Genomic DNA, 56,714 nt, shown 5'->3' with positions numbered 1-56,714 from the left:
GATAATCCTGTCCCGGATTGTCGTCGCTTTTCACTTCCTTTTTGCCGGAAAACCGCATAAACAACCGGCCATGTCCCAATACCGGTTGCTGTTTAAAGTTCAGATAGGCCGAATTATTGGCCCGGCCTTCCGCCCGCTCTGAAGAGCCGGAAGGTCCGGGATTTTGGCGCTCGTCATGGCATTTGACATGGCGCTTTCCGTATTTGCCCTCTTTGAAATTGAGACGGCGCGACCGACACGGCGCGCAACAACGGTACAATTATGAGCGACACCGCAGAAAAATTCGACTATTCCTCGACCCTCTATTTGCCGCAGACGGATTTCCCGATGCGTGCCGGCCTGCCGCAGAAAGAACCGGAAACGGTGAAGCGCTGGCAGGAAATGGGCCTGTATAAAAAGCTCCGCGCCTCCGCCGCCGGTCGCGAGAAATTCGTGCTGCATGATGGCCCGCCCTATGCCAACGGCAACATCCACATCGGCCATGCGCTGAACAAGATCCTGAAAGACGTCATCACCCGCTCGTTCCAGATGCGCGGTTTCGACGCCAATTACGTGCCCGGCTGGGATTGCCACGGCCTGCCGATCGAATGGAAGATCGAGGAAGCCTACCGCGCCAAGGGCAAGAACAAGGACGAGGTTCCGGTCAACGAGTTCCGCAGGGAATGCCGTGACTTCGCGGCTGGCTGGATCAAGGTTCAGTCGGAAGAGTTCAAGCGCCTCGGCATCGAGGGTGACTTCGAAAACCCCTACACAACCATGAACTTCCACGCGGAAGCCCGCATCGCCGGCGAACTGCTGAAGATCGCCAAGAGCGGCCAGCTCTATCGCGGTTCCAAGCCGATCATGTGGTCGGTTGTCGAGCGCACGGCGCTGGCGGAAGCCGAGGTCGAGTATCACGACGTTGAAAGCGACATGATCTGGGTGAAGTTCCCGGTGAAGGACGCTGCGCCAGCTCTTTCCGGCGTCTCTGTCGTCATCTGGACAACCACGCCGTGGACCATCCCCGGCAACCGCGCCATCGCCTTCTCCTCGCGGGTCGAATATGGCCTGTTCGAAGTCGAAAGCGCGCAGAACGATTTCGGGCCGCAGCCGGGTGAAAAGCTGATCTTCGCCAGAAAGCTTGCCGATGAAGCTGCTGCCAAGGCGAAGGTGACCTTCAAGTTCGTGCGCGATGTGAAAGCTGAAGAACTGGCCGCCATCACCTGCGCCCATCCTTTGGCGTCGCTTGGCTACGATTTCCCGGTTCCGCTTCTCGATGGCGACCACGTCACCGACGATGCAGGCACGGGCTTCGTGCACACCGCGCCGAGCCATGGCCGCGAGGACTTTGACGTCTGGACCGCGCATCAGCGTGAGCTGGAAGCGCGCGGCGTTTCGCCGGCCATCCCGTTCCCCGTTGGCGATGACGGTTTCTACACCGAGGACGCACCCGGTTTCGGCCCGTCTGCCGAAGGCGGTGCGGCCCGCGTCATGGATGATAACGGCAAGAAGGGCGATGCCAACGAGCGCGTCATCAAGGCGCTGATCGCGGCCAACAACCTGTTCGCGCGCGGCCGTCTGAAGCACAGCTATCCGCATAGCTGGCGCTCCAAGAAGCCGGTGATCTTCCGCAACACGCCGCAGTGGTTTGTCTATATGGACAAGGAACTGGGCGACGGCACGACGCTGCGCTCGCGTTCGCTTGATGCCATCGACCAGACCCGTTTCGTTCCGGCATCCGGCCAGAACCGCCTGCGCGCCATGATCGAAGGTCGGCCCGACTGGGTTCTGTCACGCCAGCGCAGCTGGGGCGTGCCGATCGCGGTCTTCGCCGACGAGCAGGGTGAGGTTCTGGTCGACGAGGCTGTCAACGCCCGCATCCTCGAGGCCTTCGAGGCTGAAGGTGCGGATGCCTGGTTCGCCGAAGGCGCCAAAGAACGTTTCCTCGGCAATGACCATGACCACGCCAAATGGCAGCAGGTCATGGACATCCTCGATGTGTGGTTCGATAGCGGCTGCACCCATACCTTCACGCTGGAAGACCGCCCGGACATGAAGTGGCCGGCGGATGTCTATCTCGAAGGCTCGGACCAGCATCGCGGCTGGTTCCATTCGTCGCTGCTGGAAAGCTGCGCGACGCGTGGCCGCGCGCCCTATAACGCCGTCGTCACCCATGGCTTCACCATGGACGAGCAGGGCCGCAAGCAGTCCAAGTCTCTCGGCAACGTTGTTGCACCACAGGACGTGATGAAAGAGTCCGGCGCGGATATCCTGCGCCTGTGGGTCATGACGACCGATTACTGGGAAGACCAGCGTCTGGGCAAGGCCATCATCCAGACCAATATCGACGCGTATCGCAAGCTGCGCAACACCGTGCGCTGGATGCTCGGCACGCTTGCCCACGACAAGGGCGAGGAGATCGCCTATGCCGATCTTCCGGAACTGGAAAAGCTGGTGCTGCACCGCCTGTCCGAGCTGGATAAGGTCGTGCGCGACGGGTACGACGCCTTCGACTTCAAGAAGATCGCCCGCGCCCTGATCGATTTCGCAAATGTGGAGCTGTCGGCTTTCTACTTCGACATCCGCAAGGACACGCTTTATTGTGACGCGCCGTCGTCGCTGAAGCGCCGTGCATCGCTGTCGGTCATCGCCAAGCTGTTCGATTGCCTCGTCACATGGCTTGCGCCCATGCTGCCCTTCACCACTGAAGAAGCATGGCTTTCGCGCTATCCGGATGCGGAATCTGTGCATCTCGCCCAGTTCCCGGAAATTCCGGCGGAGTGGAACAACGACGCGCTGGAAGCGAAGTGGGAGAAAATCCGCAAGGTCCGCACGGTCGTCACCGGTGCGCTCGAAGTGGAACGCCGTGAAAAGCGTATCGGCTCCTCGCTTGAGGCAGCGCCCGTCGTGCACATTGCCGACGCCGATCTTCTGGCGGCTCTCTCCGGGCAGGATTTTGCCGAAATCTGCATCACCTCGGCCATTTCGGTGGTCGGCGATGAAGGCCCTGCCGATGGCTTCCGCTTGCCGGAGGTCGCAAAGGTCGTGGTCGAGCAGAAGCTGGCGGAAGGCGCAAAATGCGCACGCTCCTGGCGTATCACCACCGATGTCGGTTCCGATCCGGACTATCCGGAGGTTTCGGCCCGTGATGCGGCGGCACTGCGCGAGCTTGCCGCGCTGGGATGATTTAAAGCTGCTGCGCATCGTTCCTGTCGAAAAATCGATTTCGAGTTTCGGGCCGATGCGCGAGGAAAATGGCCGGATGAATTGCGCTTTAGCTCTTCATCCGGTACACCTGCCTGAAAATGGCCGGATTTGCACGGCAATGCGGGCTACCGCCTGCCGAAAGACGATGTCTGGCGCAATGGGACGGACGGCTGGAAGGGTTTTTATGAAGACGATGAAGGCTTTTGGGCAGGATAACGCGCAGGGTTTGAGCATGTTCCGCACGGTTGCAGGTATCACGGCGATAGGCGTGCTGCTCAGCGCCTGCACGAGCCCGACCTATGGTACGGGCAAGACTGCGGCAGAACAGCTTGTAGACGACCTCGGCAACGCGACTTCGATCACCGGCAACGATCAGGAAAAACGTAACCTGAAGTACAGCCCGCGTCCCGGTCTCGTTGTCCCCGCCCAGTCCCGCGCCGAGCAATTGACGACGCCGCAGCAGAACATGGCGAGCCGCGAAAACAACCCGCAATGGGTCGAATCGCCGGAAGAGACCCGTGAACGCCTGCGCGACGAGGCGGATGCCAATAAGAACAATCCGCATTACCGCTCACCGCTGCTTGCCGGCAATGGCACGGCCGGCCAGATGACCGAAAGCCAGAAATGGGAAGCCTTCCGCAAGGCCAAGGCAGATGCCCAGGGTGGCTCTGTCGTCAACGCCCAGCGCAAGTTCCTGACCGATCCGCCGCAGGAATATCGTAGCGTTCCGCAGGATCAGCTGACTGACCTCGGTGAGCCGGAGCAGAAGAAGGAAAAGCGCCGTAAGAAAGAAGCGGCGATGGCAAACACCGGCAAACCCTGGTGGAACCCCTTCTGATAAAATGAAGGGCTTATGGCCTGCGGGAAAGATTGCATCTCCCGCCGGCTGCTTATTCGTAGAGACGTTTCTCGCGAAAGAATTTCCGCAGAATTTCAGCACTTTCGCTTTCCGCCAGCCCCGAATACACATCAGGCGCGTGGTGGCATGTCGGCTGGCTGAAGAAGCGCACGCCACTATGCACCGCGCCGCCCTTCGGGTCTTCCGCACCGTAATAGAGACGACGGATGCGGGCAAACGAGATCGCCGCCGCGCACATGGTGCAGGGTTCCAGCGTTACATAGAGATCGGCACCGGGCAGGCGTTCCTGTTCCAGCGCCTCGCAGGCCATGCGGATCACGGCGATTTCGGCATGCGCCGTCACATCGTTCAATTCACGGGTGCGATTGCCGGAACGGGCGATGACGCGACCGTCCATAACCAGGACTGCGCCGATCGGAACCTCCTGCCGCTCACCGGCGGCACGGGCTTCCGCCAGCGCCAGTTCCATGAAATGCGTCCTTTCGGCCATTGCGTTTCAATTTCCTCTTAACCCTTGTGCTTGGACCTGATAGGACAGCCCAAACAACAGGCAAACAGCAAATGACTTTTAAAGACAAGCCGAAGCGTGACGGTGGCAAGACTTTTAGCCGCGACAAGAAGCCGAAAGGCCCCGGCAAGCCCGCCGCAGAGCGTGAAAAGAAACCGGTAGAAGCCAAGGCGGCTCCGGTGCAGGAAGCCGTTATGGGCACCAAGCCAGAGCGCATTTCCAAGATCATGGCGCGCGCCGGCGTTGCCTCGCGCCGCGATATCGAGCGCATGATCATGGAAGGCCGCGTGTCGCTGAACGGCGTCAAGCTGGACACTCCGGTGATGAACGCGACTCTTTCCGACAAGATCGAAGTGGATGGCATGCCCATCCGCGGGGCCGAGCGCACGCGCCTGTGGCTTTACCACAAGCCCGCTGGCCTGGTGACGACCAATTCCGACCCGGAAGGCCGCCCGACCGTTTTCGACAATCTGCCGGGTGAATTGCCGCGTGTGCTCTCTATCGGCCGCCTCGACATCAATACCGAAGGCCTGCTGCTGTTGACCAATGATGGCGGTCTCTCGCGCGTGCTGGAACTGCCGACGACCGGCTGGCTGCGCCGCTACCGCGTGCGCGCCCATGGCGAGGTCGATCAGGCAGCGCTCGACAAGCTGAAGGAAGGCATTGCCGTCGACGGCGTGCTTTATGGCGCTATCGACGCGACGCTCGACCGCACCCAGGGTCACAACGTCTGGATCACCATGGGTCTGCGCGAAGGCAAGAACCGCGAGATCAAGAACGTGCTCGGCGCGCTCGGCCTTGAGGTCAACCGCCTGATCCGTATCTCCTACGGCCCGTTCCAGCTTGGCGATCTGCCTGAAGGCAAGGTGCTTGAAGTGCGTGGCCGCATGCTGCGTGACCAGCTTGGTCCGCGCCTCATCGAACAATCCGGCGCCAATTTCGACGCGCCGATCTACGATGCGCCTGTCGCCGACGATGAAGAAGAAAATACGCCCAAGCGCGCGCCCCGGTCCGAATGGGCAAAGAGCGATGCGCCGGAAGGCAAGCCGCGGTTCGACAGGGCTGCCGGCAAACCGGAAGATCGCCGCGAAAAGGCGCTCGGCCGTCTCGACACCAAGCGCGGTGACAAGCCAGCCGGCAAGTTCGGTGGCAAACCTGCCGGGAAATTCGGCGCGAAAACCCGTGGCGAAGAGGATGGCGAAGAACGCCGCCCCGCCCGCCCGCCCGCGGGCACCAGCCGCACGGCCAATGTCTGGATGGCGCCCGGCGCAAAGCCCACCCGTGATGGCAAGGAGCGGAAGTCTTCTGCCCGCGCGGAAGCGGAAAGCCTGTTCAAGAAGCCATCCGCCCAGGCGGAAGCGCGCCGCAACGTCGTCAGGCATGCCGATTCCGAGGGCGAGTGGATCCGTTCGGATTCCCCGCGCGAAGAGGAAGGCGGTCGTGGACGTGGCGACGGCCCGCGCGGTGGAAAGAGCTTTGGAGATCGCGGCGGGAAATCCTTCGGTGACCGCCCGTTCCGTGACAAACCACGTGAAGCGGGAGATCGCCCGCGTGGCGACGGTCCTCGCGGCGAGAAGAGCTTCGGAGATCGCACCGCACGCGGTGGAAAACCGTTTGGCGACCGTCCGTTCCGTGACAAGCCACGTGAGGAGGGTGATCGCCCGCGCAGCGACCGCCCACGCGGCGAGAAGAGCTTCGGAGATCGCACGGCACGTGGTGAGAAACCTTTCGGTGAGCGTCCGTTCCGCGACAAGCCCCGCGAAGACGGTGATCGCCCACGCGGCGACCGGCCTTTTGGTGACAAGCCAAGAGGCGCAAAACCGGGTGGAAAACCCGGCGGCAGGCCCGCATCGGGCAAGCCTTCTTTTGGAAAACCGGGTGAACGTGGCGAACGTTCGGGTTTTTCTGGCAAGGGCAAAGGCCCCGGTGGCGGTAGCGGCCCCGGCGGCGGCAAACCGGGTGGCAAAGGCCCGGGTGGCAAACCTTCTGGTGGCAGGGGAATGACACGTAATGCGGATCGTAGGCGGTGAGTTCCGCGGCCGAAACCTGGCCGCGCCGAAAACAAATTCCATTCGTCCGACAATCGACAGGACACGGGAAAGCCTCTTCAATATTCTAAGCCACGCCTATCCGGAAAGTCTTGACGGTACGCGCGTTCTGGACGTTTTTGCCGGAACGGGCGCGGTCGGGCTGGAGGCGCTTTCGCGTGGCTGTCGTGTGGCGCTCTTCGTCGAAAACGGCGTTGAGGGCAGGGGGCTGTTGTGGGAAAATATCGATGCGCTGGGGCTGCATGGGCGTGCCCGCATCCTGCGGCGTGACGCGACCAAGCTTGGCGGCGTCAACAATATCGAGCCCTTCGATCTCCTTTTCGCCGATCCGCCCTATGGCCAGGGCCACGGGGAGAAGGCATTTGCTGCTGCCCATGCTGGCGGCTGGCTGGCCCCCGGTGCGCTCGCCATTCTGGAAGAGCGCGGCGATGTTGTGGTCAATGTCGAGCCGGTGTTCAAACCGCTCGAAAGCCGCATCTTCGGTGACTCGAAAATGCACTTCTACCGCTACGAGCCCTAGAGCATTTCCAGCGAAAACGGCCCCGGTTTCCGTGCGGAAATGCCGCAAAACAAAGAGTTAGAGTGTTTTCGCGATTTGAAGAAAAGCGAAAACGCTCTGACGGCAGCACTTTCCCGTCACGTCACGGTCTTGTCTTGTTTGCCGAATAGGCAGAGGCTTTGCCGTGGAAAGGGTCTTGGGTATTTGGCATGGAGCAGGGTGTAAACGACAGCGTCACAATGGTTCACGCCGGGCAAGAGGCAATCGATGCTAGCCGCGAGAGCGGTCATGAGCCGACATTCGGCCTGGCGCTCGGCGGCGGTGGCGCACGCGGCATCTGCCACATCAACGTTATCGAGGCATTCGACGAACTAGGCATTCGCCCGGTCGCGCTTTCCGGCTCCTCCATCGGCTCCATCATCGCAGCAGGCATGGCGGCCGGCATGAGCGGCAAGGAAATCCGCGAATATACGCTGGAACTCATGGGGCGGAAGGGTTCGGTCGCCAACCGTCTCTGGAGCCTAGGCCCCGCATCCATGCGCCATGCGGTAGATGGTTTTCGTCTTGGCCAGTTCAATCTCGAACTCATTCTGCACGCCTTGATGCCGCAGGCCCTGCCGAAGGATTTTTCCGAACTTGCCATTCCCCTGAAAGTGGTGACCACGGATTATTATGCGCAGACCGAAGTGGTGGTGGAAACCGGCGAGATCATCCAGGCGCTGGCGGCTTCTGCGGCTATTCCGGCTCTATTCATGCCGGTGCGCGTCAACGGCCGCATCATGATCGATGGCGGCATCTTCAATCCTGTGCCCTATGAGCATCTGATGGATCAGGCCGATATCATCGTCGGCATCGATGTGGTTGGCGGCCCTGAAGGTGACGGCACCACCATGCCGAACCGGCTGGACAGCCTGTTCGGCGCCAGTCAGCTGATGATGCAGGCGGCCATTGCCCTGAAACTCAGATTGCGACCGCCGCATATTTTCCTGCGCCCACCGGTGCACCGTTTCGGCGTGCTGGATTTCCTCAAATCGGAAGAAGTTCTGAACGCTTCCGCCGGGATCAAGGATGATCTGAAACGGCAGATCGAAATGCAGGTGGAACTGTTCCACCGCGGGCAGGGCGTTGAGGCTTGAGCGGTACTCCTTGAGTATTCGCTATGGGCGAGCGCGTGCCGCTTAGTGGGTGACTGCTATTTCACCCTCGTCTTCGTCCTCTTCTTCCTCGCGCTTTTCCACCTTGTTCTTCGGCTTCATCAGTGGCTCTGGCTTCACTTCGCGCACCGGCTTGTTGTGCAGCATCTGCCTGCCGGCGGCGAGCCCTTCCACAGCCTGTAGCTGCAATCTCTCCTCGTCGCGCTCGCGTATGTCGTCGGAAATGGCAAGCGCCCTTTCGCCGTCCATGTCCAGCCCTTCCAGAATGCGGCGGCCAAACAGCAGGCCGGATTCCAGCGTCTCGCGGATTTCGTATTCCACGCCCTTTTTCCTGAGATCGAGGGAATGAATGCGGTCATAGGAGCGGGCATAGATGCGCACGCTTGGAAATTCCGACTGGATCATGTCGATGATGCGGTCGGTGACTTCCTTTTTATGGGTGCAGACCGCCACGAGATCGGCGCGCTCTATGCCAGCCGCGATCAACACGTCCTTGCGTGTACCATCGCCAAAAAAGATGCGGAAACCGAAGCGGGAAGCCTGACGTACACGATCGGCCGAACTGTCGATGACAGTCACGTCGCGCCCACCGGCAAGCAGGATTTGCGAGGCGATCTGGCCGAAGCGCGAAAAGCCGATCATCAGCACATCGGCGCCAGCCCCGTCAAAATCCTCGTCCAGCGTGTCCTCATCGGCATCCTCCGCCGTCAGCCGGCGAGAAACCACTGCCAGCAGCGGCGTCAGCGCCATGGAAAGCGTCACGATGGCGACAAGGATGGAAGCCGTCGCCTGCGGAAACAGGCGGGAGGCGGCAGCAGTGGAAAATAGCACGAAACCGAATTCGCCGCCCTGCGCCAGCAGCAGCGCGATACGGCTCGATGCATAACGGGACGAACCGGCGATGCGGCACAGCCCATAGATTACGGCCGCCTTCACAGCCATCATCGCCGGCACGGCGATCAGGATGAGAAGAATGTGCTCGTAGACGATGTTGATGTGCAGCGACATGCCGACAGCCATGAAGAACAGCGCCAGAAACAGCCCGCGAAACGGCTCGATATCGGCTTCCAGCTCGTGCCGATAAGAAGATTCCGACAGCATCAGCCCGGCCAGCAGCGCACCCATGCCCATCGAAAGCCCAACCGCCTCCATGATGGCGGCCGCACCGATGACGACGAAGAGGGCGGCGGCGATCATCACCTCCCGCGCACCCGTGCGGGCGATGATCTGGAACATCGGCGTCAGCAGATAACGCCCGGCCAACACCATGCCCGCCACCGCGACAACGGAGGCGACGAGATCGTAGGCCATCGAATCCGTTGGTACGTCCGGGCGGTTGGAAAGAATGGTCACAAGGGCGAGAAGCGGTACGATAGCGAGATCCTGAAACAGCAGGATCGAGAAGGAGCGGTTGCCATGCCGCGTATTCATGTCGCCATCGTCTTCAAGAATCTGTAACGCAAAGGCGGTGGAGGAGAGTGCAAGGCCGAAACCCGCAACGAGGCTGCCGCGCGCGTCGATCAGTCCGGCCCACCAGGCAATCAATGCCAGCACGCTGCCCGTCACCAGCACCTGCGCCAGCCCCAGCCCTAAAATATCGCGCCGCATCTGCCATATGCGCGATGGCTTGAGTTCGAGGCCGATGATGAAGAGCAGGAAAACCACGCCCAGTTCCGAGACGTTGAAGATATCTTTCGCGTCTGTCACCAGATGCAGGAACGGCCCGATGACGATGCCCGCCACCAGATAACCGAGCACGGTGCCAAGGCCGAGTTTGCGGAAAATCGACGCCGCGATGACAGCGCCGGCCAGAAGCAGCAAGGGTTCGGAAAAGAGAGCGTCGTGCTCGGTCATGCTGGCTGACTTTCGAATATGGTGGCGACAAAGCCTTGTCGATGGAGAAAGCGGCGTTTCGCCCTTGATGCGGGGTTGATGGCACAATAAATGGAACAGGAATGAAAGGCCAACTCATGTCCTCAGAAATAGATTCTTCCAAACTTCTCGATCGCGCCAGCGAGCTTGTCGATCTTGCCCGTGCTGCAGGCGCGGATGAGGCGGATGCCGTCGTCGTCCGCTCTCGGTCGCAATCGGTCGGCGTCCGGCTTGGCAAGGTGGAAAGTACCGAATCCTCCGAAAGCGATGATTTTTCGCTTCGCGTTTTCGTCGGGCGGCGGGTGGCGAGCGTTTCGGCCAATCCCGGCTTCGACCTGAAGACCCTGGCGGAACGGGCGGTGGCCATGGCGAAGGTTTCGCCGGAAGACCCCTTCGCCTGCCTGGCAGACAAGGAACGGCTCGCAACCTCCTACGACGATCTCGAGCTTTTCGATGCGACCGAGGTCTCTACAGATCAATTGCGTGAGGCAGCCCTCGCCTCGGAAGAGGCGGCGCTTGCCGTCAAGGGCGTCAGCAATTCCTCCGGTGCTGGCGCATCGAGCGGCATGGGCGGCCTCGTCCTTGCCACCTCGCACGGTTTTTCCGGCAGCTACATGGGCAGCCGTTTCAGCCGTTCCGTCAGTGTCATCGCCGGCGAGGGCACGAAGATGGAGCGCGACTACGATTTCGACAGCCGCCTCTATTACGCCGATCTGGATGCAGCCGAAGAGATCGGCCGCCGCGCCGGCGAAAAAGTCGTGCGGCGGGTCGGCCCGCGTCAGGTCGATACCGGCAGCAATATTACCGTGGTTTTTGATCCCCGCATCGCGCGCGGTTTCGTCGGCGCCATTGCCGGCGCGATCAATGGCGCTTCCGTTGCCCGCAAGACCAGCTTCCTGCGCGACAGGATGGGGCAGCAGGTTCTGAAAAAGGGCCTTTATCTGACGGACGATCCGCAGATCGTTCGTGGCCCCTCGTCGCGTCCTTTCGATGGCGAGGGTGTCCGGGGCGAGAAGATGACGATGATCGAGGACGGGGTGCTGAAGCATTGGTTCCTCTCTACCTCGGCAGCCCGTGAACTCGGCCTTGAAACCAACGGTCGCGGCGTGCGCGGTGGCACTTCGGTATCGCCGTCCTCAACCAATCTTGCGCTGGAGCCAGGCGATATTTCGCCGGAAGATCTGCTGAGGGACGTCGGAACCGGCTTTTACGTCACCGAACTGATTGGCCATGGCGCCAATATGCTCACCGGTGAATATAGCTGCGGTGCGAGCGGCTTCTGGATCGAGAATGGTGAAAAATCCTTCGCGGTTTCCGAGGTCACCATCGCTTCGAACCTGAAGGACATGTTCATGCGTGTCACGCCGGCTAACGATATCGACCGCAAATATGGTGTCGCAGCACCGACGCTTGCTATCGAAGGCATGACGATCGCGGGCAAGTGAGGCGACCTGCGGGTTGTTTTCGCCAGCACTTTGTGTGCAAGTGCGAAGGGAAAAACAGGCGCGCCGTATGAGGCGCGCGGAAAAGACGGCAAAATGAACGATATGGCTGAGGCCCGCTGGGCTTCCGATCTGAGGCTGGTCCTCGAAGCCGCACGCAAGGCGGGCGAGACGGCCCTCGGTTTCTTCCGCAAGGACCCCGAGGTCTGGTGGAAGAATGGCGGGCTTTCACCGGTCAGCGCGGCCGATTACGCGGCAAACGAAATTCTCGAGACCATCCTGCGTACCGCCCGGCCGGAATATGGCTGGCTGTCGGAAGAGACGGATGACGATACGACAAGGCTTGCCCGCTCCACCGTCTTCGTCATCGATCCCATCGACGGAACGCGCGCCTTCATCGGTGGGCGGGATACCTGGTGCGTCAGCGTCGCCGTGGTGCATGAGGGCCGACCCGTCGTTGCCGCCCTTGTTGCGCCTGCACTCGCAGAGGAATTCACCGCACTTGAAGGCGGAGAAGCGCTGAAGAATGGCAAGCCGATTTCAGCCGCCCGTGAAAACACCGGCGTCTTCCATCTGGCCGCACCTGAAGACGTGATTACGCATCTGCCGGAAGAGGTGCGCAGCACCGTCAAGCGCATTCCGCATGTGCCCTCGCTCGCCTACCGGCTGGCGATGGTGGCGGATGGCCGCATCGATGGAACGCTGGTCAAGGCGAACTCGCACGAGTGGGATCTGGCCGCCGCAGACCTGATCCTCGAAAGGGCAGGCGGCAGTCTGGTCGGACTTGACGGAAAACCCCTGATGTATAATCGCCGCGAGGTAAACCACCCCGCATTGTGCGCTGCAGCAGAATATGCGCTTCCCGCGCTTTTGAAAGCGTTTTCACATCTGTCCGATGGTTGACGTTTGCCCGGAAATCCCGCAGATGAGGGGCTCTCAGAGCTTAAGAAAGAGACAAGACATGACGGAATCTGGCAAACAGAAACAGCTGCTGCACCTTGTGTTCGGCGGCGAACTGGAAAATCTTCAGGATGTTCAGTTCCGGGATTTGAATGCGCTCGATATCGTCGGCATCTATCCTGACTACGCTTCCGCGCTGACCGCGTGGAGATCCAAGGCGCAGATGACTGTTGATAACGCCCATATGCGTTATTTTATCGTGCATATGCACCGTCTTCTCAATCCCGACGATAAAAATTGAGTCCTTTTGCCCTTGCGTTGTAATACTATTGGGTGAAGGCGAGTTTTCCCGTGATTCCTGCCCGGAATGGCAGGCAGGAAATTCGGTTGCGAGAAAACGTGATCGCGCTTTTGTTTCCGATGATAAAAAATGACGCAATTTGAGAAGAAGTAGGCGGCGATAACAACAAAGAACAGGGGCAGGGCATTGCGCGGAATGATCAAGGGCAGAATGTCATGAGCAGCCGTATCGCACGTTTCGCTCTTTCCGGTTACAGGATTGCCGGTATCGCCGCTTATCCGTTTGCACGGCCTTATCTTTCCTATCGGGCCGCAAAGGGCAAGGAAGACAAGCGCCGCCGTCTAGAACGTTTCGGTTACGCCAGCGCGGAGCGCCCCCGTGGCCCGCTCGTCTGGTTCCATGCCGCAAGTGTCGGCGAAACGCTCGCCCTCATTCCGCTGATCCGCGAAATACGCAAGCGCGATATCTTCGTGCTTCTGACCACAGGCACCGTCACCTCGGCCGAGCTGACCCGTACCCGGCTTGGCGATGATGTGATCCACCAATATGTGCCGCTCGACATCAAGATCGCGGTCAACCGTTTCCTCGCCTACTGGGCACCGGATGCCGCCATCACCGCTGAATCGGAAATCTGGCCGGTAACGATGATGGAGCTGGAGCGCCGGCACATTCCGCAGATCCGGGTCAATGCGCGGCTCTCAGACCGTTCCTTCGACCGCTGGAACAACCGGCACGACATTGCGGAATCGCTGTTCTCCAAGCTGGCGCTGGTGGTTGCGCAATCCGATGTCGATGCCGAACGCTTCCGTGATCTCGGCTCCTGGCCGGTGGTGATATCCGGCAACCTCAAGGGCGATACGGATCCGCCGCCTTGCGACGAAGCTCTGCTCGAGCACTATCGCAGGCAGATCGGCCCCCGCAAGACATGGGCGGCGATCTCCACCTTCGACGGTGAAGAGAAGGCAGCAGCCACCGTGCATGCGGCGATCAAGTCGCGCAACGGTCAATTGACCATCATCGTGCCGCGCCACCCCGAGCGCGGCGACGACGTGGAAGCCATGCTGAAGGGCATGGGGTTGACCGTGGCGCGCAGAAGCCGCAACGACGTGATCACGCCGGAAACCGATATCTTCCTCGGGGATTCCATTGGCGAAATGGGGCTTTACCTCAGGCTCACCGAACTTGCCTTCGTCGGCCGTTCGCTGACGGCCGAGGGTGGGCAGAACCCGCTGGAGCCGGCAATGCTGGGCTGCGCCGTACTGTCAGGCGCGCATGTACAGAATTTCCGCGAGGCCTATCAGAAGCTGATCCGCGCAGGCGGCGGGCGCATCGTCCGCGATGTCGAGATGCTGGCCAAGGCGGTGCATTACCTCCTGGTCAACGACAATGAACGCTACAAGATGATCGATGCCGGCAACCGGGTCATTCAGGACATGCGCGGCGCGCTTTCCGCCACCGTCAAGGCGCTGGAGCCCTACATCAACCCGCTCACAGTCACCGCCAAGCTGCAACCGCGGAGTGCCATCGGTTCATGGTAGCGGATATGGAGATTGATGCGACCCAATCGATTGCCGCAGTCCTTTTCGACAAGGACGGTACGCTGTTGGGTTATGACGCAAGCTGGGGGCCGGTGAACCGTGAACTTGCGGCGATTGCCGCCAAGGGCGATCCCGTTCTTGCGGACCAGCTTCTCGCCGCCTGCGGCATGGATCCGGTTACCGGGCATGTGGTGCCCGACAGTCTTTTGGCTGCCGGCAATACGGCGGAGATAGCTGCCGGTCTCGTCGCCGCCGGTTCGCCTTGCGATGTCGTGGAGTTGACTGCGCGGCTCGACCGGCTATTCACTGAAGCAGCGGATAAATCCGTGCCGGTCACCGATCTCAAGGCATTTTTCGCAAGGCTCAAGGCACGCGGCTACAAGCTTGGCATCGCCTCCAGCGACAACGAAAAATCCATCCGCCAGACGGCGATCCGTTTCGGTTTCGAAAGCGATGTCGATTTCGTCGCCGGTTATGACAGCGGTTACGGCACCAAGCCGCAACCCGGCATGGTTATCGGTTTCTGCGACGCGATTGGTCTTGCGCCTGCACGCGTGGCAGTGGTCGGCGACAATAATCATGATCTGCACATGGCGAGAAATGCCGGCGCAGGATTGCGCATTGCCGTTCTCACCGGAACCGGCTCGCGCGAAAGCCTTGGCGCCGACGCCCATTATTGTTTCGATGATATTACCGCGCTGGAAACCCTGCTTCCGGAACGCGTTGTTTAGGTCATGTCCCCGCAGTGCGCGCCACTTGTCGCACAAGATGGGAAGAGACAAGCTGCGCATGTATAGCCGGGTTTTGCAATTCAGGGTTTTTTCTGGCAAATACCCATGTGATTTATCGAATTTAAGCGCAATGCCGTGGGTGATGCGGCCGGGAGCAGGCATATATGGTTTCTGAAGCGCCGCCTTTCTGGTGGCAGAAAGCAGGCTGGCAAGCCTGGCTGTTATCACCGTTTTCCCTTCTCTACGGCAATATTGCCGGCCGGCGGATGCGCACGGCAAAACGGGCGAGCGTTTCCGTTCCGGTCATCTGCATTGGCAACTTCACCGTTGGTGGTGCCGGAAAGACGCCGACCGCAATGGCAATCGCCCGAGCCGCCACCGCAAAGGGCCTGAAACCCGGCTTCCTGAGCCGTGGTTATGGCGGCACACTTGATATCACCACCCTCGTCGATCCCGCGCAGCACCGCTCAGCTGATGTAGGCGATGAACCCCTGCTGCTTGCCCGCGAGGCGGTGACGGTCATCTCCCGCAAGCGGGTGGAAGGTGCGCATCGGCTGGTGAAGGAGGGCGTGGATCTCATCATCATGGATGATGGCTTCCAGAGCGCACGCCTGACGCTGGATTATGCGTTGGTCGTTATCGATACGGTGCGTGGCATCGGCAACGGTCATCTTGTGCCGGGCGGCCCGGTCCGGGCGCCGCTTGCCGAACAGATGCGGCATATGACCGGACTCTTGAAAGTCGGCAACGGCCATGCGGCCGATCCGCTGGTCAGAACCGCGGCAAAGGCCGCCAAACCGGTTTTCGTTGCGGCGATAAAGCCGCAGGAACCGCAGGATTTTAGGGGAAGGCGCGTGCTGGCCTATGCTGGTATCGCCGATCCCGCCAAGTTTTTCCGAACTGTCGAGGGGCTTGGTGGCGAAATCGTGCTGCAGCGCTCTTTTCCTGACCATCACCATTTCAGCGATGATGAGATCGCCGATCTTCTGCAGGACGCGGATAAGGAAAACTTGCAGCTGGTGACAACGGCCAAGGACGCCGTGCGTCTTAACGGGCACCATGGCCGTGCGGAAGAATTGCTGTGGAACAGCCTGGTGATCGAGGTCGACATGGTGTTCGACGATCCCAATGCGGCCACAACGATCATCGAGACGGCGGTGCGGAACTGCCGCGCCCGTTTGCTGCGGGAAAATGCGCGGACGTCATTCTAACAAATATACCAAGTATTTTGTGGTAGGCGCACCAAAATAAAGATTTATATTTCAGTGCGCTATGCCATACTCGTCTTAAGGGCATTCAGGCAAGCTTAGGAGGTTATTTGGTTGATCACCGTCTGATGTAGTTTTTAGATACTTGTTTCCATAAGCACTTTTGGCCACGACTACGTTGACCCTATCCCCTGCAGGACGTTCTACATAGAACGCGTAAGTTTTGTTCTCGATGCCTACGATTGCGTCGTTGAGCGTAAGTTTCCAGTTCTTACCGTCCGGGTTGACGCCGCCGACGCTTCTTATGCGTTCCCAAGCGCTGCTTCTGTCAGTTTTATTGATGCATCTAATTCTGGCAGTGATCATAACGAATCGTTCCTTTGCTCGCTTGACAAGAGAACTATCGCATACTTCAATTTACACGTGAATTAGTATTTTCTATAATACCAGTGCTCGCGAAGCATATTCACTACATCGTCGCGTCTACACTATGCTGGCAAATTACCAGCCTTGCGCTCTGCCTCCAGTGAGGCGCTGGCATCCACATAGGCTTCCTGCCGGGCGACGCTCCAGTAGCGCAGCTCGTCGACCGGAATGGTCTTGCCGGTGATGGCGCATATGACATGCGAGCCGGTCTGCACGATCCGGAAGTCACCGTCGAGATATTCGATGACGGCGATGCGGTTTCCGCCTCCCTCAAATCTGTTCATCCGTTTTCGTCTCCTGCTATGTCCTGTCAGTGCATCCAGCCCGAAACGGCGTAGCGTTCTCCTGAACAATCCGGATGCTCCAGTCCCTTGAATTTATATCGCTGAGCTACGCCCAAGGCCAGCCCTGCCTGCTGCCCCCGGGGTTAAGGCTCAGCTTCGGCCGAAGAGACGTTCTATATCGGAAAGTTTTAGCTCAATATAGGTCGGACGACCGTGATTGCACTGTCCTGAACCCGGCGTGTTTTCCATCTGCCGTAAAAGCGCGTTCATCTCCTCCGGCCGCATGCGCCGCCCTGAACGCACCGAGCCGTGGCAAGCCATGGTGGCGGCGACATATTCCAGCTTGTTGGCAAGCGTGGAGGCAGCGTCCCATTCAGCGATCTCGTCGGCAAGCTGCCGCACCAGCCCCTGCACGTTCACCTCGCCAAGCATCGCCGGCGTTTCGCGAACCGCGACCGCCCCCGGCCCGAAACGCTCGATGACCAGTCCCAGCGCATCGAAACCAGCCGCATGGTCCATCAGCCTGTCGCAATCCTCTTCGGGAAGGTCGATGATCTCAGGAATGAGCAGCACCTGTGAAGGCGGGCGTCTGGAATGCAGCGCATTGCGCATTTCCTCAAACACCAGCCGTTCATGCGCCGCATGCTGGTCGACGATGACGAGGCCGTCTTCCGTCTGCGCGACGATGTAGTTCTGGTGCAACTGCGCCCGCGCGGCGCCGAGCGGATATTGTGACGGTTCCAGCGACGGGCTTGCAGAGGCCTCGTAAACCTCGCGGGGTTCTGCCCGCGCGGTCGGCATGGTGATGTCGGAAAAGCGCGATTGCACGGCCTCGGCAAATTGCATGTTCCCGGAAACGGCAAGCGGTCGGGAAGGCGAGGCCGCGGCGGACCATGTCGCAGCGGCAGACGGCCGGAGATTGGACGGGCTGTAGCCGGGGCGAAAGGCGTTCATCATCTGGCTGGCACCAGTCGTCGCCGCCCTGTCACCGTCGCGGGTCAGCGCCTGGCGGATAGCACCGACGATCAGCCCGCGAACGAGGCCGGGATCGCGGAAGCGCACATCTGATTTCGCCGGATGCACGTTCACGTCGACAAATGCGGGATCGAGCGTCAGGGACAGCACCGCGACCGGATATCGCCCGTGCGGCACGGTTTCGGCATAGGCACCGCGAATGGCGGACAACAGCAATTTGTCCTGCACCGGGCGACCGTTGACGAAAACATATTGATGCGCCGAGTTGCCGCGGTTGAAGGTCGGCACGCCGGCAAAACCGGAGAGCGTTACATCCTCGCGCCCGGCATCGATTTCGATGGCGTTGTCCTTGAACTCGGCACCGAGAATCTGCGCCATGCGGGCAAGGTGATCGTCGCCGGTGGAGGGGATTTCAAGCGTGGAGCGGTCGGTGCCTGACAGCACGAAGCGGATATGCGGAAAGGCAATTGCCATCCGCTTGACGACTTCGGTAATGGCGGCTGACTCCGCTCGCTCCGTCTTCAGGAATTTCAGCCGTGCTGGCGTCGCGAAAAACAGGTCGCGCACCTCGACGATGGTGCCGGCATTGGCAGCGGCGGGCCGGACCTCGGAGACTTTGCCGCCGGTGACGGAGATCACCGAACCCTGTTCTGCGCCGTGTTGCCGGCTGGTGATGGAAAGCTTGGCAACCGAGCCGATGGAGGGCAGGGCCTCACCGCGAAAGCCAAGCGTGCGTATATCGTCAAGCGTGGTGGATATTTTCGAGGTGCAATGGCGTCGGACCGCAAGCTCCAGATCGGCAGGCGACATGCCGGAGCCGTTATCGGTGATGCGCACCAGTCCCTTGCCGCCGCCCGCCGTGGCGATCTCGATGCGCGTTGCGCCCGCGTCGATGGCGTTTTCCACCAGCTCCTTCGTGGCGCTGGAGGGTCTTTCGATGACCTCGCCGGCGGCGATCTGGTTGATGAGGGTTTCTGAAAGCTGCTTGATGGCCATGATCATCATTTTCGCGGATTCGTCACGGCTTCGAAAGCAAAAAACTCAAGTCGTGAAAGTTTGCACATGTTTTGCGGCCTGCCCGGCGTTTGATCATTTCCGTTCAACGTCAGGTTAAGCGTTAATCCGCCTTTAATCGGCCTTGCATATGGTGAGGCGGCTTGAAATGACTGCAGGAACGAGGCCCCCCTTCGCCGGGTGGTGTGACGTCGTATATGGGTGAACGTCATCTTCCCCTCAAGACTGCTTCAAGTAGCGAACCCTGATGTCTCTTTTGCGGAATTTACCGTTTCATCCCGGCATTTGCCTCGGACGATTCCAATAGAAACATAAGCCTGACCCTGAAAACAGGTGGGAGTTTGCAGTTGAGTGATTTGGCGTCCTCCGGCGCGGGCGTTCATACGGTGATGCTTGATGCCCTTTGCGACGCGCTTGGCGCGGCGATCGTCGTTTACGACCGGAACGATCACATCGTTTTCGCAAGCCGGAAGCTTTTGAGTTTTTTTCCACTGCAAGAGGCCGTTATCGGGCCGGGCGCGCGGCTGCGCGACTATCTGAGCGCGCTTTACGATTGTTATCTTCTGGAAGCGGAAAGCCTGTCCGCCAATGCCCGGCAGCTGGGACGCGAGGAATGGATCGGCGAGCGGCTGGCGCTGCACTGGAAGGAAAGGTCTGAAAAAACCGAGCGGCTGAAGGGGGAGCGCTTCCTGCGCTTCGTCATGAACCGCCTGCCTTCCGGGCTGGGCATCAGCGTCGTTGCCGATATTTCCGAACAGAAGAAAAGAGAAGAACAGTGGCGCATCGACCTCGAACGCGTTCAGCTGATCGAAGACATTCTCGACAATCTGCCGTTTCCGGTCCTCGTCAAGGACCGGAACCTCGCCTATGTCGCCGTAAATAAAGCCGCCTGCACCATGGTCGAGACCAGTGCAGAGAGCATTCTCGGCCGCACGGTTTTCGATCTGCATTCGCGCCAGGTCGCAGGCCGGATCGACGCTGCCGATCGCATGGTGCTGGACAGCGGCACGCCGAGCATCCTTCCCGAAAGGGTGAGGCGCGCGAATGGTGAAGAGGTGCTGACGATTACCCGCAAGCAGCGGGTGGGTCGGCCTGGCCGGCATTTTCTGGTCACGACGATGGAGGACGTGACCGCGCTCGCCACCATCGACGCGAACGGCATGCCCGTCATCCCCTCGCTCGAACATGTCGATTTCGTCGCCTCCACCTATGGCAAGGATGAAGATCGCGATTCCGCAGGCGGTCTGCTGAAAAGCAAGGCGGTGCTGGTGGTTTCCGGAAACGGGCGCTTTGCCGAAGCCGCCTGCCACCGGCTGGCCGCGAGCGGCATGGATCATGCCGTGGTGAGGAGCGAGGAAGAACAGAGTAGTTTCATCGATATCGCCGCTTCCGCAGGCGTCGGCATCGATGTCGTCGTCGTCGACGCCCAGATGAGCGTCACATGCCTCGATATCGCGGCCGCGCATGACCTGCCGGTCGTCACCATCGAGGAAGAGGAGATCGATGCTTCGCTGCTGCATTATCTCGCCGTCGGCCTCAAATCGTCTCCGAAGGAAAAGTCCTCCGACGAGGACTGGGAGATCATGACCGAAGACCTGCCCAAAATCCTCAAGACCGGCGGCGTCTGCGAGATACTTCTCGTTGAGGACAACAGGGTCAACCAGATCGTCTTCTCACAAATCCTTGAGGGATTGGGGCTGTCCTGGCGGCTTGCCACGTCGGGTGAGGAGGCGTTGCGTCTTTTTGAGGAGCAGGCACCGTCCGTCGTCCTGCTCGACACCACGCTTGGCGATATCGACGGTTTTGAGGTCGCCCGCCGTATGCGTGCACTGGCTGGCGACGAGCGCATTCCCATCGTCGGCGTCATCACCCACGCTTTCGAGGGCGATCTCGACAAATGCCTGGCGGCGGGCATGGAAGACATGCTGCTGAAACCCGTCAGTCCCGATATGGTCGATGCCGTTTTCCTGCGCCTTTTCGGCAAGGATGCCCTGCGGCTGCAAGCCTGAAGCTCCTCCATTTCAGCTTTTTGTGTTCGAGCCGCTGGCATTGCGGAGACGCCGCCGCATTTTCGGTGCGCGGTTCTATGGCTTTTTTAATACTTGCCCTGCATTGTGATCGCGGTCGACACGGGATTCACGAGATGCAGGAATGAAACGGGCAGAGCCGCAGGCGTTGCACGTCAGCCAGAACGAGCTGCAGGCGATGGCTTACAGCGATCCGCTGACGGGGCTTGGCAATCGTTACCGTTTGCGGGACAAGATCCGCATGCTCGCCAGCGAGCGTTCCAGCGATCCCGCGCCCTTCACCGTCGGCATTGCGAATATTGACGGCTTCAAACCCATCAACGATCTTTTCGGCGTGCAGGCGGGCGACGAGATTTTGTGCCAGGTCGCGCATCGGCTGAAGGCTTGCATTCCAGATGGCGCCGCCGTGACGCGCCATGATGGCGACGAGTTCGCCTTCGTGCTGCCGCTGGTATTCGAACGCACCGGCGCAGAGCGCATCGGCAACATGATCAAGGACGTGCTTTCTGCGCCTTACGATCTCGGCGACCGCAACGTCCGGCTTTCCTCCTCCTTCGGTTTTGCCATCTATCCCTTCGCCGGCGATGATTTCGAGGATTTGCTGAAAAGCGCCGAGACTGCGCTTTACCGCTCCAAGCGCCGTGGCCGTGGCCAGATAACGGTCTATTCGCGCGAGATTGCGCAGGAAATGAAGCGCGCCACCCAGCTGGAACAGGCGTTGCGTAACGCCATCATCACCGATGCGATCGACGTGCATTTCCAGCCCATCGTCAGGCTGGAAGAAGCGAAGGTCATCGGTTTCGAGGCACTCGCCCGCTGGAATGACCCCGATCTCGGTTTCGTGTCGCCCGCCGTTTTCGTGCCGCTGGCCGAAGAACGCGGTTTCATCGACGCGCTGTCGGAAGCGCTGCTGAGGAAGGCGGCGGAAGCGGCGCTGTTCTGGCCGCGAGAGCTTTTCCTGTCCTTCAACCTGTCGTCCGCGCAATTGATGGACCCCGGCACAGCGGATAATATTCTGTCCATCCTGTCGCGTGTCGGCCTTGATCCGCACCGGCTGGAGCTTGAAATAACCGAAACCGCTGTCATGACTTCCGCCGATACCGCGCAGCGCATCATCAGCGAATTGCAGGGTGCGGGTGTTCGTATCTCTCTTGACGATTTCGGCACCGGCCAGTCGAGCCTTGGCCGCCTGCGCGACTTTACCTTCGACAAGGTCAAGATCGACCGCGCCTTTGTCTCCCGCATCAGCAGCGACCGTCCTTCGGAACATATCATCAAGGCCATCGTCGCCATGTGCGAAGGGCTTGATCTCGAGGTCGTCGCGGAGGGTATCGAGGAGCAGGCGGAAGAGGAAAAACTGCGCGCGCTCGGCTGCGCTATGGGGCAGGGCTATTTTTACGGCCGCCCCGCCGATGCCGCCGCCACGCAGCGTTACCTTCACGAAAACTATCGCGAGATCCTGTCGGATATTCCCTGAGAAATGGAGTGGCCTCGCACATAAGGCTGTAGGGACCTCCCCAACCTCATCCCTGTGACGAGCACAGGAATGAGAAGGCGGCCCGCGCCGCGCTTCACAACCGGTAGAGCGGCTCGAACCTGCCCTTCACCTGAATCCCGAGCTCGAATGTCTTTCCATGCTGCGGATTGGCGGCAATGGCGTCGTCGTCAAGATTTTCGCGGGCGGATGTGACGAGAAGGCGCGACGCATCGGGGCCGATGAAGGCCGGGCAGGTCGTCTGTCCCGCTGGCACCAGATAGCGTTCGATGTGGTTGCCGTCGGCATCGTAACGATCGACCGCACCCATCCCCCAGCGGGCGTTCCAGATATGCCCTTCCGCATCGCAGACCGATCCGTCGACGCCACCGTCGATGCCGGCGGTGTCAATGAACACCTCTGCCTTGCCGGTGGGAAGTCCCGTCTCGGCATCGAGAGGCACCCTCATCAGCTCGTTGACCTTGGTGTCGACGTAATATCCGGTCGCGCCATCGGGCGAAAAGCAGATCGAATTTGGAATGCTGACATCGGCAAACAGCTTGGTCACGGTTCCCCTGGCAACGTGGTAGATGCTGCCCGCGCCGATTTGCGCCTTGCGGCCCATGGTGCCGATCCACAGCGCGCCCGAGGGATGCATACGCCCGTCATTGGAGCGGTTGTCGGGCATGTCCTTTTCAAGCTCCGAATGCAGCGTCAACACGCCGGTTGCCGTATCGCGAAGGAAAAGGCCGTCATCGGAGGCGATCAATTGCTTGTGGTCGCTGATTTTCGCCAGTGCGCTGCCCATGAAGGGCAGGGCGTGCACCGTTTTGCGGCCGGAAGCGAGATGCAATTCATGCAGTTCGCGCCCGATGATATTGAACCACCAGGCCGTGCCAGTCGCTGGGTCGAAAGTGGGGCCTTCGCCAAGCGTCATCGGCGTTTCGTCAAGAACGCGTCCGGCAAAGGGAAACACGGTCGCCATGCTTTTATCCTCCAATTGCTGCATCATAGGCCGAAAGCGTGACGATGGCGCGCTCGCGCACTTCCGCAGCCTTCATGCCGGGCTTGTAGAGACTGGTGCCAAGCCCGAAAGCGAGGATGCCGGCGTTGGTATAGTCGGCGAAATTCTTGTCCGAGACGCCACCAACGGCGGCAATGACCAGATCCTTCGGCAGGATCGTCCGGATCGCATTGATGCCGGACGGGCCGATGATGCTGGCGGGAAAGAACTTCAGCCCGGTTGCTCCGGCCTTTGCGGCAACCAAAGCCTCGGTCGGAGTCAGAACGCCCGGCATCGTCACCATGCCCTTGACGCGCGCGGCGGTGATGACGTCGGCATCGGCGTTGGGGCTGACCATCAGCTTGCCACCGGCGGCGTCCAGCGCATCCACGTCGTCCGTGCTGAGCACGGTGCCGGCGCCGATCAGGCAATCGGCGGGCGCCATCTTCGCGGCGATCTCGATCGAGCGGAACGGATCGGGCGAATTGAGCGGGATTTCGATGGCGCGGAAGCCGGTCTCGATCAGCGCGCCGACGACGCCTTCGGTTTCCTCGGGTTTAAGGCCGCGCAGGATGGCGATCAGCGGATATTTCATGGCGGGGAAGGGGATACGCATGGTGGGTCTTTCGTCCTTGAGCGGGATGGCGAAAAGCGTGAGCGGTTTTCGCCTGGAATTCCGCTCCACTGAATAATCTATGACCAGATGGCATTTGCGGCGGCTAACAACCCGCGCCGAACGGCCTCGTCTGCGTCGATGACAGTATATTGAATCTCAAGGGCTGCGAATGCACCCTCGTAAAGCGCGCCGAGCGCGCCGGAGCCGATCAGCACCACCGGCGTGTCCCGCCGTACGGAGGAATGCGCACCGGCGATTTCCAGTCCGATCATGATGCCGGAAAGCTTGGCCTTGGCATCTGTCGCGGTGAGGCCGTGCAACAATTGTCCGGAGCGCAGGGTGAACAGACGGTTGGTGGCGAGCTGCGGATTGGCATAGACGTCGCGCACGGCCGCCCTGAATACCTCGTGCTCGCCGGTAAAGGCTTCGGCTTCCGCCACCGCATGGGAAAGGATGGTCTGTTTCGAGATGACCTCGAACAACTCACCGGTCATGAAGGTGGCAAAGCCCGTCACGTCGCTGCCATCCACCGTTACCCATTTGGAATGGGTGCCGGGCATGCAGACCAGCTTCCTGCCGTCACCGGCGGAGCTGAGTGCACCGAGCAATTGCGTTTCTTCGCCACGCATCACATCAGGTGCGTTTTTGTCCCGCTGCGCCAACCCCGGCAGAATGCGGACATCCCGCTCCTGACCCGGCACGCGCACCGCACCATCGAGAACCGCTGAAAGCGATGCAGGCACGTCGATATAACCGGCCTCCACCCAGCCCTGCCGCGCACCCGCCATGCCGCAGATAAGAACAGGCAGTTTTTCCGGTGCGCCGATGGCATCGAGATGCGATTGCAGCACCTCTGTAAAGCCGGTCCGCATGGCCGTCGTCATGCCTTCAGCACTTCTGCGCTCAGCCAGCACCGCGCCGGACCGGCTGAGCAGCCAGAGCCGGAAACTGGTCGTGCCCCAGTCGACGGCGATAAAAGCGGGTTCAGACATTATAACAGGCCTCCGTCTACGATTATGGATTGCGCGGTGATCGCGCTCGATGCCGATGATGCGAGAAACAGGCACGGACCCACCAGATCGGCGGCGACAAGCGTGCGCTTGAGACATTGCCGTGCCGTGGTCGAGGTGACGTCGTCGTCCGTCAGCCACAATTCTTTCTGCCGTTCCGTCACGATCATGCCCGGCAGCAACGTGTTGACGCGGATATTTTCCGGCCCCAACCGTCCGGCCAGGCTTTTCGTCAGGCCGATGATGCCGGCCTTGGCTGCCGCATAAGAAGGAAGCTCGCCCATGTTCAGCAAAAACGAAATCGAGGAGAAATTGATGATGGCTGCGTCTCGCGCTTGCCGCAGATGTGGCAAGGCGGCCTGAACCGTGAAGAACATCTGCTTGAGATTGACGGCCTGATTGGCATCCCAATAGGCTTCTGTGACGGTATCGATGTCGTGGCGGTCGTCCCATGCGGCATTGTTGACGAGCACCTTGATGCCGCCGGTTGCAGCTGCTGCCGCCTCCACGCTCTGCCGGGTCGCCGCAATATCGCGCAGGTCGGTCTTGAAGAAATGGACCGGATGGCGTGCGGCATGAGCAAGCCGCGCAACGAGCGCCACACTCGGCTCTTCGGCGATGTCGATGAACGCGACCCTTGCGCCCTGCGCCGCAAAGGCCTCCACCAGCGATGCCCCGATGCCGGAGCCGCCGCCGGTGACGAGCACGCCCGCGTCCTTGAGGTCAGGGAAATGGGCTTGCATCATCGACATCGTCTCGTCCAGTGAGGGGCTTGATTGTTCCATTATTTGGAACTAGATTTTACTAAGTGGAATTATTCTCTTGGCCATAGGCTTATGTCAAGACAGATGACGGTGGATGTTGCCATGCTCGATCACAAAAACCCAAATGACAGCGAGCATGAGGTGGTTCCTGCCTTGGATCGAAAAAAGGAAAGCGTAACCGGCACGCTCGGTAAGGCCGTCTCGCTTCTGGAGCTTATCGCCCTTGCCGAAAAACCGATGCGCTTCACCGACGTTGTCGAGGCTTGCGGCCAGCCGCGCGGCACGGTGCACCGCCAGCTCGCCCATCTCGTGGCCGAAGGTCTGGTCGATCATGTCGCCGACCAGACCTATGTCGTGGGTCTAAGGCTGCTGCAATTGGCCGCCAAGGCCTGGAGCAGCAATGATCTGCGCAGCGTTGCCGCGCCGCATCTGGCGGCGTTGCAGGAGGCGACGCAGGAATCCGTGCATCTTGCCGTTCTGAACGGCGGGCAAGTCACCTACCTGGACAAGATGGAGGGCAAGCATACTTTGCGCATGCATTCGCAGGTGGGCAAGACATCACCCGCCTATTGCACAGGGGTGGGCAAGGCCGCGCTGTCAATGCTTTCCCCTGACGATCTCGCTGCACTTGCCGCAGAGCTGGACTTCCACCGCTTCACGCAAAATACGATCGTAACCCCGCAAATGCTGGGGCAGGATGTGGCCGCCATTCGCAGCAATGGCTACGGTTTCGACCTTCAGGAGCATGAAATCGGCATTCACTGCGTTGCCGCGCCGGTAATGGCGCCGGGGCGCAATTTTCTCGCGGCGATTTCCGTCACCGGCCCAGCCTATCGCGTGGATGTGGAGCAACTGCGGAAATGGGGTCCTCTGGTGCGCGAAACGGCCGATCAAATTTCGGCGGAACTTGCCTGCAGATTATCTCCGGTTGCGAATGGTTGAGAAAAATGGATGCGTGAAGCTGTTGGTTTCCGCTTCAAAAACGGCAGATCGCGCGGCGATGCGTGTAAGTGAAATCTTATTTTCGATTATTCGGAATTAAGTTTCAACTTTTGTTTGCATGAATCATTTTGGCGAGTAACATCCGCGCAATTTCCGCACGAAGGCAGGCCTTTGCGGCGGTATTTTCTCTTTTTTGAAGAACCGCTTCATGCAGAAAACAGAGACGGCCGCCGTTCAGTCGATTGGTGTTGATTGCGTTCGCGAGATCGCCGGTCTCAACACGCAATTTGATATATTCCGGTTTTTGAAACGGCTGACGGAAGCCTGGGGATTCAAGGCCTTCATGGTGCTTGACCTGTCGGCCGAAATGGCGAGCGAATTGTCGCAATGCACCATCATCACCAGCTGGCCGGCCGAGCTTTTGCAGCGTTATGATGAAGAGGGCATGCTGCAGAGAAGCCGGGTTATGGCGCAGTTGAAGAAATCGACCACACCCTTTTCCGTCTCCCTGGATTTTCTGGTTAGCGGCGACGAAAACGCGCCGAAGAAACCGGTCATCGGACTTTTTGAGCGGTTCGATATGATCAATTCGGTGTGGTTTCCCGTTCACGACATCACCACGATGCGGGGAGCGGTGTCCTTTTCCGGTAACAAAACGACTTTGCCCACCAGCCAGCTAGCGGAACTTTTTTACATTTCCAGCCACATCTTTGCCCGGCTATCTGAAATCCGCCGCCTTGATCTGCGGGTTCCCGAGACATTGAACGAGCGCGAGATAGATTGTCTGAACTGGACGGCCGCCGGCAAGACCAGCGCCGAGATCGCTGAAATCATGATGCTCTCGGAACATACCATCAATCACTACCTGAACCGTGCGACGAAAAAACTCGATACTGTCAACCGCACCCAAGCCGTCGCAAAGGCGCTCCGTGTCGGTCTGATTAAATAGCGAAACCGCAAATTTATCATTGTGATAAATGGGTTCCTGGGCGATCCTTCTTTCGAATCACCGGGAAGGAGAAATCGTTTGCCGGAACGGCATAGGATAAAAGCGGGGTTTTCTCCGACTGTCGATTGCGCCGTACTGATAGCCGCTGCCGAAAAAGGCTTTGCTGCCGACGAAGGCGTAGAACTGGAACTCATCCGAAAACAATCCGCGCGCGCTGTGCTTGCAGCACTTGGCGAGGACGAGGTTCAGATCGCCCATTTGCCTGCCGCGGTTCCCGTCGGTTCCGCGGTTGGCCTCGATGACCTGCCGGCCGATATTGTCGGCGTCTTCACTCTTTCCCTTGGCGGATCGGCAACGACCGTTTCGCACGGATTTTTCGACGAGCTTTACCGGGAGGGCATGAAGCTGCCGGACCCGGCCGCGTTCGGGCGGGCGATGGCCCGTGTCTGTTCCGCGCGCCGGGCGGCGGGTGAAAAACCGCCGGTCTTTGCGATCGAGGATATCGTGTCCACGCCGTTTTATGCGTTGCGTTATCTGCTCGGAAGCTGCGGTGTGCTGCTCGGCCGCGACATGGAAATCGTCGAAGCCCTGCCGAAGGCTATGCCGGCACTTTTGGAAAGCGGCAAGGTCGATGCGCTCTGTACCGCCGAACCGGCGGGCAGCGCTGTGGTGCTGGGTGGCGGCGGGCGGATCGTCACCACGGGAGCGCTGATCTGGCACAATGCGCCTGAAAAGATACTGGCCGTGAAGCGGCCCTGGGCGGAAGAGAACGCCACTGTGCTGGAAGGCTTGCTGCGTTCGCTTTATCGCGCCGGCGAATGGTGCGCCAACTCCGCCAATATCGAGGAACTTACCGGCATTCTTGCCGCCCCCCATTATATTGACGAGAACGGCGAATTCCTGCTTCCGGCGCTGACGGGCTATATTTCCACTTCGCAAAGGGACATGCAGCGTTTTCAGGAGTTTTTCGTAACAAGCGCCAAGGCCGCCAATTTCCCCTGGCAAAGCCAGGCGCTGTGGTTCTTCAGCCAGATGTTGCGCTGGGGCGAGGTCCCCCCCGATCGCCGGTTCGATGCAGCCGTTGTGGAGGCCGCGCGCAATGCCTATCGGCCGGATATCTTCCGCAAGGCGATGAAGCCGCTTTTCGTGCCGGTGCCGGGCGCGAACCTGAAGCTGGAAGGCACGTTGCGGGAGCCGGTCCATGTCGGGGCGTCACGCTCGGGTCTTGTCCTCGGCCCCGACTGTTTTTTCGATGGTCGGGTTTTCGATCCGGAAACGCTTGATATGGACGACGAAATCTGAAGTCTGCGAATAAACCGTCGCGGTGATCCGCTGTTTGCGGTTTGGCATTGGCGAACGGGCCGCGTTTGTCTATGGATGGCGCGGAATGCAGCCCATATCCGGCGGGATGATGTAGCGGAGTAAACATATGGCAGAGGTCAGCAAGCACCAGGTCGAAAAGGCTTTGGAGGCAGTCATCTATCCGGGCAGCGGCAAAAGCATTGTGGCGCTTGGCATGGTCTCGGAAATCTTCATCGCCGACGCGAAAGCCTATTTCTCTATTACCGTCCCGGCCGACAGGGCAGCTGACATGGAGCCGTTGAGGCTTTCGGCTGAACAGGCCGCCAAGGGCGTTCCGGGTATCGCCGGTGCCGTCGTCGCGCTGACAGCGGATCGCAAACCCGGCACACAACAACCCGCACCGGCGCGCCCGGCGCCAGCACCCGCGCGCCCTGCGGCTGCAACCGGCCGGCCGGCCGCGCAGCCCGGCTCGTCGAAGGTCGGCGTTCCCGGCGTCGGCGCGATCATCGCCGTTGCCTCGGGCAAGGGCGGGGTCGGCAAGTCCACGACCGCCGTCAACCTGGCGCTGGGCCTGCAGGCGCTGGGCCTCAAGGTTGGCATGCTCGACGCTGACATTTACGGCCCCTCGCTGCCACGACTGCTGAAGATTTCAGGACGCCCGCAGCAGCAGGAAGACCGCATCATCATTCCCATGGAAAATTACGGACTGAAGGTCATGTCCATGGGATTTCTGGTGGATGAGGAAGCGGCGATGATCTGGCGCGGGCCGATGGTTCAGTCCGCATTGATGCAGATGTTGCGTGAAGTCGCCTGGGGTGAACTCGATGTGCTGGTGCTCGACATGCCGCCTGGCACCGGCGACGCGCAACTCACCATCGCCCAGCAGGTGCCGCTCGCCGGCGCCGTCATCGTCTCCACGCCGCAGGATCTGGCGCTGATCGACGCGCGCAAGGGCATCACCATGTTCCGCAAGGTGGAAGTGCCGCTTCTCGGCGTCGTCGAGAATATGAGCTACTTCATCGCACCGGATACCGGCGCGCGTTATGATATTTTCGGCCATGGCGGTGCCAAGGCAGAGGCTGAGCGGATTGGCGTGCCGTTCCTCGGCGAAGTGCCTCTCACCATTTCCATCCGTGAAATGTCTGATGCCGGAACGCCGGTGGTTGCCGCCGAGCCGGATGGTCCGCAGGCCGCCATCTACCGCGATATTGCGGAAAAAGTCTGGGCCCGCATCGGTGCGGGCGAAAGAAAAGCCGCCCCGAAAATCGTTTTCGAATAACGTACCGGTTGCGGAAGAAAAAAAGGCCGGGCGGTCGCCCTGCCTGGATATATTTTAAAAACAATATGTTAACTGGTGGCTTCGGGAAAGGCCGATGCATTTGAACGCCAGAGATGCATCGCCTGCAATGCTGTCGCGAGAAAATATTGCTTGATTGGGTCTCGCTTTGGGAGCATAGCCCTGCGCCGTTTGGTTCTTGGTCCGTCAGTCCGGCGGGATGTGAAAATCCCGCTCGTTCCGGTGTTCCCTGAAGTGTCGTCCAAAGGTTTGCCGACCTTGAACAGGATATGTTAAGCAGCATTGCGGCTGAAGCCAGCGATGCGGACCGGAGAAACGGATTGATAAAAGCCTATCGCGCCAACTGCGAGGCGATCAGCCTGTCGCCAGACGACGGCCGTGAACAGATTCCCGACGATATCGTCTGGATCGACCTTATCAATCCGACGAGGACGGAAGAGCAGTATGTTGAAAAACTGCTGGGGCTTGAGCTGCCCACCCGCGAGGATTTGAAGGATATCGAACCTTCCAGCCGCCTTTACATGGAAGATGGCAACGTCTTCATGACCGCCTCTCTGGTTTGGAAGGCAGATTCCGACGGTCCGCGCCTGACCGATGTCGCCTTTATTCTTGCCGGCAAGCGCCTTGTGACGATCCGTTATGCCGAGCCGAAATCATTCCACCTTTTCACCGCCGCCATCACCCGCGTGCCGCACGAGATGCGCAGCGGCACCGCGCTGTTGCTGAAACTGCTGGAAACCATCGTCGATCGCACGGCGGAAATTCTCGAAAACTCGGTGGCAGGCATCGACAATCTCGCCGCCGATCTTCTCGGCAGCCAGGCGCGCAGCAAGCGCAAGGCACCGCGTTATCTGGAAGACCGACTGACGAACATTGCCGCCTATCACCGGCTGATCTCCAAGGTTCGCGACAGCCTTGCTTCCCTTGCACGCCTGCAGACTTTCCTGTCCACAAGTGCGCAGGTCCAGCAGGACAAGGACGCGAGGGAACAGAGCAAATCGATCGGTCGGGATATCCAGTCGTTGAGCGAACATGCCTCCTTCGTTTCCGGCAATCTGACATTCCTGCTGGACGCTTCTCTCGGCATCATCAACATCGAGCAGAACGGCATCATCAAGATCTTCTCGATCGCGTCGGTCGTGTTCCTGCCGCCCACTCTGGTGGCGTCGGTTTACGGAATGAACTTTCAGCTCATGCCGGAGTTGAACTGGACGTTTGGCTATCCACTCGCGCTCGTCGTCATGCTGATGTCGGCAATCATCCCGTTTCTCTTTTTCCGTTGGAAGGGCTGGCTCTAAGGAGCCAGGATCATCATGTCTCAAATCGCAGACAAGGACTTTACCGAGAAGCCGGATTCGGATGACAAGCATCAGAACAAGGGGCTTTATGCCGCGATCCTTGGTTCTATTGGCGTCGTCTACGGCGATATCGGCACCAGCCCGCTCTATGCCTTCCGCGAAGCGCTAAAGCCGATCGCCTATGATGGCGTGACGAGAGAAGAAGTCATCGGCCTGACATCCCTGATGATCTGGTCTCTGACGATCATCGTGACGTTCAAATACATCACGCTCCTGCTGCGCGCCGACAATGACGGCGAGGGCGGCACACTCTCGCTTCTGGCGCTGTTGATGAAGACGGCGGGCACTCACCGCAGCGTTCTCATCGTGCTCGGCCTCATCGGCGCAGCCCTGTTCCTGGGCGATGCCATGATCACGCCGGCGCTATCAGTGCTTTCGGCGGTGGAGGGGCTGAAGCTCGTCACTCCGGCCATGGACGACTTTATTATTCCGATCTCCGTCTGCATTCTCATCGGCCTCTTCGCGATCCAATCGCACGGTACGGGAACGGTGGCGAAATTCTTCGGACCGATCACCGCTGTCTGGTTCCTGGTCATGGGTGTGGCCGGCCTCATTCACATCGCCGATGATTTCGGCATTCTCTATGCCTTCAACCCCTGGCATGCGGTCGAGTTTCTCGCCAATGAAGGCTTTTATGGCATCGTCGTGCTGGGCGCGGTTTTCCTGACGATCACCGGTGCTGAAGCGCTTTATGCCGATCTTGGCCATTTCGGCCGCCGTCCCATCCAGTGGGCATGGTTCTGTCTGGTTTTCCCGGCACTGACGCTGAATTATCTCGGTCAGGGCGCGCTGGTTCTCAAGGACCCGGCGGCGATGTCCAATCCGTTTTACCTGATGTTCCCGCAATGGGCGATCCTGCCGGCCGTCATTCTTGCGACCGCCGCCACCATCATCGCCAGCCAGGCGGTTATAACAGGCGCGTTCTCGCTCGTGCGTCAGGCGATCCATCTCGGCTATCTGCCGCGCATGGAAATCCTCTTCACTTCGGAAACCAATACCGGGCAGATCTATCTTCCCGCCGTCAACACCATCCTGCTGTTCGGCGTCGTCGCACTGGTGCTCACCTTCAAAAGTTCGGATGCACTGGCCACCGCCTACGGCATTTCCGTTACCGGCGCGATGGTCGTCACCAGCATGATGTTCTTCGAATTCGTTCGCAAGCGCTGGCAATGGTCCATCTGGCTGGCGATTGGCGTGCTGGCGCCGCTTCTGCTGCTGGAACTGATTTTCCTCGGTGCAAACCTGCTCAAGATACATGATGGCGGCTACGTGCCGGTGTTGCTGGCAATCGCTTTCACCATCATCATGACCACCTGGCAGCGCGGCTCGAAAATCCTTTTCGCCAAAACCCGCCGCAGCGATGTGCCGCTGAAGGCTTTCGTGGCTTCGGTGGAAAAGGAAAGCGCCCATGCGCCGGTGCGCGTGCCCGGCACAGCGATTTTCCTGACTGGCGATCCGGATGCCGCACCCGCTGCATTGCTGCACAATCTCAAGCACAACCACGTCCTGCACGACAAGAACGTGATTTTGACGATCCGCACGGAAGACCAGCCGCGCGTCCGGCCCGAAAATCGTTACACACTGACGAAGTTGAGCGATCGTTTTGCCGTGGTCGAACTGCATTTCGGCTTCATGGAAACGCAGAACGTCACCCAGGCGCTCGGTTACCTCAGGCGCACGGGTTACAAGTTCGACATCATGTCCACCTCGTTTTATCTCGGTCGTCGCAAGCTGGTGCCGGATCCGAAATCGGGCATGCCCGGCTGGCAGAACCGACTGTTCATCGCGCTTGCCGAAACGGCCGCCGATCCCTCGGACTACTTCCGCCTTCCGGCCAACCGCGTGGTGGAACTCGGGTCTCACGTCGTCGTCTGATTATTAGAAGGTGGTTACACATTAACGTGAAGCCGCGCCCGCGCGCGGCGTTAACCAAGCATCAAGGTTAATAAGAGATTCTCGAACACCTGTAACAAATATGGTTCCTGGTGTTCGGAGTGCTGGTTTTGCGTTCGAAAAGAGTAATGCGTCGTCGGTCCTTTGCGTCCCTTCAGGCATGGACCTCACCCGTTGTCTTCGGCCTTGCTGCCTGGCTCGTCTTTCCTTCCATTGCCGGACGCGCGGATTTGGCCTCCCTGCTGGCAGGGCTGGACAATGGCGGCGAGCAATGGCGCATGGTGCTGACCGCGTCTCCGGCAGGCTCTGTCCATAATGCCTCGCTCACCTTTAACGATGCGGAAGGGGAGGCGGCGCTGCATGGCAGCGGCATGACCCTGCCCGATGGCCGCAAGGTGGCTTTCGTCACCAACAAGAAGGGTGACGAGACGACACCCGACAGCGAGCGCGTCAACCGTGCCGCCAAGAAGGGTCGCATCGTCGCAACCGAAATTATGCAGCCGCCAAAGGCCTTCACCGCCGGTTCCGTGCTGGAACGCACCAGCATGCTGGATATAGAGCCGCTGAAGCGCAAGGACCGCACGGCTTTCGTGAAACCGAAACGCGGCAGCGACGTCAAACTTGCCTCCTTCTATTTCCGCCGTGAAGAAAAGAAGGCGGACAAAAGCGTCTCTCCGATGCTGGCGGAACTCGTCACCAACAGGACTCCCGATATTCTCGCCACGGCTTACGCGCCGGCCGAACCGGATTTCGCCCGTGAATCGCCGTTCGACGCCATTCTGAAAAAGCCGGAGGCCGGCCGCTTCGTGCCGTTGATCGGCGCGGACGATCACGCATGGGCGGCAACGCCGCTGCCCGCTGCCGTGTTTTCCGCAGCCGAACAGCAATGCCTCGCATCCGGCATCTATTTCGAGGCGCGCGGTGAATCGGTCAAGGGACAGGCGGCGGTGGCACAGGTGATCCTAAACCGCGTGCGCAATCCCGCTTATCCGAAAACCATCTGCGGTGTGGTTTATCAGAACAAGGACTGGCGCAACCGCTGCCAGTTCTCCTTCGCCTGCGACAATATAAAGGACCGGGTGAATTCCGAACGTCACTGGAAAATGGCGCGCGAAGTGGCCATGGCAACCACCGCCGGCAAAATCTGGCTGACGGAAGTGGGCTCGGCGACTCACTATCATGCCGTCTATGTTCGTCCCGCCTGGGGAAAATCCATGAAGAAGGTCGGCAGGATTGGCTTGCACGTCTTTTATCGAACCTATGGTGGCGGCTGGAGCTGATACCACCGCCAATTTGTCGCAATTTGCGTGTCAAAAATGCCGATTCCCGGGGGAAACATCGTCGACAAACGGCGATTTGGCGTTAAGCCTTTGTTTTTAAATATTTAATTTGTCAAAAAACAAGCTTCGCCAGTGCCTTGACTAGCGAAGCCCCTAAAACTATGTTGCGCGCGACTTCAGAGCGGGCTGGAACAGGCTTAATCCGTCACCGTTTACAACTCCAAAGGGTTCTGGCATGGCTGGAACGGAGAAAATGGGTGGGATTTTAAGATGACTGGCAACCGTGACGATAGTCTGGACGAGCGTCGCAAGCGCCTTGCCGAAGAGTTGGCAAAGGTGAAGGCGGAGGATGAGGCGGAAGTGAGGGCGGAGACCAATGCCGCGGAAAGCCGGAAAGGCTTTGCGATGGCGGTGAAGCTCTCATCGGAGTTCATTTCGGCCATCGTGGTCGGCGCTATGCTGGGTTATCTTCTGGACTATTTTGTCGGCACGACGCCGTGGGGGATGATCGTTCTTCTTCTTCTCGGTTTCTGCGCAGGCGTATTGAATGTGTTGCGCTCCACGGGCGCGGTGGCAAAGCCGCCGCTGCTTGAGAGAGCCGACAAGCGAGACGAGGGTGGAAAAGACGGCGTTTAAGCTGTTTTTTCTTGCAGTTGAGATGCCGCCATGAGCGGCGACAGGTAAAGAGGGCAGCCGGTGGCAAACGATCCGACCCATCAGTTCTTGGTGCAGCCGATCATTCCGATCGAAATTGGCGGCGTCGATTTTTCCTTCACCAATGCGTCGCTTTTCATGGTCGCGACCGTGGCCGCCGCTTCCGGTTTCCTTTATTTCGCAACGTCGAGCCGCGGTCTGATCCCGACCCGCATGCAGTCCGTTGCTGAAATGTCCTATGAATTCATCGCCTCCATGCTGCGCGAAGGCGCCGGCAAAAAGGGCATGGTGTTCTTCCCATTCGTATTCTCGCTGTTCATGTTCGTGCTGACTGCGAACCTTCTCGGCATGTTCCCGTATTTCTTCACGGTCACCAGCCAGATCATCGTCACCTTCGCGCTTGCCTGCCTCGTCATTGGCACGGTCGTCGTTTACGGTTTCTACAAGCACGGTCTGCATTTCTTCGGCATCTTCGCACCTTCTGGCGTGCCGAAGGCGCTGTTGCCGCTTGTCGCGTCAATTGAAATGATTTCGTTCCTGTCGCGTCCGATCAGCCTTTCCGTTCGTCTCTTCGCGAACATGCTGGCTGGCCACATCACGCTCAAGGTTTTCGCAGGCTTCGTCGCCTCCATGGGTGCGCTCGGCGCGCTCGGTATCGGCGGTGCAGTCCTGCCTCTCATAATGACGGTCGCAATGACCGCTCTCGAATTTCTCGTTGCCTTCCTGCAGGCTTATGTGTTCGCGGTACTGACTTGCATGTACCTGAACGACGCCGTGCATGGTGGTCACTGAGAAGTAAAGTCGCTGGCCCCGGCAACGGGCGCCAAAAGATAGCCGCAACAACCAATATCTCAAGGAGTCTCACATGGAAGCGGAAGCAGCAAAGTACATCGGCGCAGGTCTCGCATGCCTCGGCATGGCTGGTACGTCCCTCGCACTCGGCCGTATCTTCGGTGATTACCTCTCCGGCGCACTGCGCAACCCCTCTGCTGCCGACAGCCAGTTCGGCCGTCTGGTATTCGGCTTCGCCGTTACGGAAGCTCTGGGCATCTTCTCGCTGCTCGTAGCTCTCCTTCTCCTGTTCGCTGTCTAATAACGGCATCAGGTCTGGATCACGGCTCGCGCAAATTGCGTGCCGTGATCCTTCGCATTTGCAGTCCCCCTGGAGGTGAGCATGTTCGTGACCGAGGCTTATGCCCAGTCAGCACCGACCGTAGGTGAAACGCATACGGAAACTCCGGCTGTCGGCCAGCCGCAACCGGAAGCCACGCACACGGAAACCGGTGTAGCGCACGGCGCCGAACACGGTGCTTCCGGCGTTTTCCCGCCGTTCGACCAGTCTACTTATGCATCGCAGGTCCTGTGGCTGGCGATCACGTTCGGCCTTTTCTACCTGCTCATGCAGAAGGTCATCGTTCCTCGCGTCGGCGGCATTCTTGAAAACCGTCATGGGCGCATTGCACAGGATCTCGATGAAGCGGCACGGCTGAAAAGCGAAGCCGACGCAGCCGTCGAAACCTATGAAAAAGAACTCGCGGCAGCCCGCGCCAAGGCAAGCTCGATAGGCTCCGCGGCACGTGACGCCGCCAAGGCGAAAGCCGATGCCGACCGCGTCGCTATCGAAGCCGGACTTGCCGAGAAGCTTGCCGCCGCCGAAAAGCGCATTGCGGGTATCAGGGATCAGGCATTCGCGGATGTCGGCGCCATTGCCGAGGAAACCGCGACCGCAATCGTCGACCAGCTGGTTGGCGCCAAGGTCAAGGATGCCGACGTCAAGGCCGCCATTGCAGCCGCTTCGACTGTGAAGGGAGCCTGATATGGCGTTTGATGCATCATTTTTCGCTCTTGTCGGTCTTGTCCTTTTCTTCGTCCTGATCGCCTATCTCAAGGTTCCGGGCATGCTCTCCAAGTCCCTGGACGAGCGCGCACAGAACATTCAGGACGAACTGGCCGAAGCCAAGCGTCTGCGCGAAGAGGCACAGCACCTGCTGGCCGAATATCAGCGCAAGCGCAAGGAAGCCGAAGCTGAAGCAGCCGGCATCGTTGCCGCTGCCGAACGCGAAGCGGCCGCCCTGACCGCCGAAGCCAAGCAGAAGACGGAAGAATTCGTCGTCCGCCGCACGGCCCTGTCGGAACAGAAGATCAAGCAGGCCGAAGAAGACGCCATCGGCGCCGTTCGTGCCGCCGCCGTGGACATCGCCATTGCAGCTTCCGAGAAGCTCATTGCCGAAAAGACCACCGCTGCCGCAAAGGCCAAACTTTTCGCCAACACCATTGGCGAAGTGAAGTCGAAGCTGAACTAAGTTCATCTCGGACTATTCAAAACCCCTCCGGCGCCCGCCGCGAGGGGTTTTTTGTTTTATGCCTCAGCCCGGGGCGGTGTTGGCAGGCTCGCGGTTGCACACTGTGGTGCCGGCTTGCAGCGTGTCTATCGATGTCTGTCGACCTTTGGAGCAAAAGCATCGGCTTTGAAGACTGGATGCTGGCCGGCAATTCGCGGCTGCCAATTTGTCGAGGCTTGTTAAGTGATCGCGGGATAGATTGTCTTGGCCTCGAGCGCTATCAGCACCGCCAGTACAAAAGCTGCAGCGGTGGCAACCAGAAATGCGCCACTGAAAGCCAGGCCTGCTTTCGCGATGCCCAAGCCGAGATCCTGCATCAGCCATCGTATCTGAGCCTGCGCATACCAGATCGTGGCGAGCGCGATAATGGTGAGCCCGAACGTAAGGCCATGTTCCAGAGGCATGGATGCAAAATCGAAGCCCAGAACCAGGACAAATGTAAACGGCGCAGCCACGTAACATTGGCTGAAGAACGGCGGACGCAGGGAGTTTCGGGTGATCCTCACCCGCTTCCACCGCAGAAGCGTGACGGCCATACACAGCGGATAAATCCCGAATATAACGCCACGCGCTATGAGCAGGTTCGAACCCGAACCAAGCTCCCGGGCGGCCAATGTGGGATCGTAAATGGTCGGAAGGGAGGCGGAGAGCCCCTGCGAAAATAGCAGAGTGATCAGGAGGAAGAGGGGTGGGCTCAGTGTGTCGTCATACTGGTCCTCGAGCCGATCCGCGAGTTCGCTATCGGCGTAGCGCATCATGCTGAGCGGTGCGACGACCGATCGCCACATTGTCAGCGGATAGAAGAGGAGCCATGAAACCAGCTCGTAGAGAAGTTCTTCGAGCGACTTCAACAGTTTCATGAAATCCAAATCTCTTCTCCCAAAGCCCGTCAAGTCCACGCATTGAGATAGAATTCTACCAGTGGAGACGTAGATCGTCACCTCATGGCAGGGCGCTGAAATCCGGGGCGAGACCGCATTCTCCGCTTCAGGATCGTGGTTTTCGATCAATCCTGCTTCAGCGGCCTGAAACTCATCCGGTGCAGCGGGCAGGGCCCATGGCTTTCTATGGCGCGCAGGTGGGCTGGTGTGCCGTAACCCGCATGGCCTTCGAAACCATAGGAGCTGTGCACTACACCGGCCCGTTCCATCATCCGGTCACGGGTCACCTTGGCGATGATCGAAGCGGCGGCGATTGAGAGGGAGCGGGAATCGCCCTTGATGACGGCCTTCGACTCGCAGGTGATGCCCGGCGGCTTGTCGCGGCCATCTGCCAGCACGAGGGCTGGGGAAATTTCGAGGCCGAGTACGGCGCGACGCATCGCGTCGAGGCTGGCGCGCAGGATATTCATGGTGTCGATAAGGCCGGGGCCGGAGGAGGCGACGGAAACTATCGATGTTTCCATGATTTGCAGAAACAGGCTTTCCCGTTTCAGCTTGGTCAGTTTCTTGGAATCGTCAAGACCACCAGGAATATTGTCGGGATCGAGAATGACAGCTGCCGCAACCACTGGTCCCGCGAGAGGCCCCCGGCCTGCCTCATCCGTGCCGGCCACGGGCCAAAGCCCCTTCTTCCTCGCTTCAAGTTCGAAGGAGAAATCGGGGCCCGTATCGGCGAGATCAAAGAGGGCAGGAGAATCGGGTGTGGTGCGGCGTTTCATGCGGCAGAAACTTGCACACACACCCGATCTCCTGCAAGCCCCCGGAAGCGGGCGATGACGGGCGCGGCCAGCCGGGTCAAGGGGCGTGGCCAACCGTGCCCCTTAGGTCGTCATGACCTTTGATCCTCCAACGGGGCGGCGGAGGAAAAACGATCGCACGCGAGGCGGCGGGTTCCGGGGGTGATGTCCGACGGGCCAGGGAAAACCCGCCGGGCATTTCGTCAAGAGCATGGCCCCGTCAACAGGAAAGGGCCACCACTCCTTATGTGTCTGCACCGCTGGGTATCGTTGCACGCATCGTACTGCGCCCTCGATCGGCCAAGCGGGCCTCATATTTTCAAAGCAGCGACAATTGCACGCCGGCACCTCCCGGCGGCACGAAGATATCGTCGCGCAGGTGAATGCCGCGGCGGATGAGGCCAAGCCGTTTCGTCGCCATTTCGAAACGCCTGCCTATCTGCCATGCATAGGGACCAGCACCCTTCATGCGTTTTCCGAATTCCGCATCGTAATCCTTGCCGTCGCGCATGGAGCGCACCAGCGACATGACATGCCGGTAGCGGTCCGGATAGTTGCGCAGCAGCCAGTCGCGGAAGAGGGGGCTGACCTCCAGCGGCAGGCGCAGCAGCACGTAGGAGGCCTCCGTTGCGCCAGCGGCCTTGCCGGCTTCGAGAATGCGTTCGATCTCATGATCGTTGAGTGCGGGAATGACGGGTGCCATCATCACCGCCACGGGAATGCCGGCATCCGTCAGCGCCTTGACCGCTTCCAGCCGCTTTTCGGGCGTGGCGGCGCGCGGTTCCATGCTGCGTGCCAGCTTGCGGTCCAGCGTCGTCACGGAAATACCAACCTTGACGAGACCTTTCTTGGCCATGGGCGCGAGAATATCGATATCCCGCTTGATCAGGGCCGATTTGGTGACGATGGCGACGGGATGGTCGGCCTTTGCCAGCACTTCCAGTATCTGCCGCATGATGCGCCATTCGCGCTCGATCGGCTGATAGGGGTCGGTATTGGTGCCGATGGCAATGACGCGAGGCTTGTAGCCGGGCTTCGCCAGCTCCCTTTCGAGCAGTTTTGCCGCATCCGGCTTGGCGAAAAGCTTCGCCTCGAAATCCAGCCCCGCAGAAAGCCCCATATAGCTGTGCGTCGGACGGGCGAAACAGTAGATGCAGCCATGTTCGCAGCCGCGATAGGGATTGATGGAACGGTCGAAAGGGATGTCAGGCGATTCGTTGCGGCTGATGATGCTGCGCGGCTTTTCCACCTGCACTTCGGTGCGGAACTCCGGCAGCTCCTCCAGAGTCTGCCAGCCATCGTCGAAAACCTCCCGCTGCAGGGCCTCAAAGCGCCCACCCGGGTTAAGTCCGGCACCACGCCCGCGACGACGGTCGATCTCGATGCGCAGGCCCGACGCATCGGCCAACGCATTGGCAATGTCAGGCGTATGGCTCGGCTGGAAAGCAGCCTGCCCCGAAAGCGTATGGTCTCTCATCTGGATGCTCCCAGGGTGCCGCACGCCTCTCAAGGCAAGCCAACGCCCTAAACCGTTTCCACTCGAACCGGCGTTTCATTGCCTCTTCGAATGATTAAATTCCTACCGCAAAAATGAGAACATTACAAGAACAAAAAATGCAAAATCGATAGCTGGCCGACCCGCGGCCGGGGTCTTGTTTGTGTCAATCCCACCTGAAGGTGGGTTAGAGTTAAGCCTGAACGGTCGCGGATTTTCTGACATCCAGTGCAGTGGCAATTTATTGTGCGATGCGTTAGAGCTATGCATATGTTGACAGTCATAATGGAATGCCGGGATCAGGAACCGGAACTGGCGCATACGCTGTCTGCGCTTGTAACCGGGGCCGTGGAAGGGCTGGTAAGCGACGTTGTGATCCTCGATCACGGTTCGCGCGATGGATCGTCGCGCGTCGCCGATGCCGCTGGTTGCCGTTTTTATGCGCAGTGGGATATTGAGGATGTCATGCGCTCGGCGCGCGGGCATTGGATCCTGCTGGTCGAACCTGGTGCGCGTCCGCAGAGCGGCTGGATCGAAGAGATTCTCGAATATGTGGCTGTCTGTGCCGAGCCCGCGCGTTTTTCGCCGTCCCGGTATCACAAGCGGCCCTTTTTCAGCCGGATAGTGCGCCGCCGTCCTCCCTTGGAATGCGGCTACCTGATGCCGAAGAAACATGCGGTGGCGATCGCAAAATCCGGCATGGGCCTGACACAGCTCGTGCACGCGCAAAAGCCGCGCCGCCTGAATGCGGAACTGGTTCCCGCCTGGACGGCGAGAACTTCCAACTAACCTGCAACGATGATGAAGCTGCTGTCCCTAGCGGGTGGTGATCACCTTGCCGGGGTTCATGATGCCGGCGGGGTCAAAGGCGTGTTTGATGCGTCGCATCAGGTCCATTTCAATGCCAGGCCTGATCGCGGCCAGCTCGTCGCGCTTCAACTGGCCGATGCCATGTTCGGCCGATATCGAGCCGCCGAGCGACAATACGATGCCGTGCACGATCTCGTTCATATCCCGCCAGCGACCGATGAATTCAGCTTTGTCCGCACCAACCGGCTGGGAAATATTGTAGTGGATGTTGCCATCGCCCAGATGGCCGAAGGCGCAGACGCGGGCGCCGGGAATGGCGGCAAGAACGGCCTTTTCCGCCGTTGCCATGAATTCCGGTATCTTCGACACCGGAACGGAAACGTCGTGTTTGATAGAGCCGCCTTCCGGCTTTTGCGCATCCGACATGCTTTCGCGCATATGCCAGAGCGCCTGACGCTGCGCTTCCGATGAAGCGATCACCGCATCCTCGACCAGCCCGGCCGAAAAACCGCGCTCCAACAGCGATTGCATCATTGTTTCAGCCGTCTCAGCCGAATCGGAGGTGGAGATATCGATGAGCGCGTACCAGTCATGCGGCGTTTGTAGCGGATCGCGCACGCCGGGAATATGTTTGGCGGTGAATTCCACGCCGATGCGCGGCATCAGCTCAAAACCGGTCAGCGCTGTGCCGCAGAGGTTTGAGGCCATTTCGAACAGCTTCAACGCATCGTCGGTGGATCGAAGACCGGCAAAACCCACCTGATGGCCGAGCGGCACGGGGAAAAGCTTCAGCACCGCACCGGTGATAACGCCGAGCGTGCCTTCCGAACCGATGAAGAGATCGCGCAGATCGTAACCCGTATTGTCCTTTTTCAGCCGGCGAAGCCCGTCCCAGATTTCACCTGTCGGCAGCACCACTTCAAGCCCCAGGCAAAGCTGGCGCATATTGCCATAAGCGAGAACCGCCGTGCCGCCAGCATTGGTGGCCAGATTACCGCCGATGCGGCACGAACCCTGCGAACCGAGCGACAGCGGGAACATCCGCTCCACGGTCGATGCGGCCTTGTGAATGTCGTCGAGAATGCAACCGGCATCCGCAACGATGGTATTGGCGACCGGATCGATGTCGCGGATACGGTTCATGCGCTCGAGCGAGAGGATGATGTCGGTTCCGTCAGCACGCGGCGTCTGGCCACCCACAAGGCCAGTATTGCCGGTCTGCGGCACGATGGGCGTGCCGGTCTCGCTGGCGAGCTTCAGGATGGCTGCAACCTCCTCGACAGTGCCGGGCTTGAGCAGCAGCGGTGACGCACCATGGTAAAGCCCGCGATTTTCCACAAGACGCGGCGCCATTTCCACAGCGTCGCGCACCGCGTTTTTTTCGCCGACAATGGCAGTGAAGCGGTCGAGGATGTCGGAGGAGGGGGCTGCGATTGTCATTGGCGTCTCGCTGTCATTTGAAACGGTGGGCGAAATGGTGAAGTACCGTCAGCCTCGCGGCGCGGCGGCGCGGGAAAGGCGGTCATTGATCGCCTCTCCAAGACCGTGGCCGGGAATGGTTGTGACCGCGATTGTCGCGGCACCGCTCGCGTCGGCTGCTTTGAGATAATCGAACAGATTGGCGGCCGCCTCGGCAAGGTCGCCGGAAGGGCTGAGGTCGAGAACGGTACGGGCCGTCTCTTGTCCCTCAACCGCGATGCCGCCGAACCGGATCAGTGCCTCGTCGGAAGAAACGGACGTCGCGTCGAGGCGAACGGCTGCACCGGGCGCATAATGCGAGGCGAGCATTCCGGGTGCCTCGATGGCGGCTGATGCCTTTTCCGGCCGTTCGAGCTGGGTGCCGGTGATGCGCTCGATCTCCTCGGTGACGATGCCGCCGGGACGAAGCAGCCGCACCCGCCCGTCGTCTTCCACTTTGACGATGGTGGATTCGACACCGACGGAGGCAGCACCGCCATCAAGAATGAGGTTGATCCTGTTACCGAGATCGGCCTCGACATGGGCCGCACTGGTGGGGCTGATCTTGCCGGAACTATTGGCACTGGGCGCAGCAAGAGGTTTGTCGAACCGGCGGATCAGATCACCGGCGAAACCCTGCGGCACGCGAATGCCGACGGTATCGAGCCCCGCCGTTGCGAGTGAGTGAATGCCGCTTGCCGGTTTCAGTGGCAGAACCAGCGTCAACGGGCCGGGCCAGAAGGCTTCGGCGAGGCGTCGCGACACGGGATCGAAAACCGCATAACGTTCGGCCATGGCGATATCGGCCATATGGCAGATCAGTGGATTAAACTGCGGCCTGCCTTTCGTTTCGTAAATGCGGGCAATGGCCGCCGGATCTGTTGCGTCCGCAGCAAGGCCGTAGACGGTTTCCGTGGGCAGGGCGATTGGCTGGCCGCGGGAAAGCTCCTCGACAGCCGCCTGCAAGGCGGTTTCCCGCTCGTTTTCGATATCGATATGACGCGCCATGATGCTGCCTTTCAGGGCGTCAATAGCGTATTTCAGGGCCTTATGGAAAGCGCTATCGTGGCTTTTATATTGCCTTGATGATCTTGCGCATCTCATCCGAGCGGGCGCCGAGCATAAGCACGTTTTTGAGCGCTACGCGCGGGTCGTGGGTCTGGAACAGCAGGCCGCCGCGATGGAAGGAGGTATCGATGGCGACGTTCTTGTTTGGAAGCGCGTTGATGGCGACTGCGAAATACATCCGCGAATAGCGCGCATCGATGTTTTCGAAGAAGTTCTCGGCCCCGCTCAACTCGGCGAAGAAATTCGCGAAATAGAATGACCAGAGCACATGGCGCTCGGCGTCGAAACTGGTTTTCGCTGCCGTGACATGGCAATAGCCGAGATGCGGCCGCTCATCCAGCAGATGGTGGAAAACCATCTTGGGAAAACGGATGGACTGGTGAAAGCCATTGAGACGGCTATGGGTGGCGTCGGCAGCAGCCTCGAGCTTGCGCCCGGTCATCGCCGCCACTTCTTCATGGCTGTAATAGACGCGTTCCCTCGGCAGCCAGCGTTCTTCGTAGCGGCTGATGCGCCCGGTTCGCAGGAAATCCGAATGCGCGGTCTTTGAACGTATCGGCGTGACCGAATGTTTGCCGGCATCGAAATAACGTATGCGTGTCGCCTTCTCCACCCGGAACGCCCTCGTTGTTGTCGATCAGGCAATATAGTTTAGGGCATGTTAAAACTCCGTTGCGCCACACCCCCCGTTTTTTAACGGGTAGAGAGGGAGCTGCGCGACATCATGCGTCATATTGCGACGTTGTTTCCGGCGGGGAATAGCTGCCGGATTTCGCAGCGGAATGGCGTGCAACGGCCATTGGCGCATGTCGCAATTTGTCGCCAATGCGGAAGCCGATGTCGCTGTCTGCGCTACCGCAAATGAACGCTGATGTTTAGATGGGATCACACTTCCGCAGTCCGATAAATGGTGTGGGGCAGGGCGGTTTGATCGAGGATTTGGCCATGGAATTGCGTGATACCGTACTGCGTCAGCTGAAGAACCGCCGCGAAGGCTTCAGCCTGGAACAGTCTTTCTACACGGACCCGGATTATTTCAATCTGGACATGGAAACCATCTGGTATCGCGACTGGCTGTTTGTCGGCCATGATTGCGAAGTGCCGAAGGCCGGTAACTACATCACCGTTCAGGTCGGCGCCTATTCCGTCGTCATCATTCGCGGTCGCGACGGACAGATTCGCGCCCTCCATAATTCCTGTCGCCATCGCGGTTCCCGCGTCTGCTCTTCTCATAAGGGCCAGTCCGCACGCCTCGTCTGTCCCTATCACCAGTGGACCTACGATCTGGACGGCAAGCTGCTGTTTGCCCGCCATATGGGCGATGATTTCGACAAGGCTGAATTCGGCCTGAAGCCGGTCCACTGCGAAACCGTTGCCGGTTACGTCTTCATCTGCCTGGCAGACCAGCCCGCCGATTTCGCGCCGATGCGCGCCGAGGTCGAAAGCTACATGGCGCCGCATCGCATCTGGGAAGCCAAGGTCGCGCACGAAAGCACGATCATCGAAAAGGGTAACTGGAAGCTCGTCTGGGAAAACAACCGCGAGTGCTACCATTGCGCCGCCAACCATCCGGAACTCTGCCGCACCTATCCTGAAAACCCGAGCGTTACGGGTACGGACGGTGGTGCAAGCGATCCCGAGATCGGTGGCCACTGGGCACGCTGCGAGGCTGCCGGCCTGCCGAGCCGCTTCAAGATCGATCCGAAAGGCCAGTTCCGTGTTGCCCGCATGCCGCTGATCGGCGAGGCGGAAAGCTACACCATGTCGGGAAAACGCGCCGTGCGCCGGCCGCTTTCCGATGATGTCAGCATCAGCCATATCGGCGCGCTGCTTCTGTTCCATTATCCGACGACCTGGAACCACTTCCTCGGCGACCACACCATTTCCTTCCGCGTGCTGCCGCTCAACGCCAATGAGACCATGGTCACTACCAAATGGCTGGTGCACAAGGATGCGGTTGAAGGCGTGGATTACGATCTCGAGGATCTCACGCACGTCTGGAACGAAACCAACGATCAGGACCGCCGCATCGTCGAGGAAAACGCATTCGGCATCCGCTCGCCCGCTTACCAGCCCGGCCCCTATTCCATGGAAGACGAGGGCGGCGTGATGCAGTTCGTCAACTGGTATGCCGATTTCATGGTTGACCGGCTGTCGGGCGACAAGGCCCGCCTTTCGGCAGTAGCGTAACGCGAAGATGAATATGGCTGTGACCTACAAGCACATAGACGAGATGAAGCCGTGGAGCGACAAGCTCCACTTGCTGGAATGCATTTCGGTGACGCCCGAGACGCCTGACGTGATGACATTCCTGTTCCGGTCGGAGGATCAGAACTGGTTCCGTTACCTGCCGGGCCAGTTCGTGACACTGGAGTTGCCGGTAGGCAAGGAGCCGCTCTACCGCACCTACACATTGTCCTCCAGCCCGTCGCGACCCTATGCGCTGTCGGTCACGGTCAAGGCGCAGGCCACCAGCATCGGCACGCGCTGGATGTTCGACAATCTGAAGCCCGGCATGAAAATCCGGGCGCTCGGCCCGCTCGGCGATTTCTCTTATGTACGGCATCCCGGCGACAAATACCTGTTCATCTCGGCCGGCTCCGGCGTGACGCCGATGATGTCGATGGTGCGCGACATGAGCGACCGCGCGCCGCAGAGTGACATCGCCTTCATCAATTGCTCGCGCTCGCCATCCGATATCGTGTTCCGTCACGAGCTGGAATATCTTGCCCGCTTCATGCCGAAACTGTCGCTCGGTTTCATCGTGGAAAATTGCGGCCGCACTGATCTCTGGTCCGGCTTGAAGGGCATGGTCGACAAGGCCAAGATTGCGCTTCTGTCGCCTGATTTCATGGATCGCACGGTGTTCTGTTGCGGACCGGAGCCTTTCATGGCCGCCATCCGCTCCATGCTGGATGCTTCCGGCTTCGACATGAGCCGTTACCACCAGGAAAGCTTTTCGCCAGCCGCCCCGGTTGTTGTGGGCGAGAGTATTCACACCGTGGCGGATGGCGAAGCACTCTCGATGGTGGGGTTTACGCTTTCCGGCAAGGAAGTGCCGTGCCAGCCCGGCCAGACCGTTCTGATGACGGCGCGCGCCGCCGGTGTGCGCATCGGTGCCGCCTGCGAATCGGGGATTTGCGGCACCTGCCGGGTGCTGAAGCTCTCCGGCGAGGTGGAGATGAACCACAATGGCGGCATTCTCGATGACGAAATCGATGAAGGCTATATCCTCGCCTGCTGCTCGCGGCCGTTGACCGACGTGAAGGTGGAAGCCTGAGCGCACGAAATCCTGCGTCTTATGCGGGAATCTATTTTTGAACCGGAACCAAAGGTCTTAAAACTCGTTTGCACGTCATCGAATTCTTTTCGGGTGTTTCAATGGGGCTGCCCCTACCTCCGACAAGACCGAGTAGTTAGAAAGCGCGGTTCAACGCGCTACAGCAAACGGAGGAAAGATCATGATGAATTTCCGCACGACGAGCGTCGCTACGGCGGTTGTCCTGTTCCTGACAAGCTTCACGCCGTCGCAGGCGTTCCAGGCGCCTGTTCCGATGGCAAAGCCGGCAATCTCAACCGAGAATGTAGTGCCGGTGCAGTACCGTGAATGGGACCGCCGAGGTGACCGTAGATACGGCGACCGCATGTATCGTCCGCGCCCGTCGCGGGACGGATATTATAACGGCCATCGCGGCTATCGCGACCGCCGTCCGGGTTACCGCTATCACAACGGAATGTGGTTCCCGCTGGCGGCCTTCGCCACTGGCGCAATCATTGGCGGTGCCATGGCGCAGCCGAGACCGGCCTATGGCGGCAGCCATGTTGCCTGGTGCCAGAACCGTTGGCGCTCTTACCGCGCCTACGATAACAGCTACCAGCCGAACAGCGGTCCGCGTCGTGTATGTGTATCTCCATACAGCCGTTAAGCACGCCTTTCGAAAGCCCGGATCTGATCCGGGCTTTTGCTTTCGGGTGGCGAGTTTCGGTAACCGAAGCGTGACAACGCCGTTAATGCTGGGTTCAGGCGAAAGCGCCTAGCCTGCAACCTGTGATGTTCCAGCCAGCACCGACAAACTGGCTGGATAAAAAGAAAAAGGTGTTATTATTCACGTGCAACGGCCTGTCGACCGTCGTGAATGGAGGAAGTCAGATGAGAAGCTATGTGAAGAATATCCTGGCTGTCGGTCTTTCTGCAATCGTGGTTGCAGGAGCGATTGTTCCCGCTGAGGCAATGCCATTGCTGATGGCGCCGAAGAGTGTCGAGACCCTGGGTAACGATGCCGGCAAGAATGTCGTCAATGTGCAATACTGGCGCGATCGTGACTATCGTGGCGGCTGGGGCGGCGAACGCCGCGGCTGGTACGGCGGCCATCGCGGTTATCGCGACTACCGCCCGGGTTATCGTCACCACGACGGTTACTGGTTCCCGCTCGCAGCCTTTGCGACGGGCGCGATCATCGGCGGCGCACTGTCGCAGCCGCGCGAAGTCTACCGCCCGGTTCCGGAATATCGCCCGCGTCCGGTCTACCGCGAATATCGTCCGGTCCGTCGTGCCGGCATGAGCCAGGCGCATGTGAACTGGTGCTATGGCCGTTATCGGTCCTACGATGCCTATAGCAACACGTTCCAGCCCTACAATGGCCCACGCCAGCCCTGCTATTCGCCTTACAGCTGATAGCACTACTCCGTCACTCCGGCCTTCATCCGGCAAGACGGAGTAGGGATTGACCAGCCTGATAGTTATTACGAGCCGCCCGGATACGGGCGGCTTTTTGTTTTCACAGAATGCGCGCCCGCTTCAGCACGAACCAGGCAAGCATAACCGAAATCACGATGAAGATGCTGGCCGCCATCGTGCCGCCGGTGCCGACCGTAAATGGCAACTCATCCGTGTTCATGCCGAAGAAGCCGGTGACCAGCGATGGCGGCAGCAGGAATGCCGTCATCAGCGACAGGATATAAAGATGCCGGTTGGTTTCGGACGAGAGCTTGGAATCGATTTCCTCGTGCAGCAGCCTTGCGCGTTCCTGTAGGGCGTAGACATCGTGATCGACGGCCTCGAGGCGGCCCATCAGCCGCGAGGCGACATCCTCGAAACCGTCAGGCATCTCGTCCTCATCGGCGGCAGACGCCCGCCGCATCAGGGTGAGCACCGTGCGCAGATGCCGATGGAGGCGAACGACCGTGCGCCTGAGCGGCGCAAGCCGCCGCCGCTCGTCGCGGTTTTCGCTGTCATAGACCAGGTCCTCGATGGCGTTCAGCTCTTCGGTCGTTTCCATCACCAGGCTGATCAGCGAACGCTGGAATTCCGCGACGAGGCCTTCGAAGACATGGGCCGGCGTGAGGTAGCGGTTGGAATTCTTGTCGACTGCCGCTTTCAGCCGGTCGACTGAGCGCAACGGTTGCAGACGGGTGGTAATGATGAAACGGTCGCTGACCGCGAAATGCAGCCAACCGAAATCACGCGTTTCCTGATCGAACTCGCGCTGGAAATCGACCAGCGTCCCATAAAGTGACTTTTCATCCACCGTGATGGACGGATGGGTTTCATGGGTGGTGAGGCTTGCCAGCGCTGCCGGATCGAGACCATCGATCGTTTCGAGAAAGCCCGCCACCCGCTGATCCGCGAGATTGAGGTGCAGCCAGAAGAAGCCCTCGCATTGCGCCATCTCGCCAAAGCCCGCATCGGGCGCAAGCCGCCGGCATGGCGCCGTTCCGGGGTGGAATTGATAGGCCCAGACAAGGCCGGGGATAGCGGGCGTTATGGGATCCATCAAGGCAGTCCTGACCGGCGGAATGGGAGGGGAGGCGTCCGTCGCCCCAAGACGGAAACGGCAGCGGTGGCACGGCACCTGTCAGCGCATGCTGAGCAAATTCATATGACAGTTTTATAACAATCCCGCTTAAAAGGCGGGAATTTTCAAATTGACGTTTACGTAAAAATCATTTAGCCCGAAAGCAACAGCACGATAGGCAAGAGCTTCGGGAGGAGGCAGCATGTATACCGCGCCGGTGGATGATATCGCCTTTACACTCAAACATGTGGCGGGTCTGCAAGACGCGTTGTCCAGAGGTGCTCTGGGAGACCTCGATGAAGATGTGGTCGATGCCATATTACAGGAGGCCGGCCGTTTCGCCACCGAGCAGGTCGCGCCGCTTGCCGATATAGGCGACCGACAGGGCGCGCGGCTGAGCGACGGCAAGGTCTCAACGCCGGACGGCTGGGCCGATCTTTACCGGCGCTGGGCTGAGGCCGGCTGGAACAGCCTCACCGCACCGGAAGAATTCGGCGGCCAGAACCTGCCGCATATGCTGAATGTCGCCGCACTCGAAATGTGGAATTCCGGTTCCATGGCTTTCGCGCTTGCGCCGACGCTCACCATGGGCGCGGTGGAAGCTCTCGTTGCCCACGGTAGCAACGACCTGAAGCGCATCTATCTTCCCAAACTCGTCTCTGGCGAATGGACCGGCACGATGAACCTCACCGAACCGCATGCGGGATCGGACCTTGGCGTGCTGAAAACCCGTGCCGAGCGTAATGGTGACGGCACCTACCGCATTTTCGGGCAGAAGATTTTCATCACCTGGGGCGAACATGACGCCGCGGACAATATCATCCACCTCGTTCTCGCCCGCCTGCCGGATGCGCCGGCCGGCACGCGCGGAATTTCGCTGTTCCTCGTGCCGAAATTCCTGCCCGAAGACGATGGCACGCCGGGCAGCCGCAACGACGTCTTCTGCCATTCGCTGGAGCACAAGCTCGGCATTCACGGTTCGCCCACCTGCACGATGATCTTCGGGGACGGAAAGTTTGGCGAAGAGAAGGGTGCCTTGGGCTGGCTAATCGGCGAGGAGAACAAGGGTCTCGCCTGCATGTTCACCATGATGAACAACGCCCGCCTTGCCGTTGGCATGCAGGGCGTGGCGATCTGCGAGGCGGCGACACAGAAGGCAATCGAATACGCCAGGGAACGCACGCAGGGCAAGGCGCCCGGCTGGCAGGGTTCGGGCATGAGCCCTATCATCGAGCATCCCGATATCGCCCGTACGCTGTTGACGATGAAAGCGCTGACGCAAGGGGCGCGCGCCATCTCCTTCAACTGCGCCCACGCCATCGATATGGCGCATGCCGCCGAGGACGTGGCTGAACGCGCCCACTGGCAGGAGCGCGCAGCTCTTTTAACGCCAATCGCCAAGTCCTTCTCCACCGATGCCGGTGTCGATGTCGCTTCCATGGGCATTCAGGTGCATGGCGGCATGGGCTTCATCGAGGAAACCGGTGCGGCGCGTTACCTGCGCGATGCCCGCATCGCGCCGATCTACGAAGGCACCAACGGCATTCAGGCGATCGACCTGGTGGTGCGCAAGCTGCCGCTTTCCAATGGCGCACAGGTGCGCGGTTTCATCGCAGAATTGCGTGAAATCGTCGCCCGAACTGCTGCCTCGAACCGCAGCGATCTCGGCGAGACTGCCCGTTATCTCGAAACGAGTCTCACCGATCTCGAAACGGCGACCGACTGGTTGCTGGAACGCCTGAAAGCGGGCGAAACCGAAACCGCGCTCGCCGGTGCCACGCCCTATCAGCGCCTCTTCGGGCTGGCGCTCACCGGAGCCTATCTTGCCAAGGGCGCCCTGGCCCAGGTGGATGACGGCAGGGGAGCGCATCGCGCATCGCTCTGCCGGTTTGCGGCGGAAAACCTGCTGGCGGAAACGGCAGCGCTGAGGGATCGCGTCATCGCCGGTGCAGCAAGCCTTGCCGCCGCCCGCGCCGTACTGGGTTAAGGAGAAAACCATGTCGGACGACCATATTTTAGTCGAGCGGGTCAGTCATGCGCCTGACGTTATGACCATCCGCTTCAACCGGCCGGAAAAGAAAAATGCCATCACCGATGCAATGTATCTGCGCATGGCAGAGGCTCTGAAGGCCGCCAATGCAGACCCGGATATCCGTGTCGTCGCGTTTCTGGGTACGGAAGGTTGCTTTTCCGCCGGCAATGACATGGCCGATTTTCTTGCCTTCGCCATGTCTGGTGCAAGGGGCAAGCTCGCGGTGCTGGATCTTCTGAAGGCGCTGGCAACCTTCGAAAAGCCGCTGGTTTCGGGCGTCGATGGGTTGGCCATCGGCATCGGCACGACGCTGAACCTGCATTGCGATCTGACCGTTGCCTCCAACCGCAGCCTGTTCAAGACGCCGTTTGTGGATCTGGCGCTGGTGCCGGAAGCTGCGTCCAGCCTGCTTGCGCCAAAGCTTATCGGCCATCAGCGCGCCTTTGCCCTGCTGGCCATGGGCGAAGGTTTTACCGCCGAACAGGCCTTGCAGGCCGGAATGATCTGGAAAGTCGTGGCGCCGGAACATGTCGAAAGCGAAACGCTGGCGCTTGCCACGCGGCTTGCCGCCAAGCCGCAGCAGGCGCTGAAGATCGCCCGCGATCTCGTGCGCGGCAATCCGGCGGATGTGCTGACCCGCATCGATGAGGAAGCCCGCCATTTCACCGCGCAATTGCAGAGTGCCGAGGCGCGGGCCGCTTTCGAGGCATTCATGCGGCGTTAAGCGTTCCGGCAGGAATTCCTTGCGGTTAAGGAACCGGGTAATATGGCTTGGGTTAGATAACGCAACGTCATCCTTCGAAGGCCACCCGCCATGCGTCACTTTGTTTTCGCCCTGACCGTCCTCCTCTCCGCTGCGACTGTCGCAGAGGCGGCGGCGACCGTGCCTTTGCCGGGTTCGAGCAATAACGTCATTTTGGCGCAGTCCACGCAAGACGACAGCCCGAATTATTACTCCGGCAATTCCCGCGATCGCCAGCGCCGCGCGCGTTTCGTTTGCGTCATCACTCCACCGGACAGCGCCAATCGTCGTCGGCCCTATGTCTGCCCCATCGAGCAGGGCCGCGTTGGCGGCGCCTGCCGTTGCTCGGGCGTCGTCGGCAACGGCACTGTTGACACCGCCTGGTGATTATTTCTCGAGCGTCGCCACCGCTTCCACATGCGGCGACCACAAGAACTGGTCGACCGGCGTGACGCGCGTGACGCGATAGCCGCCCTCCACCAGAATGGCGAGGTCGCGCGCAAGCGTCAGCGGATTGCAGCTGACGGCGACGATTTTCTTCACCGCGCTGCGCGCAAGTTCCTTGCACTGGACTTCCGCACCGGCGCGCGGCGGATCGAACACAACGGCATCGTAATTCTTCATTTCGCTCGTCATCAACGGCCGGCGGAAAAGATCACGCTTTTCGATGCTGACGGGTTTCAGGCCCTGCGTGTTGCGCGCGGCGAAATCGAGCGCTTTCAGCGGCTTGTCCTCTGCCTCAACCGCATGCACGCGGCCGACGCGCGCAAGCCGCAGCGCAAACGTGCCGGAACCGCAGAAGAGATCGGCGATGCGTTTGGATTTGCCAACATGGGCAAGCACCAGTTCCGCCATGGCGTCTTCGGCCTGTTTGGTTGCCTGCGTGAAACCGCCGGCCGGTGGGGAAACCGGAATGCCGCCGAATTCGATGATCGGCTTTTGCGGTTCGATCAGGATTTCGCCTGATAGCGCGACACGGGCGATGCCACGCATGGCCAGCACCGTTTCCGTCAATGTGCGCCGCTGTTTGTCGCCGACGGATTTGATGCCGTCGACGGAAATGTCGAGGCCCGAAAGCGTTTCAAGAACGGTCATGCGGAACGGTTCGGCATTCGACGCAAGGGAAAGGCCGATTGCGCGCACGGCGTCCAGCCGCGCGACGATACCGGGCGAGGTGACGGGACATTCCTCGATGGCGACGATGTGATGGCTGTTTGCCTGGTTGAAGCCGAGCAGCAGGCCCTTTTCCGTCTTGCGGGCGGCAAACACCGCGCGGCGGCGCTCGCCGGGGCGACAGATGACTAGATCGTCTACTGGCGGCGTCAGGCCTTTCGATCTCAGCGCCGAGACCACCAGCTCCCGCTTGAAGGCGTGGTAGGGCTGGTCGGCAAAATGCTGCAGCGAACAGCCGCCGCAGGTGCCGTTAACGCCCTCGGGGCCGAAGTGGCGGCACACGGGTTCGCGGCGATCCGTGGAGGCTTCCGCAATCGAGATGATGGTGCCGGTATCCTTGACCTTGGCGATCGCCACCGTTTCGCCGGGCAGGGCGAAGGGCACATAGACCGGGCCGTCGGGACAGTGCGCAATGCCGTCGCCCTGGGCGCCAAGGCTCTTGATGCTGACGGTCTGCGTGCTCATGGCTTTTCGCCTCCGAGAAGAAATTCGATATTGCCATCGCCGCCGGAAATCGGCGAGGGGATGAGACCGAGGCTCTTCCAGCCCATGTCTTCAACGAGCCAGCGTTCCAGTTCGGCAGCAACGGCAGGCGCCGTTTCCGGCTCTTTCAACAGCCCGGCCTTGCTGATGGCATCACGGCCTGCCTCGAATTGCGGCTTGACCAGCAGAACCGCTTGCGCGCCGGAGGCGGCAAGTGCGAGTGCCGGGGCAAGGGCGAGCTTTATGGAGATGAAGGACACGTCGGAGACGATGAAGTCCACGGACCGGTCATCAATGTCGTCGGTTGTCAGGAAGCGCGCATTCAGCCCTTCCAGATTGGTCACGCGCGGATCGTTCTCGATCCGTGGATGCATCTGCCCGTGGCCGACATCGATGGAGGTGACGTGTTTTGCGCCGCGATGAAGCAATACCTCGGTGAAGCCGCCGGTGGAGGCGCCGACGTCGAGGCATTCATGGCCCTTTGGATCGAGCCCGAAGTGATCGAGCGCGGCGGTGAGCTTGAGGGCGGCGCGGGAAACATAGGCCTGCGCCGGATCGGTAATGGCGATCTTGACGTTTCCGGCAACGGTTTGGCTGGGCTTTGTGGCCGTTTTCCCGTTGACGCTCACGGTGCCGCGCGCAATCGCATCGCGCGCACGCGAGCGGCTGGCAAAGTGGCCGAGCGAAACAAGAAGCTGGTCAAGCCGTTCATTTTCAGGTGTTTTGGACATGGTCCCGTGTCAATGACCGCCAAACCCCGCAGATGCAAGCGATTTATCGCGCGCAAGGCTTCGCAACGGCACCATTTGCCGCAGCGCAGGGTCGTTTCGTGGTCGTTAAACAGCATATGCGATTAATCCAATATAAAGGCTTGTATTGCACTTTGTCTGCAAGGCCCGTGCGGCCAGTCGGAACCTGCCATGACGGCATCTCCTCCCATTTCCAAAATTGCGACCGTTGCAGCGCAGACGCTTGCTCCGTGGCATCAGGTCGCCGAGAGAGTTTGCGATGTCGCTAAAAAATTTCCCCATCAACATTAAGCTCATTGTCACCTTCTGCGTCTTGATGGGCGTTTGCCTGCTCGCCTCGGCGGTGGTCTTCTGGCAGACGCTGGGGAGCGAGCACGTCACGGTCCAGAACAACAAGGCCAACAAAATCCTGCATGCGGTTGACGGTGCGACGGCCGCAATGCTGGAACAGGCCGTCAACCAGCGCGGCTTTCTGCTGTTTCGCAGCGACAGCACCTACAACGATGTTTTCGCCCAGCGCGATCTGATGCTGAAGAAGCTTGGTGAAGCCCGTGCGCTTGCCGCCGGCCAGCCGGACATTCTGAAATCCATCGATGACATGCAGGCATCCGCCACCGTGTTCTTCAAGGAACTGGCGGAACCGCAGCTTGCCGCCCGCAAGACGACCGAAGCACCGATTTCCGAAATCATCGAGATCGGTCGCAATCAGGCCAAGGGTCAGCTCGACGGTTTCCGCGCCTCCGCCGCCAAGATCAAGGACCAGCTGAACGGCTTGTCGGCAAGCTACGCCGCACAGCAGGACGCTGCCGCACTCAACCTCAAGCTCGCACTTCTGGGTGGCGGCGCGGTTGCCGGTCTTCTGGCCGTGGCCCTCATCTGGGCGCTGTCGCGCTCCATCGTCACGCCGATCGTCGGTATGACGGCGGCTATGAGCAGGCTTGCCGACGGCGATATGACCACGGAAGTTCCGGCTCTCGACCGCAAGGATGAAGTCGGCAAAATGGCGAAGGCCGTTCTCGTCTTCAAGGAAGCCGGGCTGGAAAAATCCCGCCTTGCCAGCGAAACCGAGCGCATGCGCTCCGCAACCGAGACCGAACGCCGCCGCAACGAAGAAGAGAAGGCCCAGGACGAAGCCGCTAACGCCCTTGCGCGTGACGAGCTTGGTAAGGGTCTTGCGGCTCTGGCGGAAGGCGATCTCGCCTACCGTATCGAAACGCCGTTCGCCTCCTACATCGACCCCATCCGTATCGACTTCAACAGCGCTGTCGAAAAGCTGCAGCAGGCCATGCGCGCAGTTGGCGAGAATGCCGCTGCAATCAATGCCGGGGCTTCGGAAATGCTCTCTGCTGCCGACGACCTGTCGCGCCGCACCGAA

General features: G+C 59.9%; 52 protein-coding genes (1 of these 52 only partly in view). 34 read left to right on the top strand and 18 right to left on the bottom strand.

Annotated features, from left to right (window positions below; translation table 11 throughout):
- Window positions 1-261 precede the first annotated feature (261 nt).
- Window positions 262-3,165, top strand: a complete 2,904-nt coding sequence (gene ileS, locus ASD46_RS03925) for an isoleucine--tRNA ligase (protein ID WP_025592596.1) — start codon at window positions 262-264, stop codon at window positions 3,163-3,165.
- A gap of 205 nt (window positions 3,166-3,370) precedes the next feature.
- Window positions 3,371-4,024, top strand: coding sequence for a hypothetical protein (locus ASD46_RS03920; protein ID WP_019564237.1), 654 nt, complete (start codon window positions 3,371-3,373; stop codon window positions 4,022-4,024).
- A 52-nt stretch (window positions 4,025-4,076) separates the two neighbouring features.
- Here the strand turns inward: ASD46_RS03920 and ASD46_RS03915 are convergent, their stop codons facing one another.
- Window positions 4,077-4,535, bottom strand: a complete 459-nt coding sequence (locus tag ASD46_RS03915) for a nucleoside deaminase (RefSeq protein WP_025592598.1) — start codon at window positions 4,533-4,535, stop codon at window positions 4,077-4,079.
- 71 nt (window positions 4,536-4,606) lie between these two features.
- Between ASD46_RS03915 and ASD46_RS03910 the strand changes: the two genes are divergently transcribed.
- The 3 genes from ASD46_RS03910 (at window position 4,607) to ASD46_RS03900 (ending at window position 8,236) form a co-directional block, all read left to right on the top strand.
- A complete protein-coding gene (locus ASD46_RS03910; RefSeq protein ID WP_025592599.1) occupies window positions 4,607-6,583 on the top strand; it encodes a pseudouridine synthase in 1,977 nt (658 codons plus the stop codon).
- Window positions 6,564-7,121, top strand: coding sequence for a 16S rRNA (guanine(966)-N(2))-methyltransferase RsmD (rsmD, locus tag ASD46_RS03905; protein WP_004432183.1), 558 nt, complete (start codon window positions 6,564-6,566; stop codon window positions 7,119-7,121). Before ASD46_RS03910 ends, rsmD begins: the two co-directional genes overlap by 20 nt.
- A gap of 188 nt (window positions 7,122-7,309) precedes the next feature.
- A complete protein-coding gene (locus ASD46_RS03900) occupies window positions 7,310-8,236 on the top strand; it encodes a patatin-like phospholipase family protein (RefSeq protein ID WP_013635561.1) in 927 nt (308 codons plus the stop codon).
- Between the two features lie 42 nt (window positions 8,237-8,278).
- Here the strand turns inward: ASD46_RS03900 and ASD46_RS03895 are convergent, their stop codons facing one another.
- Entirely contained in the window at window positions 8,279-10,108 is a 1,830-nt protein-coding gene (locus tag ASD46_RS03895) for a monovalent cation:proton antiporter-2 (CPA2) family protein (RefSeq protein ID WP_004432178.1), read from the bottom strand.
- 116 nt (window positions 10,109-10,224) lie between these two features.
- Here ASD46_RS03895 and ASD46_RS03890 point away from each other — a divergent pair, with 116 nt between their 5' ends.
- The 6 genes from ASD46_RS03890 (at window position 10,225) to lpxK (ending at window position 16,249) form a co-directional block, all read left to right on the top strand.
- Entirely contained in the window at window positions 10,225-11,571 is a 1,347-nt protein-coding gene (locus tag ASD46_RS03890; RefSeq protein WP_004432174.1) for a TldD/PmbA family protein, read from the top strand.
- 93 nt (window positions 11,572-11,664) lie between these two features.
- Window positions 11,665-12,471, top strand: a complete 807-nt coding sequence (locus ASD46_RS03885; RefSeq protein ID WP_004432172.1) for a 3'(2'),5'-bisphosphate nucleotidase CysQ — start codon at window positions 11,665-11,667, stop codon at window positions 12,469-12,471.
- A gap of 58 nt (window positions 12,472-12,529) precedes the next feature.
- Window positions 12,530-12,769, top strand: coding sequence for a DUF4170 domain-containing protein (locus ASD46_RS03880; protein ID WP_019564234.1), 240 nt, complete (start codon window positions 12,530-12,532; stop codon window positions 12,767-12,769).
- A 215-nt stretch (window positions 12,770-12,984) separates the two neighbouring features.
- Window positions 12,985-14,307, top strand: coding sequence for a lipid IV(A) 3-deoxy-D-manno-octulosonic acid transferase (gene waaA, locus ASD46_RS03875; protein ID WP_013635565.1), 1,323 nt, complete (start codon window positions 12,985-12,987; stop codon window positions 14,305-14,307).
- Window positions 14,301-15,038, top strand: a complete 738-nt coding sequence (locus tag ASD46_RS03870; RefSeq protein ID WP_025592602.1) for an HAD family hydrolase — start codon at window positions 14,301-14,303, stop codon at window positions 15,036-15,038. The genes waaA and ASD46_RS03870 overlap by 7 nt, the downstream gene beginning before the upstream one ends.
- 164 nt (window positions 15,039-15,202) lie before the next feature.
- Entirely contained in the window at window positions 15,203-16,249 is a 1,047-nt protein-coding gene (gene lpxK, locus ASD46_RS03865) for a tetraacyldisaccharide 4'-kinase (RefSeq protein WP_013635567.1), read from the top strand.
- 75 nt (window positions 16,250-16,324) lie between these two features.
- On the opposite strand, the gene ASD46_RS26220 is transcribed toward lpxK, so the two are convergent.
- The 3 genes from ASD46_RS26220 to mutL form a co-directional block, all read right to left on the bottom strand.
- Entirely contained in the window at window positions 16,325-16,612 is a 288-nt protein-coding gene (locus tag ASD46_RS26220) for a DUF3892 domain-containing protein (RefSeq protein WP_025592606.1), read from the bottom strand.
- 122 nt (window positions 16,613-16,734) lie between these two features.
- Complete coding sequence (locus ASD46_RS03860; RefSeq protein ID WP_003519053.1) at window positions 16,735-16,956, bottom strand: DUF2093 domain-containing protein; 222 nt, start codon at window positions 16,954-16,956, stop codon at window positions 16,735-16,737.
- A gap of 150 nt (window positions 16,957-17,106) precedes the next feature.
- A complete protein-coding gene (gene mutL / locus ASD46_RS03855) occupies window positions 17,107-18,927 on the bottom strand; it encodes a DNA mismatch repair endonuclease MutL (RefSeq protein ID WP_025592608.1) in 1,821 nt (606 codons plus the stop codon).
- A 407-nt stretch (window positions 18,928-19,334) separates the two neighbouring features.
- On the opposite strand from mutL, the gene ASD46_RS03850 reads away from it, so the two are divergent.
- Both ASD46_RS03850 and ASD46_RS03845 read left to right on the top strand, forming a co-directional pair.
- Window positions 19,335-20,954, top strand: coding sequence for a response regulator (locus tag ASD46_RS03850; protein ID WP_046205582.1), 1,620 nt, complete (start codon window positions 19,335-19,337; stop codon window positions 20,952-20,954).
- A 142-nt stretch (window positions 20,955-21,096) separates the two neighbouring features.
- Window positions 21,097-22,449, top strand: coding sequence for a putative bifunctional diguanylate cyclase/phosphodiesterase (locus ASD46_RS03845; protein WP_003519050.1), 1,353 nt, complete (start codon window positions 21,097-21,099; stop codon window positions 22,447-22,449).
- Window positions 22,450-22,543: 94 nt separating this feature from the next.
- Here ASD46_RS03845 and ASD46_RS03840 read toward each other — a convergent pair whose 3' ends face one another.
- From ASD46_RS03840 to ASD46_RS03825, 4 genes are all read right to left on the bottom strand, one after another.
- Entirely contained in the window at window positions 22,544-23,431 is an 888-nt protein-coding gene (locus tag ASD46_RS03840; protein ID WP_025592612.1) for an SMP-30/gluconolactonase/LRE family protein, read from the bottom strand.
- 4 nt (window positions 23,432-23,435) lie between these two features.
- A complete protein-coding gene (locus tag ASD46_RS03835; RefSeq protein WP_025592613.1) occupies window positions 23,436-24,065 on the bottom strand; it encodes a 2-dehydro-3-deoxy-6-phosphogalactonate aldolase in 630 nt (209 codons plus the stop codon).
- 77 nt (window positions 24,066-24,142) lie between these two features.
- A complete protein-coding gene (locus ASD46_RS03830) occupies window positions 24,143-25,057 on the bottom strand; it encodes a 2-dehydro-3-deoxygalactonokinase (protein WP_025592614.1) in 915 nt (304 codons plus the stop codon).
- A complete protein-coding gene (locus ASD46_RS03825) occupies window positions 25,057-25,827 on the bottom strand; it encodes an SDR family NAD(P)-dependent oxidoreductase (RefSeq protein WP_025592616.1) in 771 nt (256 codons plus the stop codon). The genes ASD46_RS03830 and ASD46_RS03825 overlap by 1 nt, the downstream gene beginning before the upstream one ends.
- 84 nt (window positions 25,828-25,911) lie before the next feature.
- Here ASD46_RS03825 and ASD46_RS03820 point away from each other — a divergent pair, with 84 nt between their 5' ends.
- From ASD46_RS03820 to ASD46_RS03765, 12 genes are all read left to right on the top strand, one after another.
- The gene (locus ASD46_RS03820) at window positions 25,912-26,781 is read left to right on the top strand and encodes an IclR family transcriptional regulator (protein ID WP_025592617.1); all 870 of its coding nucleotides are present in this window, start codon (window positions 25,912-25,914) and stop codon (window positions 26,779-26,781) included.
- 208 nt (window positions 26,782-26,989) lie between these two features.
- Window positions 26,990-27,730, top strand: a complete 741-nt coding sequence (locus tag ASD46_RS03815; protein ID WP_025592618.1) for a helix-turn-helix transcriptional regulator — start codon at window positions 26,990-26,992, stop codon at window positions 27,728-27,730.
- Between the two features lie 78 nt (window positions 27,731-27,808).
- A complete protein-coding gene (locus ASD46_RS03810; protein ID WP_003519038.1) occupies window positions 27,809-29,032 on the top strand; it encodes a CmpA/NrtA family ABC transporter substrate-binding protein in 1,224 nt (407 codons plus the stop codon).
- Window positions 29,033-29,159: 127 nt separating this feature from the next.
- Window positions 29,160-30,311: an Mrp/NBP35 family ATP-binding protein gene (locus ASD46_RS03805; protein ID WP_013635576.1), complete on the top strand. Its 1,152-nt coding sequence runs from the start codon at window positions 29,160-29,162 to the stop codon at window positions 30,309-30,311.
- Window positions 30,312-30,649: 338 nt separating this feature from the next.
- Entirely contained in the window at window positions 30,650-31,627 is a 978-nt protein-coding gene (gene corA, locus ASD46_RS03800; RefSeq protein WP_013635577.1) for a magnesium/cobalt transporter CorA, read from the top strand.
- Between the two features lie 15 nt (window positions 31,628-31,642).
- Window positions 31,643-33,562: a potassium transporter Kup gene (locus tag ASD46_RS03795; protein WP_013635578.1), complete on the top strand. Its 1,920-nt coding sequence runs from the start codon at window positions 31,643-31,645 to the stop codon at window positions 33,560-33,562.
- Between the two features lie 146 nt (window positions 33,563-33,708).
- Window positions 33,709-34,860: a cell wall hydrolase gene (locus tag ASD46_RS03790; RefSeq protein WP_025592622.1), complete on the top strand. Its 1,152-nt coding sequence runs from the start codon at window positions 33,709-33,711 to the stop codon at window positions 34,858-34,860.
- A 270-nt stretch (window positions 34,861-35,130) separates the two neighbouring features.
- Entirely contained in the window at window positions 35,131-35,496 is a 366-nt protein-coding gene (locus ASD46_RS03785) for an AtpZ/AtpI family protein (protein WP_003511695.1), read from the top strand.
- 60 nt (window positions 35,497-35,556) lie between these two features.
- Complete coding sequence (locus ASD46_RS03780; RefSeq protein ID WP_003511697.1) at window positions 35,557-36,306, top strand: F0F1 ATP synthase subunit A; 750 nt, start codon at window positions 35,557-35,559, stop codon at window positions 36,304-36,306.
- Between the two features lie 73 nt (window positions 36,307-36,379).
- Window positions 36,380-36,607, top strand: coding sequence for a F0F1 ATP synthase subunit C (locus tag ASD46_RS03775; RefSeq protein ID WP_003494147.1), 228 nt, complete (start codon window positions 36,380-36,382; stop codon window positions 36,605-36,607).
- An 81-nt stretch (window positions 36,608-36,688) separates the two neighbouring features.
- Window positions 36,689-37,330, top strand: a complete 642-nt coding sequence (locus ASD46_RS03770; protein ID WP_003511698.1) for a F0F1 ATP synthase subunit B — start codon at window positions 36,689-36,691, stop codon at window positions 37,328-37,330.
- A gap of 1 nt (window position 37,331) precedes the next feature.
- Window positions 37,332-37,817, top strand: coding sequence for a F0F1 ATP synthase subunit B (locus ASD46_RS03765; RefSeq protein WP_003511699.1), 486 nt, complete (start codon window positions 37,332-37,334; stop codon window positions 37,815-37,817).
- A 218-nt stretch (window positions 37,818-38,035) separates the two neighbouring features.
- On the opposite strand, the gene ASD46_RS03760 is transcribed toward ASD46_RS03765, so the two are convergent.
- From ASD46_RS03760 to ASD46_RS03750, 3 genes are all read right to left on the bottom strand, one after another.
- Entirely contained in the window at window positions 38,036-38,725 is a 690-nt protein-coding gene (locus tag ASD46_RS03760; protein WP_013635580.1) for a hypothetical protein, read from the bottom strand.
- A gap of 137 nt (window positions 38,726-38,862) precedes the next feature.
- Complete coding sequence (locus ASD46_RS03755; protein WP_019564214.1) at window positions 38,863-39,516, bottom strand: ribonuclease HII; 654 nt, start codon at window positions 39,514-39,516, stop codon at window positions 38,863-38,865.
- A gap of 337 nt (window positions 39,517-39,853) precedes the next feature.
- Window positions 39,854-41,011 carry a PA0069 family radical SAM protein gene (locus ASD46_RS03750; protein ID WP_003511704.1) on the bottom strand — a complete coding sequence of 386 codons (1,158 nt, stop codon included), beginning with the start codon at window positions 41,009-41,011 and terminating at the stop codon, window positions 39,854-39,856.
- Between the two features lie 288 nt (window positions 41,012-41,299).
- Between ASD46_RS03750 and ASD46_RS03745 the strand changes: the two genes are divergently transcribed.
- Complete coding sequence (locus tag ASD46_RS03745) at window positions 41,300-41,818, top strand: hypothetical protein (protein ID WP_003511706.1); 519 nt, start codon at window positions 41,300-41,302, stop codon at window positions 41,816-41,818.
- Between the two features lie 27 nt (window positions 41,819-41,845).
- Here ASD46_RS03745 and ASD46_RS03740 read toward each other — a convergent pair whose 3' ends face one another.
- From ASD46_RS03740 to ASD46_RS03730, 3 genes are all read right to left on the bottom strand, one after another.
- Entirely contained in the window at window positions 41,846-43,279 is a 1,434-nt protein-coding gene (locus ASD46_RS03740) for an FAD-binding oxidoreductase (protein ID WP_035197916.1), read from the bottom strand.
- A 48-nt stretch (window positions 43,280-43,327) separates the two neighbouring features.
- Window positions 43,328-44,305, bottom strand: coding sequence for an L-threonylcarbamoyladenylate synthase (locus tag ASD46_RS03735; protein WP_025592631.1), 978 nt, complete (start codon window positions 44,303-44,305; stop codon window positions 43,328-43,330).
- A gap of 64 nt (window positions 44,306-44,369) precedes the next feature.
- The gene (locus tag ASD46_RS03730) at window positions 44,370-44,978 is read right to left on the bottom strand and encodes a DUF6656 family protein (RefSeq protein ID WP_013635584.1); all 609 of its coding nucleotides are present in this window, start codon (window positions 44,976-44,978) and stop codon (window positions 44,370-44,372) included.
- A 332-nt stretch (window positions 44,979-45,310) separates the two neighbouring features.
- Here ASD46_RS03730 and ASD46_RS03725 point away from each other — a divergent pair, with 332 nt between their 5' ends.
- The 4 genes from ASD46_RS03725 to ASD46_RS03710 all read left to right on the top strand — a co-directional run bounded on the left by ASD46_RS03725 (window position 45,311) and on the right by ASD46_RS03710 (window position 49,040).
- Window positions 45,311-46,555: an aromatic ring-hydroxylating oxygenase subunit alpha gene (locus ASD46_RS03725; protein WP_013635586.1), complete on the top strand. Its 1,245-nt coding sequence runs from the start codon at window positions 45,311-45,313 to the stop codon at window positions 46,553-46,555.
- A 7-nt stretch (window positions 46,556-46,562) separates the two neighbouring features.
- A complete protein-coding gene (locus ASD46_RS03720) occupies window positions 46,563-47,645 on the top strand; it encodes a hybrid-cluster NAD(P)-dependent oxidoreductase (RefSeq protein ID WP_025592633.1) in 1,083 nt (360 codons plus the stop codon).
- 181 nt (window positions 47,646-47,826) lie between these two features.
- A complete protein-coding gene (locus ASD46_RS03715; RefSeq protein ID WP_003511718.1) occupies window positions 47,827-48,291 on the top strand; it encodes a BA14K family protein in 465 nt (154 codons plus the stop codon).
- Between the two features lie 224 nt (window positions 48,292-48,515).
- Complete coding sequence (locus tag ASD46_RS03710; protein WP_025592635.1) at window positions 48,516-49,040, top strand: BA14K family protein; 525 nt, start codon at window positions 48,516-48,518, stop codon at window positions 49,038-49,040.
- Window positions 49,041-49,143: 103 nt separating this feature from the next.
- Here the strand turns inward: ASD46_RS03710 and ASD46_RS03705 are convergent, their stop codons facing one another.
- Complete coding sequence (locus tag ASD46_RS03705) at window positions 49,144-50,139, bottom strand: transporter (protein ID WP_025592636.1); 996 nt, start codon at window positions 50,137-50,139, stop codon at window positions 49,144-49,146.
- 223 nt (window positions 50,140-50,362) lie between these two features.
- Here ASD46_RS03705 and ASD46_RS03700 point away from each other — a divergent pair, with 223 nt between their 5' ends.
- From ASD46_RS03700 to ASD46_RS03690, 3 genes are all read left to right on the top strand, one after another.
- A complete protein-coding gene (locus ASD46_RS03700) occupies window positions 50,363-52,147 on the top strand; it encodes an acyl-CoA dehydrogenase (protein WP_025592638.1) in 1,785 nt (594 codons plus the stop codon).
- Window positions 52,148-52,157: 10 nt separating this feature from the next.
- A complete protein-coding gene (locus ASD46_RS03695) occupies window positions 52,158-52,916 on the top strand; it encodes a crotonase/enoyl-CoA hydratase family protein (protein WP_025592641.1) in 759 nt (252 codons plus the stop codon).
- A 90-nt stretch (window positions 52,917-53,006) separates the two neighbouring features.
- Entirely contained in the window at window positions 53,007-53,321 is a 315-nt protein-coding gene (locus ASD46_RS03690; RefSeq protein ID WP_003511727.1) for a hypothetical protein, read from the top strand.
- Here the strand turns inward: ASD46_RS03690 and ASD46_RS03685 are convergent, their stop codons facing one another.
- Window positions 53,322-54,572, bottom strand: a complete 1,251-nt coding sequence (locus tag ASD46_RS03685; protein WP_025592642.1) for a class I SAM-dependent RNA methyltransferase — start codon at window positions 54,570-54,572, stop codon at window positions 53,322-53,324.
- Window positions 54,569-55,321 carry a TlyA family RNA methyltransferase gene (locus tag ASD46_RS03680; RefSeq protein WP_019564205.1) on the bottom strand — a complete coding sequence of 251 codons (753 nt, stop codon included), beginning with the start codon at window positions 55,319-55,321 and terminating at the stop codon, window positions 54,569-54,571. Before ASD46_RS03680 ends, ASD46_RS03685 begins: the two co-directional genes overlap by 4 nt.
- Window positions 55,322-55,598: 277 nt before the next feature.
- On the opposite strand from ASD46_RS03680, the gene ASD46_RS03675 reads away from it, so the two are divergent.
- On the top strand, window positions 55,599-56,714 hold the 5' portion of the coding sequence (locus ASD46_RS03675) for a methyl-accepting chemotaxis protein (RefSeq protein WP_025592645.1). It continues 906 nt past the right edge of the window; 1,116 of the gene's 2,022 nt are visible here — the first part of the coding sequence; the start codon lies at window positions 55,599-55,601; its stop codon lies off the right edge, out of view.

Source organism: Rhizobium sp. Root491, assembly GCF_001427205.1.
Taxonomy (GTDB): domain Bacteria; phylum Pseudomonadota; class Alphaproteobacteria; order Rhizobiales; family Rhizobiaceae; genus Agrobacterium; species Agrobacterium tumefaciens.
The sequence above is the reverse complement of the archived record's forward strand: the minus strand, read 5'-3'. Positions and strand labels throughout refer to the sequence as shown.

Excerpts from the sequence above, each read along its gene's own strand:
- ileS (WP_025592596.1), top strand. The coding sequence starts at position 262 with ATGAGCGACACCGCAGAAAAATTCGACTATTCCTCGACCCTCTATTTG.
- ASD46_RS03920 (WP_019564237.1), top strand. The coding sequence starts at position 3,371 with ATGAAGACGATGAAGGCTTTTGGGCAGGATAACGCGCAGGGTTTGAGC.
- ASD46_RS03915 (WP_025592598.1), bottom strand. The coding sequence starts at position 4,535 with ATGGCCGAAAGGACGCATTTCATGGAACTGGCGCTGGCGGAAGCCCGT.
- ASD46_RS03910 (WP_025592599.1), top strand. The coding sequence starts at position 4,607 with ATGACTTTTAAAGACAAGCCGAAGCGTGACGGTGGCAAGACTTTTAGC.
- rsmD (WP_004432183.1), top strand. The coding sequence starts at position 6,564 with ATGCGGATCGTAGGCGGTGAGTTCCGCGGCCGAAACCTGGCCGCGCCG.
- ASD46_RS03900 (WP_013635561.1), top strand. The coding sequence starts at position 7,310 with ATGGAGCAGGGTGTAAACGACAGCGTCACAATGGTTCACGCCGGGCAA.
- ASD46_RS03895 (WP_004432178.1), bottom strand. The coding sequence starts at position 10,108 with ATGACCGAGCACGACGCTCTCTTTTCCGAACCCTTGCTGCTTCTGGCC.
- ASD46_RS03890 (WP_004432174.1), top strand. The coding sequence starts at position 10,225 with ATGTCCTCAGAAATAGATTCTTCCAAACTTCTCGATCGCGCCAGCGAG.
- ASD46_RS03885 (WP_004432172.1), top strand. The coding sequence starts at position 11,665 with ATGAACGATATGGCTGAGGCCCGCTGGGCTTCCGATCTGAGGCTGGTC.
- ASD46_RS03880 (WP_019564234.1), top strand. The coding sequence starts at position 12,530 with ATGACGGAATCTGGCAAACAGAAACAGCTGCTGCACCTTGTGTTCGGC.
- waaA (WP_013635565.1), top strand. The coding sequence starts at position 12,985 with ATGAGCAGCCGTATCGCACGTTTCGCTCTTTCCGGTTACAGGATTGCC.
- ASD46_RS03870 (WP_025592602.1), top strand. The coding sequence starts at position 14,301 with ATGGTAGCGGATATGGAGATTGATGCGACCCAATCGATTGCCGCAGTC.
- lpxK (WP_013635567.1), top strand. The coding sequence starts at position 15,203 with ATGGTTTCTGAAGCGCCGCCTTTCTGGTGGCAGAAAGCAGGCTGGCAA.
- ASD46_RS26220 (WP_025592606.1), bottom strand. The coding sequence starts at position 16,612 with ATGATCACTGCCAGAATTAGATGCATCAATAAAACTGACAGAAGCAGC.
- ASD46_RS03860 (WP_003519053.1), bottom strand. The coding sequence starts at position 16,956 with ATGAACAGATTTGAGGGAGGCGGAAACCGCATCGCCGTCATCGAATAT.
- mutL (WP_025592608.1), bottom strand. The coding sequence starts at position 18,927 with ATGGCCATCAAGCAGCTTTCAGAAACCCTCATCAACCAGATCGCCGCC.
- ASD46_RS03850 (WP_046205582.1), top strand. The coding sequence starts at position 19,335 with ATGCTTGATGCCCTTTGCGACGCGCTTGGCGCGGCGATCGTCGTTTAC.
- ASD46_RS03845 (WP_003519050.1), top strand. The coding sequence starts at position 21,097 with ATGAAACGGGCAGAGCCGCAGGCGTTGCACGTCAGCCAGAACGAGCTG.
- ASD46_RS03840 (WP_025592612.1), bottom strand. The coding sequence starts at position 23,431 with ATGGCGACCGTGTTTCCCTTTGCCGGACGCGTTCTTGACGAAACGCCG.
- ASD46_RS03835 (WP_025592613.1), bottom strand. The coding sequence starts at position 24,065 with ATGCGTATCCCCTTCCCCGCCATGAAATATCCGCTGATCGCCATCCTG.
- ASD46_RS03830 (WP_025592614.1), bottom strand. The coding sequence starts at position 25,057 with ATGTCTGAACCCGCTTTTATCGCCGTCGACTGGGGCACGACCAGTTTC.
- ASD46_RS03825 (WP_025592616.1), bottom strand. The coding sequence starts at position 25,827 with ATGTCGATGATGCAAGCCCATTTCCCTGACCTCAAGGACGCGGGCGTG.
- ASD46_RS03820 (WP_025592617.1), top strand. The coding sequence starts at position 25,912 with ATGTCAAGACAGATGACGGTGGATGTTGCCATGCTCGATCACAAAAAC.
- ASD46_RS03815 (WP_025592618.1), top strand. The coding sequence starts at position 26,990 with ATGCAGAAAACAGAGACGGCCGCCGTTCAGTCGATTGGTGTTGATTGC.
- ASD46_RS03805 (WP_013635576.1), top strand. The coding sequence starts at position 29,160 with ATGGCAGAGGTCAGCAAGCACCAGGTCGAAAAGGCTTTGGAGGCAGTC.
- ASD46_RS03795 (WP_013635578.1), top strand. The coding sequence starts at position 31,643 with ATGTCTCAAATCGCAGACAAGGACTTTACCGAGAAGCCGGATTCGGAT.
- ASD46_RS03790 (WP_025592622.1), top strand. The coding sequence starts at position 33,709 with ATGCGTCGTCGGTCCTTTGCGTCCCTTCAGGCATGGACCTCACCCGTT.
- ASD46_RS03785 (WP_003511695.1), top strand. The coding sequence starts at position 35,131 with ATGACTGGCAACCGTGACGATAGTCTGGACGAGCGTCGCAAGCGCCTT.
- ASD46_RS03775 (WP_003494147.1), top strand. The coding sequence starts at position 36,380 with ATGGAAGCGGAAGCAGCAAAGTACATCGGCGCAGGTCTCGCATGCCTC.
- ASD46_RS03770 (WP_003511698.1), top strand. The coding sequence starts at position 36,689 with ATGTTCGTGACCGAGGCTTATGCCCAGTCAGCACCGACCGTAGGTGAA.
- ASD46_RS03765 (WP_003511699.1), top strand. The coding sequence starts at position 37,332 with ATGGCGTTTGATGCATCATTTTTCGCTCTTGTCGGTCTTGTCCTTTTC.
- ASD46_RS03755 (WP_019564214.1), bottom strand. The coding sequence starts at position 39,516 with ATGAAACGCCGCACCACACCCGATTCTCCTGCCCTCTTTGATCTCGCC.
- ASD46_RS03750 (WP_003511704.1), bottom strand. The coding sequence starts at position 41,011 with ATGAGAGACCATACGCTTTCGGGGCAGGCTGCTTTCCAGCCGAGCCAT.
- ASD46_RS03745 (WP_003511706.1), top strand. The coding sequence starts at position 41,300 with ATGTTGACAGTCATAATGGAATGCCGGGATCAGGAACCGGAACTGGCG.
- ASD46_RS03740 (WP_035197916.1), bottom strand. The coding sequence starts at position 43,279 with ATGACAATCGCAGCCCCCTCCTCCGACATCCTCGACCGCTTCACTGCC.
- ASD46_RS03735 (WP_025592631.1), bottom strand. The coding sequence starts at position 44,305 with ATGGCGCGTCATATCGATATCGAAAACGAGCGGGAAACCGCCTTGCAG.
- ASD46_RS03725 (WP_013635586.1), top strand. The coding sequence starts at position 45,311 with ATGGAATTGCGTGATACCGTACTGCGTCAGCTGAAGAACCGCCGCGAA.
- ASD46_RS03720 (WP_025592633.1), top strand. The coding sequence starts at position 46,563 with ATGAATATGGCTGTGACCTACAAGCACATAGACGAGATGAAGCCGTGG.
- ASD46_RS03715 (WP_003511718.1), top strand. The coding sequence starts at position 47,827 with ATGATGAATTTCCGCACGACGAGCGTCGCTACGGCGGTTGTCCTGTTC.
- ASD46_RS03710 (WP_025592635.1), top strand. The coding sequence starts at position 48,516 with ATGAGAAGCTATGTGAAGAATATCCTGGCTGTCGGTCTTTCTGCAATC.
- ASD46_RS03705 (WP_025592636.1), bottom strand. The coding sequence starts at position 50,139 with ATGGATCCCATAACGCCCGCTATCCCCGGCCTTGTCTGGGCCTATCAA.
- ASD46_RS03700 (WP_025592638.1), top strand. The coding sequence starts at position 50,363 with ATGTATACCGCGCCGGTGGATGATATCGCCTTTACACTCAAACATGTG.
- ASD46_RS03695 (WP_025592641.1), top strand. The coding sequence starts at position 52,158 with ATGTCGGACGACCATATTTTAGTCGAGCGGGTCAGTCATGCGCCTGAC.
- ASD46_RS03690 (WP_003511727.1), top strand. The coding sequence starts at position 53,007 with ATGCGTCACTTTGTTTTCGCCCTGACCGTCCTCCTCTCCGCTGCGACT.
- ASD46_RS03685 (WP_025592642.1), bottom strand. The coding sequence starts at position 54,572 with ATGAGCACGCAGACCGTCAGCATCAAGAGCCTTGGCGCCCAGGGCGAC.
- ASD46_RS03680 (WP_019564205.1), bottom strand. The coding sequence starts at position 55,321 with ATGTCCAAAACACCTGAAAATGAACGGCTTGACCAGCTTCTTGTTTCG.